Origin of the sequence: Cylindrospermopsis raciborskii Cr2010, from assembly GCF_003367075.2 — a bacterium.
In the GTDB taxonomy this organism is placed as follows: domain Bacteria; phylum Cyanobacteriota; class Cyanobacteriia; order Cyanobacteriales; family Nostocaceae; genus Raphidiopsis; species Raphidiopsis raciborskii.
This window is the reverse complement of sequence record NZ_CP065936.1, coordinates 2766830-2824500: the sequence shown is the minus strand read 5'-3', so window position 1 is coordinate 2824500 and position 57671 is coordinate 2766830. Positions and strand designations below refer to the sequence as shown.

Annotated in this window: 53 protein-coding genes; 25 read left to right on the top strand and 28 right to left on the bottom strand. The window is 40.0% G+C overall.

The features are described from left to right. Positions 1–52: 52 nt before the first annotated feature. Complete coding sequence (locus C6N34_RS12870) at positions 53–709, top strand: hypothetical protein (protein ID WP_115538693.1); 657 nt, start codon at positions 53–55, stop codon at positions 707–709. A gap of 48 nt (positions 710–757) precedes the next feature. Continuing rightward, positions 758–1015, top strand: a complete 258-nt coding sequence (locus C6N34_RS12865) for a hypothetical protein (protein ID WP_115538692.1) — start codon at positions 758–760, stop codon at positions 1013–1015. 150 nt (positions 1016–1165) lie between these two features. Here C6N34_RS12865 and C6N34_RS12860 read toward each other — a convergent pair whose 3' ends face one another. Further along, on the bottom strand, positions 1166–1885 hold the full coding sequence (locus tag C6N34_RS12860) for a Crp/Fnr family transcriptional regulator (RefSeq protein ID WP_006278709.1): 720 nt from the start codon (positions 1883–1885) through the stop codon (positions 1166–1168). A gap of 419 nt (positions 1886–2304) precedes the next feature. Between C6N34_RS12860 and C6N34_RS12855 the strand changes: the two genes are divergently transcribed. Further along, positions 2305–3099 carry a hypothetical protein gene (locus tag C6N34_RS12855; RefSeq protein ID WP_057178392.1) on the top strand — a complete coding sequence of 265 codons (795 nt, stop codon included), beginning with the start codon at positions 2305–2307 and terminating at the stop codon, positions 3097–3099. Positions 3100–3102: 3 nt separating this feature from the next. Here C6N34_RS12855 and C6N34_RS12850 read toward each other — a convergent pair whose 3' ends face one another. Further along, on the bottom strand, positions 3103–3981 hold the full coding sequence (locus C6N34_RS12850; RefSeq protein ID WP_006278707.1) for a Cof-type HAD-IIB family hydrolase: 879 nt from the start codon (positions 3979–3981) through the stop codon (positions 3103–3105). A 51-nt stretch (positions 3982–4032) separates the two neighbouring features. On the opposite strand from C6N34_RS12850, the gene polA reads away from it, so the two are divergent. Then, entirely contained in the window at positions 4033–6999 is a 2967-nt protein-coding gene (polA, locus tag C6N34_RS12845) for a DNA polymerase I (RefSeq protein WP_115538691.1), read from the top strand. Positions 7000–7013: 14 nt separating this feature from the next. Here polA and menH read toward each other — a convergent pair whose 3' ends face one another. Further along, positions 7014–7847, bottom strand: a complete 834-nt coding sequence (menH, locus tag C6N34_RS12840) for a 2-succinyl-6-hydroxy-2,4-cyclohexadiene-1-carboxylate synthase (protein ID WP_082604687.1) — start codon at positions 7845–7847, stop codon at positions 7014–7016. Between the two features lie 108 nt (positions 7848–7955). On the opposite strand from menH, the gene C6N34_RS12835 reads away from it, so the two are divergent. Next, the gene (locus tag C6N34_RS12835) at positions 7956–8381 is read left to right on the top strand and encodes a helix-turn-helix domain-containing protein (RefSeq protein ID WP_057178394.1); all 426 of its coding nucleotides are present in this window, start codon (positions 7956–7958) and stop codon (positions 8379–8381) included. 168 nt (positions 8382–8549) lie between these two features. Then, positions 8550–10868: a putative PEP-binding protein gene (locus C6N34_RS12830; RefSeq protein WP_115538690.1), complete on the top strand. Its 2319-nt coding sequence runs from the start codon at positions 8550–8552 to the stop codon at positions 10866–10868. A gap of 7 nt (positions 10869–10875) precedes the next feature. Here the strand turns inward: C6N34_RS12830 and mutS are convergent, their stop codons facing one another. The 4 genes from mutS to C6N34_RS12810 form a co-directional block, all read right to left on the bottom strand. Next, entirely contained in the window at positions 10876–13440 is a 2565-nt protein-coding gene (gene mutS / locus C6N34_RS12825; RefSeq protein ID WP_040010073.1) for a DNA mismatch repair protein MutS, read from the bottom strand. A 114-nt stretch (positions 13441–13554) separates the two neighbouring features. Further along, positions 13555–14637: an AI-2E family transporter gene (locus C6N34_RS12820; protein WP_057178396.1), complete on the bottom strand. Its 1083-nt coding sequence runs from the start codon at positions 14635–14637 to the stop codon at positions 13555–13557. Between the two features lie 22 nt (positions 14638–14659). Next, positions 14660–15088: an NUDIX hydrolase gene (locus C6N34_RS12815; RefSeq protein WP_006278700.1), complete on the bottom strand. Its 429-nt coding sequence runs from the start codon at positions 15086–15088 to the stop codon at positions 14660–14662. 7 nt (positions 15089–15095) lie between these two features. Next, positions 15096–15506, bottom strand: a complete 411-nt coding sequence (locus tag C6N34_RS12810) for a hypothetical protein (RefSeq protein ID WP_181407001.1) — start codon at positions 15504–15506, stop codon at positions 15096–15098. Between the two features lie 143 nt (positions 15507–15649). Here C6N34_RS12810 and folD point away from each other — a divergent pair, with 143 nt between their 5' ends. From folD to C6N34_RS12795, 3 genes are all read left to right on the top strand, one after another. Continuing rightward, a complete protein-coding gene (gene folD, locus C6N34_RS12805) occupies positions 15650–16531 on the top strand; it encodes a bifunctional methylenetetrahydrofolate dehydrogenase/methenyltetrahydrofolate cyclohydrolase FolD (protein WP_057178397.1) in 882 nt (293 codons plus the stop codon). A 53-nt stretch (positions 16532–16584) separates the two neighbouring features. Beyond that, positions 16585–17514, top strand: a complete 930-nt coding sequence (gene crtE / locus C6N34_RS12800; protein ID WP_115538688.1) for a geranylgeranyl diphosphate synthase CrtE — start codon at positions 16585–16587, stop codon at positions 17512–17514. Positions 17515–17593: 79 nt separating this feature from the next. Continuing rightward, positions 17594–18064 (top strand): divergent PAP2 family protein, encoded by a 471-nt coding sequence (locus C6N34_RS12795; RefSeq protein ID WP_057178399.1) that lies wholly within the window; start codon positions 17594–17596, stop codon positions 18062–18064. Positions 18065–18105: 41 nt separating this feature from the next. Here C6N34_RS12795 and C6N34_RS12790 read toward each other — a convergent pair whose 3' ends face one another. From C6N34_RS12790 to C6N34_RS12770, 5 genes are all read right to left on the bottom strand, one after another. Beyond that, positions 18106–18783, bottom strand: a complete 678-nt coding sequence (locus C6N34_RS12790) for a hypothetical protein (protein ID WP_057178400.1) — start codon at positions 18781–18783, stop codon at positions 18106–18108. 47 nt (positions 18784–18830) lie between these two features. Then, a complete protein-coding gene (locus C6N34_RS12785) occupies positions 18831–19151 on the bottom strand; it encodes an MgPME-cyclase complex family protein (protein ID WP_057178401.1) in 321 nt (106 codons plus the stop codon). A gap of 62 nt (positions 19152–19213) precedes the next feature. Further along, positions 19214–19873, bottom strand: a complete 660-nt coding sequence (locus C6N34_RS12780) for a nuclear transport factor 2 family protein (protein WP_057178420.1) — start codon at positions 19871–19873, stop codon at positions 19214–19216. A 44-nt stretch (positions 19874–19917) separates the two neighbouring features. Beyond that, complete coding sequence (locus tag C6N34_RS12775) at positions 19918–20634, bottom strand: pyridoxine 5'-phosphate synthase (RefSeq protein WP_115538687.1); 717 nt, start codon at positions 20632–20634, stop codon at positions 19918–19920. 41 nt (positions 20635–20675) lie between these two features. Beyond that, a complete protein-coding gene (locus C6N34_RS12770) occupies positions 20676–21053 on the bottom strand; it encodes a c-type cytochrome (protein ID WP_057178402.1) in 378 nt (125 codons plus the stop codon). Positions 21054–21287: 234 nt separating this feature from the next. Here C6N34_RS12770 and petG point away from each other — a divergent pair, with 234 nt between their 5' ends. Next, positions 21288–21401, top strand: a complete 114-nt coding sequence (gene petG / locus C6N34_RS12765) for a cytochrome b6-f complex subunit V (RefSeq protein ID WP_040008399.1) — start codon at positions 21288–21290, stop codon at positions 21399–21401. Here the strand turns inward: petG and rsmD are convergent. Both rsmD and hisH read right to left on the bottom strand, forming a co-directional pair. Then, positions 21390–22013, bottom strand: a complete 624-nt coding sequence (rsmD, locus tag C6N34_RS12760; RefSeq protein ID WP_057178403.1) for a 16S rRNA (guanine(966)-N(2))-methyltransferase RsmD — start codon at positions 22011–22013, stop codon at positions 21390–21392. The genes petG and rsmD overlap by 12 nt on opposite strands. Before the next feature lie 44 nt (positions 22014–22057). Further along, positions 22058–22693 carry an imidazole glycerol phosphate synthase subunit HisH gene (gene hisH / locus C6N34_RS12755; RefSeq protein ID WP_006276363.1) on the bottom strand — a complete coding sequence of 212 codons (636 nt, stop codon included), beginning with the start codon at positions 22691–22693 and terminating at the stop codon, positions 22058–22060. A 150-nt stretch (positions 22694–22843) separates the two neighbouring features. Between hisH and C6N34_RS12750 the strand changes: the two genes are divergently transcribed. Beyond that, positions 22844–23065, top strand: coding sequence for a hypothetical protein (locus tag C6N34_RS12750; RefSeq protein WP_057178404.1), 222 nt, complete (start codon positions 22844–22846; stop codon positions 23063–23065). Positions 23066–23071: 6 nt separating this feature from the next. Further along, on the top strand, positions 23072–24424 hold the full coding sequence (locus C6N34_RS12745; RefSeq protein ID WP_115538686.1) for a DUF3370 domain-containing protein: 1353 nt from the start codon (positions 23072–23074) through the stop codon (positions 24422–24424). Here C6N34_RS12745 and C6N34_RS12740 read toward each other — a convergent pair. Next, on the bottom strand, positions 24421–24714 hold the full coding sequence (locus C6N34_RS12740; protein ID WP_057178406.1) for a hypothetical protein: 294 nt from the start codon (positions 24712–24714) through the stop codon (positions 24421–24423). The two genes, C6N34_RS12745 and C6N34_RS12740, sit on opposite strands and share 4 nt — an antisense overlap. 72 nt (positions 24715–24786) lie before the next feature. Then, positions 24787–24957, bottom strand: coding sequence for a chlorophyll a/b-binding protein (locus tag C6N34_RS12735; protein ID WP_115538685.1), 171 nt, complete (start codon positions 24955–24957; stop codon positions 24787–24789). Positions 24958–25144: 187 nt separating this feature from the next. Here C6N34_RS12735 and ald point away from each other — a divergent pair, with 187 nt between their 5' ends. Continuing rightward, positions 25145–26230, top strand: a complete 1086-nt coding sequence (gene ald / locus C6N34_RS12730) for an alanine dehydrogenase (protein WP_006276368.1) — start codon at positions 25145–25147, stop codon at positions 26228–26230. Here ald and C6N34_RS12725 read toward each other — a convergent pair. From C6N34_RS12725 to hpsA, 11 genes are all read right to left on the bottom strand, one after another. Then, complete coding sequence (locus C6N34_RS12725) at positions 26225–26671, bottom strand: hypothetical protein (RefSeq protein ID WP_006276369.1); 447 nt, start codon at positions 26669–26671, stop codon at positions 26225–26227. The genes ald and C6N34_RS12725 overlap by 6 nt on opposite strands. Before the next feature lie 215 nt (positions 26672–26886). Beyond that, positions 26887–28296, bottom strand: a complete 1410-nt coding sequence (gene hisS / locus C6N34_RS12720) for a histidine--tRNA ligase (RefSeq protein WP_115538684.1) — start codon at positions 28294–28296, stop codon at positions 26887–26889. Positions 28297–28326: 30 nt separating this feature from the next. After that, positions 28327–29724 carry a PP2C family protein-serine/threonine phosphatase gene (locus tag C6N34_RS12715; protein WP_006276371.1) on the bottom strand — a complete coding sequence of 466 codons (1398 nt, stop codon included), beginning with the start codon at positions 29722–29724 and terminating at the stop codon, positions 28327–28329. Between the two features lie 281 nt (positions 29725–30005). Beyond that, entirely contained in the window at positions 30006–31520 is a 1515-nt protein-coding gene (gene ftsY, locus C6N34_RS12710) for a signal recognition particle-docking protein FtsY (RefSeq protein ID WP_096544270.1), read from the bottom strand. Positions 31521–31595: 75 nt separating this feature from the next. After that, a complete protein-coding gene (gene nusB / locus C6N34_RS12705) occupies positions 31596–32237 on the bottom strand; it encodes a transcription antitermination factor NusB (RefSeq protein WP_057178411.1) in 642 nt (213 codons plus the stop codon). Between the two features lie 182 nt (positions 32238–32419). Then, complete coding sequence (locus C6N34_RS12700; RefSeq protein ID WP_006276374.1) at positions 32420–33190, bottom strand: DUF502 domain-containing protein; 771 nt, start codon at positions 33188–33190, stop codon at positions 32420–32422. Positions 33191–33387: 197 nt separating this feature from the next. After that, complete coding sequence (gene hpsJ-B, locus C6N34_RS12695; protein WP_057178412.1) at positions 33388–34203, bottom strand: hormogonium polysaccharide biosynthesis protein HpsJ; 816 nt, start codon at positions 34201–34203, stop codon at positions 33388–33390. Positions 34204–34400: 197 nt separating this feature from the next. Further along, positions 34401–34922, bottom strand: a complete 522-nt coding sequence (locus C6N34_RS12690; RefSeq protein WP_115538683.1) for a pilus assembly FimT family protein — start codon at positions 34920–34922, stop codon at positions 34401–34403. Positions 34923–35122: 200 nt separating this feature from the next. Then, positions 35123–36073 carry a hormogonium polysaccharide secretion pseudopilin HpsC gene (gene hpsC / locus C6N34_RS12685; RefSeq protein WP_057178414.1) on the bottom strand — a complete coding sequence of 317 codons (951 nt, stop codon included), beginning with the start codon at positions 36071–36073 and terminating at the stop codon, positions 35123–35125. A 50-nt stretch (positions 36074–36123) separates the two neighbouring features. Then, on the bottom strand, positions 36124–36810 hold the full coding sequence (gene hpsB / locus C6N34_RS12680; RefSeq protein ID WP_115538682.1) for a hormogonium polysaccharide secretion pseudopilin HpsB: 687 nt from the start codon (positions 36808–36810) through the stop codon (positions 36124–36126). A gap of 145 nt (positions 36811–36955) precedes the next feature. Continuing rightward, positions 36956–41368: a hormogonium polysaccharide biosynthesis protein HpsA gene (hpsA, locus tag C6N34_RS12675; protein ID WP_236107526.1), complete on the bottom strand. Its 4413-nt coding sequence runs from the start codon at positions 41366–41368 to the stop codon at positions 36956–36958. 232 nt (positions 41369–41600) lie between these two features. On the opposite strand from hpsA, the gene C6N34_RS12670 reads away from it, so the two are divergent. Further along, the gene (locus C6N34_RS12670) at positions 41601–44129 is read left to right on the top strand and encodes a U32 family peptidase (RefSeq protein WP_115538743.1); all 2529 of its coding nucleotides are present in this window, start codon (positions 41601–41603) and stop codon (positions 44127–44129) included. Between the two features lie 36 nt (positions 44130–44165). On the opposite strand, the gene C6N34_RS12665 is transcribed toward C6N34_RS12670, so the two are convergent. Next, on the bottom strand, positions 44166–45599 hold the full coding sequence (locus C6N34_RS12665; RefSeq protein ID WP_115538742.1) for a glycoside hydrolase family 13 protein: 1434 nt from the start codon (positions 45597–45599) through the stop codon (positions 44166–44168). 713 nt (positions 45600–46312) lie between these two features. Between C6N34_RS12665 and C6N34_RS12660 the strand changes: the two genes are divergently transcribed. From C6N34_RS12660 to C6N34_RS12610, 11 genes are all read left to right on the top strand, one after another. Then, positions 46313–47602 (top strand): glucose-1-phosphate adenylyltransferase, encoded by a 1290-nt coding sequence (locus C6N34_RS12660; RefSeq protein ID WP_057178095.1) that lies wholly within the window; start codon positions 46313–46315, stop codon positions 47600–47602. A 199-nt stretch (positions 47603–47801) separates the two neighbouring features. Next, a complete protein-coding gene (locus C6N34_RS12655; RefSeq protein ID WP_115538680.1) occupies positions 47802–48767 on the top strand; it encodes a DnaJ C-terminal domain-containing protein in 966 nt (321 codons plus the stop codon). Positions 48768–49127: 360 nt separating this feature from the next. Then, positions 49128–49787, top strand: coding sequence for a COP23 domain-containing protein (locus tag C6N34_RS12650; protein WP_071241634.1), 660 nt, complete (start codon positions 49128–49130; stop codon positions 49785–49787). A 127-nt stretch (positions 49788–49914) separates the two neighbouring features. Further along, on the top strand, positions 49915–51132 hold the full coding sequence (locus tag C6N34_RS12645; protein ID WP_115538679.1) for a DUF1565 domain-containing protein: 1218 nt from the start codon (positions 49915–49917) through the stop codon (positions 51130–51132). Positions 51133–51187: 55 nt separating this feature from the next. Continuing rightward, entirely contained in the window at positions 51188–51847 is a 660-nt protein-coding gene (locus C6N34_RS12640; protein ID WP_057178099.1) for a COP23 domain-containing protein, read from the top strand. A 94-nt stretch (positions 51848–51941) separates the two neighbouring features. After that, a complete protein-coding gene (locus C6N34_RS12635) occupies positions 51942–52598 on the top strand; it encodes a COP23 domain-containing protein (protein ID WP_115538741.1) in 657 nt (218 codons plus the stop codon). Positions 52599–52649: 51 nt separating this feature from the next. Then, complete coding sequence (locus C6N34_RS12630; RefSeq protein ID WP_102938833.1) at positions 52650–53345, top strand: COP23 domain-containing protein; 696 nt, start codon at positions 52650–52652, stop codon at positions 53343–53345. Between the two features lie 30 nt (positions 53346–53375). Beyond that, the gene (locus C6N34_RS12625; protein WP_235528967.1) at positions 53376–53993 is read left to right on the top strand and encodes a COP23 domain-containing protein; all 618 of its coding nucleotides are present in this window, start codon (positions 53376–53378) and stop codon (positions 53991–53993) included. Between the two features lie 84 nt (positions 53994–54077). Further along, a complete protein-coding gene (locus C6N34_RS12620; RefSeq protein ID WP_057178145.1) occupies positions 54078–54863 on the top strand; it encodes a S1 family peptidase in 786 nt (261 codons plus the stop codon). After that, on the top strand, positions 54860–56386 hold the full coding sequence (locus tag C6N34_RS12615) for a tetratricopeptide repeat-containing S1 family peptidase (protein ID WP_115538678.1): 1527 nt from the start codon (positions 54860–54862) through the stop codon (positions 56384–56386). Before C6N34_RS12620 ends, C6N34_RS12615 begins: the two co-directional genes overlap by 4 nt. Positions 56387–56697: 311 nt before the next feature. Continuing rightward, positions 56698–57654, top strand: coding sequence for a hypothetical protein (locus C6N34_RS12610; protein WP_236107044.1), 957 nt, complete (start codon positions 56698–56700; stop codon positions 57652–57654). The last annotated feature ends 17 nt before the right edge of the window (positions 57655–57671 follow it).

Sequence of the window (57671 nt, the reverse complement as noted above, 5' to 3'; positions counted from 1 at the left end):
CTAAACCGGGGCTTGTCCCTTACCCAACTAATTACAACCTTATCAAACCTCAATGAGCGCGAAAATTATAGCCTTAGCTATTTCAACTTTGGCTATGAGCGGGTGCGGTTTAGGAAACAATTCCCGAGGAGAAGGCCAAAAACCCCCCGCCATTGTCCAGTTTACCGATCCTGTCGTTCCTGCTAAAATTAAGGTTAGTCCGGTAAAAAATCAGGGGATTCCATCAACCACCCAAAACAGGTCTGTCCCATCCTTGGTAAAAACTAGACGTGACCCTTTTGCCCAAATTATCCAGGTTCCGCAGCCAATCCCTAAAAAAGTCTCCCCATTACCCTCTGTGGTAAAGAGCAACAATACTAACAATACTAGTAGTTCCAAAAAACCACTGGTAATTCCCCAAGCTGAACTAGAAATTACGGATAAAAAGCCTATAAAACCTTCACTACCAAAACTACCAGGTACTAAACTGGCACATTCCATTTTAGTAAGTGGTGTAATTCTAGTCAATCAACAAGCCCAGGCAATTATTAAACTACCCGACGATTTAAACAGTCGTTACGTACAAGCTGGGGAAAGATTGGCTAATGGTGTTTTAGTTAAGCGGATAGAAGTTAATCTGTGCAACAACCCAGTAGTCGTTTTAGAACAGTTTGGGGTAGAAGTCAGGAAAGTTATCAGTGCACAAGATAATGGGAGTGAACTTTGTTAAGCTTCTAACTCCGTTTATAACGTATATATATCAAAAAATATGGAAACAATGCTGACTATAACACAAACCGAAACCAAAATTGAAATTGAATTCCCCTGTTTACCCTTGGCTGTATATAAAGAAATAGCTGCCCATTTATGCCAGGTAAAGGGTGTCCACGTGGAGTTAGTCACTCAAACATCCCCAGAATTTGATTATCACCAAAGTCAAATCAAGTCTCTGTGTATTTCCTGGCAAGCTGATAGTAATTCTCAACGAATTCAGCAGATCCTAGGATACTACCAAAAGCGTTGTCACAACCCTTGAATTTTCCAGCCAGGGTATCACTAAATGCGTTAGGGCAGGTATAGAAATAAAAACATGTAAAGGTGTTATATTTCACTCATACCTGCTTGCTATAGATGACAATTTTCACAGAGGGAACTGTGGATTTCGCATTTAGTGTTGATGGCGCTTTTAACTAACTCTGTTAATTGATTCTGCTGGTAAGCAAATCAAATTATCACCCTGGGTAAGAATTAGTCCACGTTGACGTAACTTACCCATCAAGCGGGTGACAGTGACCCGGGTAGAACCGATCGCACTACCAATTTGGGCATGGGTAAGGGGGAAAGGTAAACAATAGCCACGAATGACATCAGGATCAGTCTCACTCATTGCTGGTTCTCCGTATTCCTCAATCAACAGGGTAAGAAATCCGAGGAGTCGATCGATGGTGCGGCGTTGACCTAAAGCACTTAACCATAACAACTTGCGTTGATGTTGGTATCTAAAAGCATCCATAACTTCACGGCGGAAGTGAGGCCAGTTATCTAAATCATGCCAGTACATCCACAGAACCGCAGTTTGGTCAACGTGGGCATAAGCTTGGAGTGTAAATGGGGACTGGGCAACTATTTCAAATGGTTGTCCTGCTCCTACAAAACCCAAAAATGCTTCCTCAGGAGTTCTGTTGATACGTCTGGATGTTAGTTGACTAGCAGTAGCACTTACTTGTGCTGTTCCCACCATGCGGATGGCACCTCTTTGAACTAAATATAGCAAACCAGGTCTAGCGGGAATGCGTTCGTCTTTACTGAAGGTGCGACAGCGGTAGTGTTCTTGTGCCCAGTCAAGAATTCGTTGCCAGGTTAAAAATGGGCGTGATGCTTCGGAAAAAGATGATTGAGATTGCATAGGTCACAAATAGCGTTCAACTCAAGACAAAGATTAAATTAAAAGGCGCAAGGAGTGTCTTGGTGTTAACAGGGTGGGCCTAACACCCTGTGGTGTCAGCCATCCAAAATGTAGACAGCGGGTATATGTTGCTATCTACTATTTTGTTATACTTCTTAGCCATGAGAGTAGTGAAGTTTACCGATTATTCATGGATTACTCATGAAATTTTATCCTACCCTCATTTTCCTCCACTTAGAGTAAATTTCTATCTTAAGACAGATCGAACAGGATAAAATTGGGATAACCCTAAGAGTTTTCTGTTTGACTACGTGCAACACTCGCTACTATTTCAGAAGTATACCTCAGTTAAACATTTAGTATATATCCATTTGGTGAATTTTCTAAGTGTTTATACTAAGAATGAGAAAATTCTATGGATGGAACGAGGAAAATTACCTCTATACCAAGATACAAATGGTAAAAAAATATTATATATTGCTGATGTAGCTTTGCAGGTCTTCCCTGGGACTAATTTTTTAGCACCTGGTAAACTAACTGATCATAAGCTTGATCTGGTTAATTTGATTGCAAGCCATTTTTCCGCCAGCAACACCGATATTTTTGACGTTCAGGTCCCCACAACTGGTTCCATTCATATACAACCAACTGACTTGACTATAGCATCTTGGCTACATAGACTCACAATTAAAGATCATAATTGGCAACCTATTCTAGACTGGGGGGTGAATTCCCAAATTCAAAGCCATGCTTGTTCTGTCTATAATTCGTTGAGTATTTTTGCTGTTCAACATGCTTACGCCAGATGTGTTTCGCTCATTAATTTAGCAAAACGTGAAGGCTGGATAAAAATTGTCGAAAATGACACTGAGGGTCAACCGTTATTATCAGTCAGTTTCATACCTTGGTTAGACCACTGCCAAAAACTCCGTTTTTATCAACCAGATGAAATTCATCTCATTCACCTGTTGGTGAGAACTGTGGATGATTTGGCATTCCCCCATATTCAGCGTTCTATTAATTGGTTAGCAGTCGCTGAAAAATTAAGTTCCGCGTTTGAGAAATTTTGGTCTAACTGTCCTATTTGGGGATATGTAAAAATTCATGATCTGGAACTAGCTAAAGCGAGAATAGGAATGCTGATTTTGACTCAGGTAGTTATAAAGTATATTTTGGAGGTTAAGTTGAATGTCACTGCTATTTCTCAGCTGTAGTAACTATTTGAGCAAAAACTTTTCTATGGCAATTGCTACCCCATCCTCTTCCACACTAGAAGTAACCCAATTGGCGATCGCCTGTACTGGTTGAGGTGCATCACCCATGGCCACACCAATGCCAGCATATTCCAGCATTTCCAGGTCATTGAAATTATCACCAATAGTCATCACATTATCACTGGTTAATCCAAGTAGTTCCTCCGCCAAATATCTCACAGCAGTACCTTTATTAACAAAAGGGTTAGTTACCTCCAAAAAAGTGGAAACAGAAGTTGTCATATAAAGTTCTGCGGGAGTATATTGGAGACGTAACTTACCCAAAAGTTCCTGAATCAAATCCACATCATGGGATAAAGCCAAAACCTTAGTGGGTCCTGAACCCCCATCAGTTAACAATTGACGTAAATCGCCAATAGCTAAAGGAGTAACTCCAGAACGCTCCACATACATTGTGGTTTCGGTTGTCATCTCCCGCACGTAAAGTTGATCACCAACGTAAAAATGAACAGAAAGCAAAGGGCGTAAATCTGGCCGTTCAAAGTAATCTAACAACTGATCAGCAATGCTCTTAGAAACAGCTAGGTGACGATGTAACTCACCCGTGTGAGGATTTTGAATCCAAGCTCCTTGATAAGCCATTAGTGGTAAGCTAGACCCAATATCCTGATGAAATCGCAAAGCCGAGCAATACATCCTTCCAGTAGCTATAGCTACCTGAATTCCCTGACTTTGAACTTTGGCAATAGCCATTTTAACAGTTTCACTAATTTGATTGTCATGTCCAGCAATTGTACCGTCTATGTCCAATACCAGGAGCTTAATCGCCCCACTAATTACCGGTTGATTGTTGATAGATACCATAATAAAACATACTTCCATTATTGATTGTTCTCAATCTCAACACCAAATTATCAACCATAGGCCAACTCAGTGATTTTAGATTCTGTAGACCAAAGTTATCCTACCATCATTCTGGTAGATGGACACTCCCTCGCTTTCCGCTCCTATTTTGCCTTTGCCAAAAGTAGAGCAGGTGGATTACGCACAAAATCAGGTATTCCTACCAATGTTTGCTTTGGCTTCATTCAATGCTTATTAGATGTAATAGCAAAGGAACAGCCACAAGCCATAGCAATAGCATTTGATTTAGCTGTGCCCACCTTTCGCCATGAAGCAGATAGTAACTACAAAGCAAATAGGGCAGATACACCGGAAGATTTCATTCCCGACTTATTTAACTTATATGATTTATTAAAAGCATTAAATATACAAATTATCACACAGCCAGGTTACGAAGCAGATGATATATTAGGTACCTTAGCCGAAACAGCAGTCTGTAGTGGCTATCGAGTGAAAATCCTATCAGGAGACAGGGATTTATTTCAGCTGATTGATGAAAATAAAGGGATTACAGTTTTAAACTTTACCCCGGAAGCATTAAAAAGTTCTGCCAACGGAATCAAAGAATTTCACACCCTAGACGTTAAGGAAAAATTAGGGGTTTTACCTACTCAAGTTGTAGATTTCAAAGCTCTTTGTGGTGATACATCTGATAACATTCCTGGAGTTAAGGGAATTGGAGAAAAAACGGCGGTTAAATTATTAAATACCTATAAATCCCTGACGGAAATTTATGCCAATATCAATAAAATCACCGGTACAAATCAGCAAAAACTAATTGCAGGTCAAGAAAATGCCCTCCATTCCCAATATTTAGCCAAGATAGTTACCGACGTACCTATAACAATCAAAATACAAGACTGTGATTTAAAAGGTTTTGATACTGCTAAGATAATTCCCATTCTAGAGAAACTAGAATTCAAGAAATTTCTAGACAGGATTCAAGAAATAGAGAAAAAATTTAGCCACTCCCAGTCAGCTTCCTTGACCGGGGAGACTAATAAATCTAACACTGATAACTTAGCACCAGATGATGATTTATGGTTTTTCAGTGCAGCAGATACGGTAAATGCACAAAAATCACAAACATTAAAACAAGGTAGTTCGGAGATTAAAGTCCGTATTATAGATACAGAAGAAAAATTGGGAGAATTAGTTAATATACTAGAACAGCATAAAGATCCACAAAATCCCGTCGCCTGGGACACAGAAACCACAGATTTAGATCCAAGAAATGCAAATTTAGTGGGAATAGGTTGTTGTTGGGGGATGGGAGAAAATGATGTGGCCTATATCCCCTTGGGACATAACATAACAACTAACCTAGAGAAGAATCTTCAACTAAATACGGTATTATCAACCCTGGATAAAATTTTAGCCAGTAGGGACTATCCTAAAACATTTCAAAATGCTAAATTTGATAGATTGATTTTTAAATACCAAGGAGTTACCTTGGATGGTGTGATATTTGATCCCATGTTGGCTAGTTACTTACTAAATCCCGATCACACCCACAACTTAACTGACCTAGCATTAAGATATTTAGGATTGCAGTTGACAGAATATGATCATATTGTGCAAAAGTCAGGTAAAAAAGAACCACAAAAAACTATTGCTGATATTAGTATCCATACAGTTGCCAATTATTGTGGCAAACAGGTTTATGCAACCTGGCAACTGGTAGGTAAATTAAGAGAGGAATTAAATAAAATTCCTGCCTTATTTAAGTTGTTGGTAGATGTGGAGCAACCACTAGAAGTAGTCTTAGCGGAAATGGAACATAGGGGAGTAATAATAAATTCTGCTTATCTACAACAATTGTCCCAATATATAGAATCAGATTTAGCTACCTTAGAAATTAAAGCAACAAAAATTGCCGGAGAAAAATTTAACCTAGGATCTCCAAAACAACTTAGCTATATTCTATTTGAAAAGCTCGGTTTAAGTACCAAATACTCTCGCAAAATCTCCACAGGTTATTCTACAGATGCAGCAACTCTAGAAAAACTACAAGAGGTTGATGAAACTGGTTTCGTAGACGCGATTATTGAATATCGAACATTGGCTAAATTAAAATCAACCTATGTGGATGCTTTACCAGAATTAGTAAATCACAAAACTCAACGAATTCACACCAGCTTTAACCAAACCGCAACTGCAACTGGTCGATTATCTTCTTCCAATCCTAATTTGCAAAATATTCCCATTCGTACGGCTTTTAGTAGACAAATTAGAAAAGCCTTTTTACCTGAATCTGGTTGGCTAATGGTTGCTGCTGATTACTCCCAAATTGAATTGAGAATATTGGCACATTTAAGTCAAGAACCAATGTTAATTCAAGCCTATAGCAACAATCAGGATATTCATACTCTCACCGCAAAACTACTTTTTGATAAAGAGGATGTCACATCAGAAGAAAGGCGCTTTGCTAAAACTATTAATTTTGGTGTGATTTATGGAATGGGTGTATTAAAATTCTCTCGCTCCACAGGTGTAGACAAGAATATAGCAAATGAATTTATTCAGAAATTTAATCAAAGGTACCCATTAGTTTTTACATACTTAGAAACCATTAAGAAACAGGCTATTTCTCAAGGTTATGTGGAAACAATTCTAGGAAGAAGACGTTATTTTGATTTCACTAATAAAACCCTACGGGAGTTCAAAGGTAAAGATTTACAAGAAATAGAACTAAACAAGTTAAAGAATTTAGGTCCCTATGATGCAGGACTATTACGCTCTGCTGCTAATGCACCAATTCAAGGTTCTAGTGCGGATATTATTAAGATTGCTATGGTCAGGTTACATCAGGTATTAAGGCCTTATCAAACAAAACTACTGTTACAGGTACACGATGAGTTAGTTTTTGAAGTTCCCCCCAGTGAGTGGGATGAGCTACAATTACAAATTAAGTCAGTTATGGAGAATGCTATGAAATTAAGCGTTCCCCTAGTAGTGGATGTACATGTGGGTGAAAACTGGATGGAAACAAAGTAAAAGTTCTCTAAGGTTTAAAAAACTCTAAAAAATTCCATGATGTATTCCACAAACATTAAGGGATTTTCTAAGTGCGTATTGTGTGCAGATCGGTTAATTATCACCAATTTACTCCCCGGAATTAAATTGTATATAACAGTATTAATATCAATAAATTTCTGATCATATTCACCTACTAATAAAAGTAGGGGAATTTGATTATATTCTAGTTTGTGCCATAGTGAAGGTTGATATCCAGTACCCATAAATTGTAAGGATTTAGCTATTTTCAAGGGACTATTTGCTAATCTGGTTTCTATCATTTTTGGATATGCTGGATGATTTTTTATCTGACCGAAAATCGGCTGACTATACCAATTATTTAAAAAAACACCGAACTCATTTCTGGTGCTAATTCTGGTTAACTTCCGGATAATTCCAGCATCGCTTTTTATTCTCATTATCCTCTGGAAATCAGTTGATAAGCCAGGTGAAGAAGATTCTAGCACAACTTTCATAAATCTCTCCGGGAAATTTATGGTGAGATATAATGCTATTCTTCCTCCCATAGAATAACCTACTAAAAAGCATTTTTCTATCTTTAGTTCATCCAGAAGATTAATAATAGCCTGAGCGGTATTTTCCATTCCATAATAATCACTACCCCCTAACACCTCAGTCTTCCCATGTCCTGGTAAATCCACAGTTAAATAGGAAAAATTGTTATTTAGTAATTTTATGACATTGTCAAATTCGTAAATATTACCCATGAAACCATGCAAAAACATAACTACTTGCCTATCACTATTTAAATCTAAACAATAGTGCAATAAGATTCTTGAACCAAAAAAGCTATATTTTTTATTCACAAATTCCTTATAACTTCCTTATAACTTCCTGATAGGTTCATGCTACCTATAAAAAACGGTGGACTCATTGGACACAATATACGCTTATTATCTTTATCAGGTGGGAATATGCCAAAACGTGTTGTAATAGAACCTCATTTAAGTACTGGAGACTTAGAAAACCGTTATCGACAGTCACAGGATAGCATTGAACGCGGTCATTATCAAATCATCTGGTTGTTAGCACTGGGGAAAACAACTCTAGAAGTGTCCACTGTTACTGGATATGGTGTTTCCTGGATTTATGAGTTAGTTCGTAGTTATAACCGTTACGGTCCAGAGATTCTGGGAGACCTACGCAGAAACAACCGAGGGACAAAGCCATTATTGAACGATGAGCAACTTCAGTATTTACAGCAAGTTTTACAGTCTGAACCTGAAGATGGGGGTGCATGGAATGGCGCTAAAGTGTCTCAATGGATGAGTAAAATATTAAATAGAAATGTTTATCCTCAAAGAGGATGGGAATATTTAAAGAAACTTCAAAATGGATAATTCTTGGAGTTTTCCCCAGGTAAACCTAGAACGGAAAACAAAATTCCCAAAAAAATTGACATTTTGCACAGTCCACTCCAAAATAGTAAATGTTTACCTTTGCCCAAAAATAAACACTTTGGGTAAATGTGTTGAGAGTACAGACTCAGCTTATATGTGATTGTTTGAGTGGAAAACCTCTACTGGCTAGAAAAAATCAATCCAGAAGACTGTCCCTTGGTTGGAGATAAGGCGTTTTACCTGAGCAAAATTTTCCAAAAGGGCTATCCGGTTGTTCCTGGTTTCGTGCTTTCCGCAAGTCTGTGGCGCGAATTTGTGGTAAATCTCACCAGTTCTGAATCCCTAGTTGCGGATTTACCCAACTCCTCCTTACATTTGGATGTCAATAATTGGCGACAACTTCAACAAGTAGCTAGTCGTTTACGACAAGAAGTGATTGGTGCTAGTCTGCCCAGTTCTTGGATTAGCCAAATTTATCAAGCTGGTAGAGATCTAACAGATAATTGTTTAATCCTACGTCCTAGTTTGAGCATATCATCGGCTAATTATCTTGTAGGTAATATTTCTGGTTTGTTTAAACCAATATTTTGTGCCGTTGACGAACAGTCTATTGCAAATGGATTAAAGCAGACCTGGAGACAAATATTTGGGGCGCGAAGCATTCTGTATTGGCACAGTGTAGGTGTTAGTTTACAACATATTAATTTGGCAGTATTAGTACAACCGGTAGAAAATGCGATCGCATCGGGGTCAACAAAATTTCATACTTCTGGATTAGAAGTAGAAGCTACTTACGGATTAGGAATGGCTATTACCAAGGGAGAGGTTTTGCCAGACGTTTATTACATTAACCATAACACGGGTGGGATTGAAGAAAAGCATTTGGGAAATAAGGTTCTAGCATATTCTGTAGATGAATCTAAAGCAACTACCAATGACAACTGTTTATTTTCTTATACAGTAAGCCAAGAACAGCAGAAGCAGTATGCGCTACCAGATGAATTTTTAGAGGAAATTATTACTTTAGGCAATCAATTAGTTAGGGAATTGGGTAGAAAATTAACTATTAAATGGACTATTACTGCCAATTCCCCAAAACTGTACATAACTCAAGTTAATGTTCCTAGATCCGTAACGCCCCATCTATTGCTTAAAGGGATTGGTGCAGCTAAAGGAAAAATAAATGCCAGTGCTTACGTAATAGGTAACATCCAGCCCAAACCTTCGCAAATTCCTAAAGATGTCATTTTAGTCGCCCCAACAATTACAACTGAATGGTTTCCTATCTTACATAATGTTATGGGTATTATTACTGAAAAAGGTGGGTTAACCAGTCATGGGGCAATTTTGTCTAGGGAATTGGGGATTCCTGCTATAGTCAACGCTAGGAATGCGACCAATATAATTCAAACTGGAGAGAGAATATTGCTGGATGGTGATCGGGGGGAGGTGTATTATAGTTCAGGTTCAGAAGATAGTTTGAGAGATGGTGAAAAAATCCCTCAGCGTGACCATGAAGATCCTGATTTTTCCCATGAGAAAAGTGATGTTCATGATGGGTTTAGTAACCATCGAATATTACCGATGATTGGCACTAAATTGCTGGTGAATCTTAGTCAGCCAAATTTGATTGAAAAAGTACGAAATTTGCCAGTGGACGGGGTGGGACTATTACGCTCTGAACTAATGTTACTAAATATTCTACATGGAGAAAATCCCTACAATTGGATTGCCAATGGTAGAGAAACAGAATTATTAGACAGGTTATCAAAGCAAATTCAGGAGTTTGTCCAAGCTTTTACACCACGACCAATTTTTTATCGTTCTTTAGATTGGTATCATCAAGATTTATCTTCCTATCATGGTAGGGAAAATCCACCTGCTTCCATTTTAGGGGAACATGGCACTGCTAGTTATTTAAAAAATCCTGGAGTCTTTGAACTAGAATTAAAAGCCCTAGCTAGGTTACAAAAAGATGGCTACAGTAATATTTATTTAATGCTTCCTTTTGTAAGAACAGTAGAGGAGTTTATATTTTGCCAGCGCAAAGTTGTAGAGTTTGGATTAACTGAAAATCCCCAGTTTCAATTGTGGATCATGGCGGAAGTTCCTAGCGTTTTATTTTTATTACCGGAATATATTAAGTCTGGTGTGCGTGGTATTTCCATTGGTACTAATGATTTAACCCAATTAATTTTAGGTGTGGACCGGGAAACAGGAGACCTATCCCCCCTACTTAATCAACGTCATCCTGCTGTTATGGGGACTATTTCTCAGTTAATTAAAATGGCTCAAGCTGGTGGTATTTCCTGTTCTATTTGTGGTCAAGCTCCCGTTTTATATCCAGAAATTATTGATCAGCTAATACAATGGGGTATAGATTCTATTTCTGTAGAACCAGAAGCAGTGGAAAGAACTTATCACACAATTGCTAGTGCTGAACAAAGACTGATTCTCGCAGCAGCTAGAAAACAATTAGAAAGTTAAATGGTTTCTAGTTACCCAATCTTAATCCTAGGGCAATTTTGCTGTGTTTTTCAATTTGTCCCATTACTTGTTTGGCCCTTTCAATCACTACTGCTGGTAAACCCGCTAGTCTCCCCGCTTCTATCCCATAAGACTTATCCGCACCACCAGGTTGCACTTGATGCAAAAAGATAATTTGGTCTGGTAATTCTTTGACGGTTACTTGATAGTTGGCTACATTAGCAAGAATACTCGCTAACTCATTTAATTCATGATAGTGGGTGGCAAAAACAGTTCTAGCTTTAATCTCTGCTGCTAAGTATTCCGCTACTGCCCATGCAATCGATAAACCGTCAAATGTTGCTGTTCCCCTACCAATTTCATCTAATAACACTAAAGAATTAGCAGTGGCATGATTTAGTATGTTAGCGGTTTCATTCATTTCTACCATGAATGTGGACTGACCCGTGGAAAGATCATCTACCGCCCCCACACGAGTAAAAATGCGATCGCAAATTCCCAACCGAGCAGATTTAGCGGGTACAAAACTACCAATCTGGGCCATTAACTGAATTAAACCTAACTGACGTAGGTAACAACTTTTGCCACTAGCATTAGGACCAGTTAAGATGACTAGGTCAGGATAGGACAGCTCTTGGGAATCCTGAGTTGTTCCACCACCTAGTCCAGTGGAGTTGGGAACGAAAAATCCTGCAGGTAAGGACTTTTCAACTACGGGATGACGACCATCAATAATTTCTAACTCCCTTCCCTGTAACATCTGGGGACGACAATAACCCTGATGTACTGCCAATTCTGCTAAACCACATAATACGTCAGCAGCAGCTACCGCACGCGAAATATCCCGAATTGTTTCTGCATGGGAACCAACCTCATCCCGTAGGTTAGCGAATACTTCATATTCTAACTGATTTAAATCATCTCTAGCTGTTAATATTCTAGCCTCCCTTTCTTTTAATTCGGGCGTAATATAACGTTCTTCATTGGTTAGTGTTTGTTTACGAATGTAATTGTCAGGAACTTGGTCAGACTTAGAACGGGAAATGCTAATATAATAACCAAAAGTCTTATTGAATCCCACCTTTAAAGTGGGAATTCCCGTTCTTGCTCTTTCATCAACTTCTAAGTTTGCTATCCAATGTTGATCTGCTTCTACCGTAGCTTTCCTCTCATCTAATATACGATCAACTCCTGAACGAATTAAACCACCCTCCTTTAACTGGGTTGGCGGTGCTTCCACCAGATAAGCATGTATCTTCTTCCCCAGCTCTTCCACTATCGGTGGAACTTTTTGTAAAACCTTGAGAAATGGCGATCGCGCATCTGCTACCAGTTGTGACAACTCGGGTAACCGAGAAAAAGAATCAGCCAATGCCAGTAAGTCTCGTGCATTAGCGGTTCCAGAACCTGCGCGGCCCGTTAATCGTTCCAAATCATAAATTTGCCGTAATAATTTCCGTAAATCTTGACGCAGGGGGGTGTTTTCCACCAACTCCTCAATAGTATCTTGTCGTGACCTAATCCCCTTAATATCAATGAGAGGTTGTAACAACCATCTTCTTAAAGCTCGTCCTCCCATAGGGGTGGTAGTATGGTTTAGGGCCCACAAGAGAGAGCCATGAAATGTTCCATCGCGTACCGTTTGGGAAATTTCCAAATTTCGGCGGGTTTGGTGGTCTAAAATTAGATAGTCATTGAGAGTATAACTACGTAATAGCTGGAGAGGTACAGAATTTTGCTTTTGGGTGTCCTCAATATATTCCAACAGTCCACCTGCAGCGCGAACTGCTAGGGGGAGATGCTCACAACCAATACCTTCTAGGGAGCGTAATTTAAATTTTTGTAATAATTTACTCCTAGCTTCCCCCTGGGAAAAGGGCAATTGAGAGCGCAAACTATAACAAAATGTTGGTGGTAAACATTGAGGAAGGGAAGGTGAAGTTTCTCCTGGTCTAAGTAGAGTTCCCAGATCTGGCGCATTGGTGGGAAAGAGCACTTCTGCAGGTTGTAATCTCATCAGCTCTTGGGTGAGATTCTCCAACTCACTGCTCTGGGTCGTCAAAAATTCTCCTGTTGAGATATCAGCGTATGCTAGACCCCAATGATTTGCAGCAATTACCACAGCTGCTAAATAGTTATTGCGACTAGCTTTAAGCATACCCTCTTCTAATACAGTTCCTGGTGTGAGTATACGGGTAACTTCCCGTTTTACCAAACCTATTGCTTGGGATGCTTCCTCCACTTGATCACATATTACTACAGCATAACCCTTTTCCACCAATTGAGTAGCATAACGCTCCCAAGCATGATGAGGCACACCTGTCATAGCTATCCGACCGACATCACCACCATGTTTACTGGTTAAAACTAGTTCTAATTCTCTGGATACGGTTATTGCGTCTTGGAAGAAAGTCTCAAAAAAGTCGCCCACACGGTACATTAGCAGCGCGTGAGGATATTTATCTTTCATTTCTACGTAGTGCTGATACATTTTACTCAGCTTACTACGGTCTCCTACCAGGTGGATATCATTAATAGGGATGGTGGGTGGTTGAATTTCTGGTGTGGTCATAGGAGATGCAGAGTTTTTTAGCACTGTTTGCCATTATAGCTTTAGGTAGGGGAATTTGATGATTATTTAATGTTTCTTATTAATGTTTTTTAACTCATAGCTTGGACCCGAAGGTTAGGGTGGGGTAGGCGTGGTGATTTTTCCCTGCATAGAATCAGTCTGTAGTTGTCCCTCTCGCCAAATATCAGCAAAATCCTTGATAAAACTGGCAATAGGAATAGCTATTAACAGTCCCAGAACTCCACCCAATTTAGCTCCAACCAATAAAGAAATTACTACCCAAACAGGATTTAAACCCGTCAAACTTCCCAATAGTCTAGGGGCAACAATATTAGAATTAATTTGGTCAATTGTTACTGCTATTAATGCCACTTCTACCGCTTGCCAAAAGTTTTCTAAAGCTATCAATAAACTTACAATCCCAATGCCAATACCTGTGCCAAATGGAAAGAGGGAGAAAAAGCCAATGGTAATTCCAAATAATAAGGCTAGGGGAATTTTCAGAGCTATAAATGTTAGAGTTACGGTCACTCCCAAAACCGCTCCCAAGGTGGCTTGTCCAATGAAGTAATTTTGAAAATCTTCTTTTAGTAAAGCTCTGGCTTTCACCCCTAAATAGGTGGGTAACCATCCATATAGACCATCCCACAATTTCTCCCCGTTTAATACGAGGTAAATGGTTAAAACAATAGTCAGGATTAAGTTTAACAAAAACCCAATTGTATCAAATGCAAAAGTTAGGATTTTACCGGTAAAAGATTGGATTTGATTAGAAATTTTCTCCAACAATTGTGTGGCTATACCAATAATATTAACAGGTAAGTCCTGTTGGGTAGCTGCCCAATCCAAAAATGCTTGTAATTGTTGAGTTCCAGAACTTATCCAAGCGGGAAGAATATTGATTAACTCATTCAGTTGCTGAAAAATCAAAGGTAGTAAAATCACGCCTATGGCTCCCAACATCACTACTGTAAGAAGTAAAACACCCACAATAGCTAATATTCTGGGAATCCCCAGGTTATGAAAAAATTTGATTGGATAATTTAAAACAAAAGATAGTAGAATAGCTAGAACAACAACACTAACTAACGGTTGAAAATATTTTATGACCTGAATGAGCAACCATCCATTCAGAATAATTATGGGGAAAGCCAAGGCAAAGGTTAACCAACGAGGTAATTTATTTGTCATTTCCATAAAAGTACATACCAATCCCCAATTAGCTATAAATGAAATCCAGCATGATTTTCTGGTGAATGTGTGCTAAATATCTTATCTGACCAGCTTTGTGAGAATAGCAACTACCCGCCATAATATCTTGATCTGTTAATAAGCCCATGTCCCAACCTTCATACAAGGTGAGTTGTGATAACTCTGTTAGTAATGGTGCATGAAAAACATGACGAGTCACGTTGTCATCAGGATAAATGCCGAATTTTGCAAAGGTTGCTAATTGATAATCTATTTCCTCCTTGATTTCCCGCACTAGTGCTACTTCTGGGGTTTCACCCAGTTCTAAATGCCCACCAAATAATCCCCAACAACCGGGGGCGGCAATATGGGGAATATTATCTCTTAATTGCATGAGGTACTGGTCATTTTGGTAGAGAATAACTATAGAAACCTCTGGTATTTGATGATTAATCATAATGATCTTATTCCTCTTCTAAATATACTTCTCCGTACTCTTGCTCATTCAACTTAATACTTTTGTGCTTTATTTTACCTCCTATTACCACCTCCTGCCCCAATTGTAACTTATTTTGATTTATCACAACCCAGATTCTACCAGTAGAGTCAGCAATTTGATATGCGTGCTGGCCAATCAAGGGAGCATGTTTTTCAATCTTTCCTTGGATATAAACTGTAGTTTCTGGCTGACCCATAGGTTTAATCTTAGCAATAGGCGTAATATTAGTTCCCAGAGTATGGAAATTTATTAAGTTACCTCTGGCACAACTACCAATCATTAAAAGTAAAGCCCAGGTTAATACTTGGTAAATAAAACCGAGATTGCTCAAATTAGTAAGTAGTCTAGAGTTAGTCAGAGGAGAGAATTGTGGCATAAAGCTTTTTCCCATTTTGCCCATTTTGCCCATTTTGATTTATATTATCTATGTTTCGTTACTAAAAACCCAGAAGTTTTTACAAATCTAATTAGGAGATAAACGCCTATTTTCTCACTAAGATAGGGAAAAGATGAATAAAAATGGAAACAAAAACTGCAAAAATCCTTGATGGTAAGACACTAGCCGCAAAAGTTCAAAAAGAACTGGCTAAAACCATCACAGAAATACAACCTAAAATAGGCCGCCCCCCCGGTTTAGCAGTGTTGATGGTGGGAAATAACCCCGCCTCAGCCACCTATGTAGCTAACAAAGAAAAAGCCTGCCATCAGGTGGGAATTGCTACTTTCGGTAGACATTTTCCCACGGAAACTAGCCAAAATGAACTAGAACAAATCATAGAGGAACTCAATGATGATCAGCGGGTAGATGGCATTTTAATCCAGTTACCCTTACCCCAGCATTTAGACTCTATTGCTCTACTACATAGAATTCTGCCTAGCAAAGACGCTGATGGACTGCATCCAATTAATTTAGGGCATTTAGTCCGGGGAGAAATGGGAATGCGCAGTTGTACCCCTGCTGGAGTAATGAAACTGTTGGCAGAATATAAAATTCCCCTAGCAGGAAAACAAGCAGTGGTAATAGGACGTAGTATTTTAGTGGGTAAGCCCATGGCATTAATGTTATTGGAAGCTGATGCTACAGTTACTATTGCCCATTCTCGCAGCCAAAACTTAACAACTATTACCCAAAACGCTGATATTCTGGTAGCAGCAGCTGGTATTCCCGGATTAATCACAGCAGAAATGATAAAACCGGGCGCAGTTGTGATAGATGTGGGAATAAACCGCATTACTGATGGCAATGGTAAAAGTCGCCTAGTTGGTGACATTGACTTTGTCTCCACTGCTCAGGTGGCAAAATATATTACCCCTGTTCCTGGTGGTATTGGCCCCATGACAGTTGCCATGTTGCTGCAAAATACTGTTTGTAGCTATTTACAAGTAGCTAATCAGCAGTAATTAGTATTGATTATTGTTTATCACCATCAACTCAAACTTTTAGGACTCCCAGCATGGTAGCAACGGATAACATTCAAAAAACATCACAGCCAGCCCGGTTTAACCTCTATGCCTATCTTGGAGAACGACAGCAGCTTTGTGATGCAGCTCTGGATAAATCCATTCCGCTAGTGTATCCAGAAACAATCTATGAAGCCATGCGCTATTCCCTCCTAGCTGGAGGTAAGCGTGTACGTCCCATTCTGTGTCTTGCCACTTGTGAAATGATTGGTGGCACTATAGAAATGGCTATGCCAACCGCTTGTGCTATGGAAATGATTCATACCATGTCCCTAATTCATGATGATTTGCCAGCTATGGATAATGATGATTATCGACGGGGTAAGTTGACAAATCACAAGGTCTATGGGGAAGACGTAGCCATTTTAGCTGGTGATGGTCTGTTGGCTTTGTCCTTTGAACTTGTAGCCACCCAAACACCTCAAACCGTACCACCTGAGAGGACTTTACGGGTAATTGCCAGAATGGGTAGTGCTTCTGGGGCTCCTGGGTTGGTCGGTGGTCAGGTGGTAGATTTAGCATCGGAAGGTCAGTCAAATATTTCACTGGAAACCCTCAATTTTATCCATAACCACAAAACAGCAGCACTATTAGAAGCATCCGTGGTCTGTGGGGGAATTATCGCTGGTGCTTCTCCACAAGACATACAAAAATTGACACGTTACTCTCAAAATATTGGTCTGGCATTCCAAATTATAGATGATATTCTGGATATCACTGCTACCAAGGAACAACTCGGCAAAACCGCTGGTAAGGATATTGAAAGTGCAAAAGTCACCTATCCTAGTTTGTGGGGAATTGAAGAGTCAAGGTTGAAGGCCCAAGAACTTGTGGAAGAAGCTTGTGCCCAATTGGATTTTTATGGGGATAAGGCAGTCCCTCTACAGGAAATAGCTCATTTTATTATTAATCGCAATCACTAGGTGGCAATTGAGATTTTGGATTTGAAATTGTCCACCTACAGTCAAGCTGCTCTTAATTCCATCACCCCACCAAAATACCATGCAGGACATCGGCGATATTTTCTACAACCGAGTGCTACTGGTCGCACTTGTGGCTTGTTTTATTTCACAAGGATTAAAACTCATTTTTGAAGTTATCAAACATCGTAAATTAGATCTCCGTGTTTTGGTTACCACTGGAGGTATGCCTAGCGCCCATTCAGCTCTAGTTACAGCTTTAGCAGCTGGTGTAGGACAAACTATAGGTTGGTCATCTCCAGATTTTGCCTTGGCTGCGGTTGTAGCTATTATTGTTATGTACGATGCTACAGGGGTTCGCCAAGCAGCAGGTAAGCAGGCCCGCATCCTCAATCAAATGGTTGATCAGCTCTTCCATGAAAAACCGGAATTCTTTCAAGACCGTCTTAAAGAACTTCTCGGACACACGCCCCTTCAAGTCGTAGCTGGCTCGATTCTAGGAGCCACTATTTCCTGCTTGGCAAGTTATTGGTTAACTAAGGCTCCTTCTTAAACCTTTGGGCCTGCAGTTATCATTTGAGCAGGCCCTCACACTCATTTTAATGTTACTACTGACCGGAGTAACATTACTTTTTTACCATCAGCTAAAATGGCAAATAGACCATTTTCATTCAGCTTTTGTAATGTTCTGTAGGCTTCTGTTTGATTAGTAGTATATACGGCCAATAAGTAGGGACGTTCTCCGTAGGAAACTAACCCCACGTTACCCCCGACTATCTTTTGTATATTGTTGGCCAATTCCGGGCGTCGGAAATAATCTACCAAGACTGCAAATCCATCTCCTAATACGGTTGGATTATAACTGTAATTGGGTTTCGGCGGTTCCGATCCCATCGGTTGGGTAACTTGGGTAATAATGGAGGCCAAACCTATAACGTTACTGACATATTTCGCCCAGCGATTAGCATCTTCAACTTTCTTAAAACCACCTACTCTTGTTACTACCTGGTCTAAGTATTTACAAGTTACAGATTTTAGTTCCGATGGCAAAACAGTACGCAACTGTTCTTGATTATTAGCTGTCGGGGTCAGAAACAGTAACAAATACTCCTCCGCATTGGGCGGTTGGCAAGCAGCAAGGGTAGGTTGAGACAGAACGTAATTAGGATAGATAACTGTCGGAACTAGAAATGCACCTAAAGAAACAAGGGCAAGTGATAAATTATTTGGTAGGTTCAGTTTTAGCTTAGTTTTGGGTAAACGTATTTGCATAGTAAAATTGCACCAAAGTAATTATTCTTAGGTTATATGTTCACCTTTTACACATTAGTCAAAGAAGCTAGGGGGTCAGTTCCCAAAGGAGTAGTAAATTCCCCCACTATAACATGTTCTAAGCGTAATTTTAACCAGGTAATAAATTGAGAATCGGTAGAAATAATAGCTACTGGTAGTTGGGGACATTTTTTCTTAATATCCGACATTTCGGGCGCTTCCAAAAAAGCAGGATTTTTTACTAGCCAGAAGTCTATTTCTTTTTCCCGCTCGTGGTAATTACGGATGCGTTCCCTTAAAACTTCTTCTAGTGGTTCCTCCTCGAGGAGAAACTTTTGACTAGCTAACACGTAATGATACTTTCCCATTTTTGCTCTGATCTGTTTATTTAGGTTTTAGGGTTGGCTACTGTTCGACAATTTCTGGACAATTATGTGTTGATCTTACCACCTGATGTGAGTTTTTGCAGGAACAGGTTGTTGTCAAAATAGTGTTCTAAGGAAATAATCTTTAAATCATCAGTTACATGAGCTATGCTCACCCCGATAATTTCCACAGTTTCCCCTGTGGGAGCAAAATCCTTATACGCACCCCGAAAATGTCCCCAGTGTCTCCACTTAAATGCCACCTTTGGTGGACCTGAGTACACTTCCAGCAGTTCCCAGGGAAAACCTTGGGGAAATGTGGTTTGAAACAATTTAGCTGAGGATTCAAAGGTTTCTTGGGAGGCTGTGTAATGTTCAGAATCACCCATAAATGTATTATAAGTTCCTTGAATAGACACATCTGCTGCTGTAAATTCTTTACCTCCATTGGTAATAACCCGAAACTTGTCCTTCACTACTGATAACCATTCTTGATGGTTGCTCTTAAAAGAAGCCTCCATCTCAAAAGTTCGCACTAGGTTCTGTACAATAGCCTCTAGGGAGCCTTCTAGGTGATTACAGACGCTTTCTTTCGCCAAATTTTCTTTTGAGCGGGTATAGTCTGGAGGTGTTTGATAGCGCCACTGTACGTTCGCACTATGTTCAATTACTGTGTCCCGTTCTTGTAACCAAAGAGGTAAGTTATTGGATACTTTGGAAGTCATAAGTTCCTTGCGCAATAAATTTGACTTTAAGCTGGATAACACAGTTAACTCCCCATGGCCTGTTTCATTTCTCGTACTGCTCTTTCCATTCCCACTAATGCAGCTCGACTAATAATAGTATGACCAATATTTAACTCCTCCATCCCTGGAAGTGCTGCTACAGGGAACACATTCCAATATGTGAGTCCATGACCAGCATTAACACGTAAACCAGCAGCAATCGCCTGCTCGCATCCCTTGGCTAACAAAGCCAGTTCTTGGTGACGAGTAGTTTCATCTTTAGCTTCGGCATATTTTCCTGTGTGTAGTTCAATAAACTTCGCCTGCACCTTGACAGTAGCCGCAATTTGTGCAGGTTCAGCATCGATAAATAAACTCACCGGAATGTTAGCACTTTGCAATTTGTCCACTATCATTCCTATTCTAGCAATCTGTCCCAGAATATCCAAGCCACCTTCCGTGGTGATTTCCTCACGTTTTTCCGGAACTAGGGTGACATAATCTGGTTTGATGTCTAAAGCTATGGCTAACATTTCATCAGTGGCGGCCATTTCTAAATTTAGGTGGGTTCTCACCGTTTCTCTTAATAACCGCACATCTCTATCTTGAATATGTCTTCTATCCTCCCTTAAATGGGCCGTAATCCCATCTGCACCCCCTAACTCCGCCAGCATCGCCGCAACTATGGGATCTGGTTCAATCGTGCGTCTGGCTTGACGAATGGTAGCTATATGATCAATATTTACACCCAGTGTAGGCATTTGTAGTCTCCCTTATTTTACGCTTAATCATCAAAATTGTTTTAAATAGCTTCTAAATAACTTAACAGATCTGCCATTTCCTGGAAACCAGGCTGAAACTTAGGCATGGGGGGCGTTTCCCCACTAATTACTTGGTGAATCAAGCCATAGGTGGACTTGCGCTTAGACACCTCTTTTAAGCTCGGACCCACCAGTCCACTTCCTTGCCAACCGTGACAACCAGCACAATTGGTTCGAAAAATGGCTTCTCCTCGTGCTGGATCTCCTACTAGAGATAGCACATTTTTTACATAAGGATCTGATATATTTACTACTATATCAACCGTAAAAATAGTTATAGGAATAACAATTATTATCACTAAAGCCAATAAGGGTATCCAGTGAACGGTAATCTCGGTTTTTGTTAGCTGCTTATCCAAAAGTTTTTCAGGTCTAGGTTTACACAAAACTGTGATCAGTGATCATTTATCGGCCCTTGGGAGCTTTATTTCACTCCCAATCCTTACCACCTAAATTATGACAAAAAACTTTCATTCATATCTGGTAATTAAAACCTATCCATAACTCCGATCACCAAGAACTGTGTTTTAACCAGTTTTTCGGTAAAATCAGAAAAGAAGCTAATTTGAATATTTCTCAAGAGGAGATTTATAGTGGTTGAACCCCTACTTTCCGGAATTGTTCTGGGTTTGATTTTCGTCACCCTGAGCGGACTTTTTTATGCTGCTTACAGGCAGTACAAACGACCTAGTGGATTAGGTGGTTAATCCCTCACAACTGATGTGAGTTCCCAGTGATGGGGAGATATCATAATACACTACCCCATCACTTTTAGACTCTTCTCTACAGCTATAAAAAGTTAATGATGTGTTACCATAATTCCTCTGGCGAATAACCTGCCATATAGGTATTATTGGCACTTTAAAATCACTGCTATGTTCCACTGCTATTTCTCCATGTTTATGTAAAAGTTTAAATCCTGCGATCGCATTTAAAACTTGGTCATATAAATTACTTGCGTAGGGGGGGTCAAAGTATATCCGATCAAATGTTTGACCCGATAGTTTTTTTAACTGTTGAAGAACATCTCCTCGCAGAATATGAAATACCTGCTGTTCAGCAACCAGATGTTGCCAGTTTTCTTGAATAACTGCACAGGCGTGACTAGACTTTTCAATACCCACAACTAACTTAGCGCCTCTACATAAAGCCTCTGCACCCATAGAACCACTGCCAGCACATAGATCTAACCAGCAACACTGGTCAATCTTTCCCTGCCAAATATTAAAAACTGCTTCGCGCACTCTTCCACTAGTGGGTCTAGTGTTTTTTCCTGGCAAAGTTTTCAACAGACGATTCCCGTAAATTCTCAAGCTCATTGACAAGGCATTATTACTAATTTGGTCTTTATTGTTAATTTTTATTAAGCAGGAATTTTTTCACGAACTTGAGCGACAAAATTTGACATAACCTGCAATCCAATATTAGAGGATTTTTCCGGGTGGAATTGAACCGCCAGAAGATTTTCTCGAGCGATCGCAGCGGTGACAGTTTGACTACCGTGGGTAACCGTTGCGGACTGAACTTCTGGTTCAAGGGGATCAACATAGTAGGAGTGGACAAAATAGACCCAGGGTTGAGATGGCAAGTGTTCCCACAAAATGCTTTTAGGTTGGGTCAGTTGTAGTTGATTCCAACCCATCTGAGGGATAGCAATACCAGCTTCTGGGCGGAATCGTCGTACCTTTCCTCGAATAATTCCCAGTCCTGGTTCGTTTCCCTCTGCACTGGATTCAAATAGAATTTGCAGTCCTAAACAAATACCCAAGAAAGGTTTCCCGGAGGTGACGATATCTTTTATAGGCTGTTCTAAATTGCGGGAGCGCAAATTTTGCATAGCCGGATCAAAAGCTCCTACCCCTGGTAAAACTATAGCATCTGCTCGAGCTAATTCCTTGCCACAAGCAGTTACCCTGGCAATTGCTCCAGCTTTTTCCAAAGCTTTGCAGACCGAGTGTAAATTTCCCATATCGTAATCCACGACTGCAACGACTGGCATTTAGTGACTCCTTGTAAATTGGTTCGGGAAAACATTTATATTCTAATTCTAGATAATATTTGTTATGTGGGAAAAAATATTATTAACTTCTTTTGACAGTTGGCTAGAAAAATCCTTCTGCGCCACCAGTTCTTACTTTAACTAGCCAATATGGCTGGTTTTGCCGATAATTTCACTTTTTGGCAGCTATTACCTGTAGATATTGTTCTGGCTACTTCTGTGTATTCTCTCCAAAATCAATCAACTCAAATCAAGGGATATTATTATTTAGGATTATTTGGACCAGGTTTGTACTATTATTGTACTATTGATTTATCCAATTATTTGGGAGATAATTGTGTAGTTATTGTACTATTGCTGCTGGTTTTCTAGTTTCTTATGTTGTTAGTATTACCGGATCTGATCCTTGCCCAAGCAAATCCCATCGCATCACCAGAGGTGATACAAAATCAACAAGTGCGGTCTTTACCAGGAAGTTTAGATGACGTTCCAGTTCTTAATAGCAATAGTCCCGAACTGGTGTTAAGAGAAGGAATTTTACTTTCTACTTTTCCCCCGCAAGACAAAAAAAATCCCAAGGCCCATTTAAATTTCCCATTTCGTGGGCGATTTGATGTTTTTTCCCATCACGTGGCTAAAGCGGATCCACCAGAAAACCTACGTTCCCTGTATCACGCTATAATTTTACATAACCCTAGTCAAAAGATCGCCACTGTCAACATACTGCACGCTGCTAGTTATTTAAGTCAGCCCGATGCACCCTTCATTCCCTTAGAATCTTTACTTCCTAACTACTCTGGAATGGTTTTTGCAGGTCCTGGTAGTCGGGTAATGTCTGACATATTAAGAGGGAAACGACAAGAAAAATTCCCCCCTCAAATCATCATTCCCCCAGGGGAAAGTCGAATTTTATTAAATTTACCAATTCCCACGAGGGGACTGACACCCCCCCTCAATGGACGTTCAACTTATATGCGATTATGGAGTAATGAAACTGTTTATGCTGCCAGTTTAGCCATGTTTGCTAAATTAAATGCTGATGGTAGTGAACGGGCTCCAAACCAAGCGGAATGGGAAGATTTACTCAATAATGGGGATTTATCCACTCCTAGGGATAAAGTTCCCACCCCCATTGAGGGAACTGCTAAACCAACCATTTATGGTAGGGTTGCAGGAGTTGCTCGTGGTTCCCAATGGCGAGGATTCCTAGCAGACACTCCCCAGAGCGCATATCTAACCATTCCCCAACCAGGTCGGGCTTTTTCTTATGTTTTAAGTACGCTACATGGTGGCACATTAGGCACAGGGCAAATTCAAAGTGCACCCATGTTAGTTAGGTATGCTGACACTGCTTATTTTGCCCACGGTAACTATGGCATTCAATATAGTTTAAGACTACCTCTGTGGAATAACTCCACCACCCAACAGAATGTCACCCTAGCTTTACAAACACCGATTAAAGAAAATCAGCTCACAAATCCCGGTTTACGCTTTTTTACTACTCCCCAACGGCAAGTTTTTTTTAGGGGGACCGTGCGCATACGCTATCAAAACGAAAAGGGTCAACCTGCAACCAAATTCGTGCATTTAGTTCAAACCAGAGGTCAAGTCGGAGTTCCTCTCATATCTGTAAACATTAAACCGGGAGCTTCTTCCTTAGTGGATGTGGATTTTCTTTATCCCCCGGATGCATCTCCCCCACAGGTATTAACCTTGTCAACACAAAACTAGTAGTGTGGTTTATTTTTAGTTGCTTTTATAATTGGCAATGAGGAGCTGGAGGAAGTGGGTGGTAGGTAATATTGGAAGGTCCTTTCTTCCTCCCGAGTTGAACGCGACAATTTAGAAGCCAGTTTCAAACCCAAAGCTACTCCTGTTGTCCCTAAACCAAAAGCAAATAATGACCAACTATCATCCAGTCCACCAATAAGTGCATCCATAATACCCATGGTGATTAACACACTAATGATGGGATCTTTTCTATAGAATGACTTCAAAAATTGAGGTAATATAGCGTTCATAACAGCTTACTTTCCCGGTGTTACTCTAAATTATTAATGGACCGTCCCCATTTCCCCAGCTAGAACGGCTAACTATTTCAAGCCTAACCAAGCTAACATACCTTGATTAGTCACATACTCAATCACTACCATTAAAATAAAACCAATCATTGCTGCTCTTCCATTTAATCGTTCAGCATACTCATTGAAACCAAACTTGGGTTCTTCCAATTTAGGGGTGATGGTTGGTTGTGGTTCTGTCATAATCAAAAGCTCCTTGGTGTCAATGATGTTGTTTTATAAATTATACTCCTAAATTATATTGCCATTAGGAATAAATCAACCAAAATAGATGCGTGATGCAATTTGGGAATTTTGATTAATCCAATACGGAACTAATGGGAGGAATGCTGCAATCTATAAGTCAACCAACTATAATTAGAGGTTATAAATGCAAATCGGTGTTCCTAAAGAAACTAAAGATCAGGAATTTCGCGTAGGGTTAACCCCTGCTAGTGTACGTGTTTTAACTGAGAATAACCATAGTGTATTTGTCGAAACTATGGCTGGTTGTCATGCGGGCTTTACAGATGAAGATTACCTAGCAGCAGGGGGAAAAATAGTAGCATCTGCGGAGTCAGCATGGCATCAAGATCTAGTTGTTAAGGTCAAAGAGCCATTAAAAAGTGAGTACCAATTTTTACGAAAGGATTTACTACTGTTTACCTATTTACATTTAGCTGCTAACAGGGAACTAACAGAACACTTGATAGATTCGGGAACTTGTGCAATTGCTTACGAAACCGTGGAGCAGGTGGGTGCTAATAGACTCCCCTTACTGACACCAATGAGTATTATTGCAGGAAGATTAGCAGTACAATTTGGTGCCAGGTTTTTGGAAAGTCAACAGGGGGGGAGAGGAGTGCTTTTGGGGGGTGTTCCCGGAGTTAAACCCGGTAAAGTGGTAATTTTAGGCGGTGGTGTAGTAGGGACAGAAGCTGCTAAAATTGCTGTGGGTATGGGCGCTGGGGTACAAATTTTAGATGTAAATGTGGAGCGACTCTCCTATTTAGAAACCCTATTTGGCTCTAGAGTGGAACTGCTCTACAGCAATTCTGCTCAAGTAGAAGCAGTTGTTAGAGAAGCTGATTTGCTAATTGGTGCAGTGTTAATCCCAGGAAAAAAAGCCCCAATTTTAGTTCCTCGGAACTTGGTCAAACAAATGCGTTCTGGGTCTGTAATTGTGGATGTAGCTGTAGACCAGGGTGGATGTGTGGAAACTCTATACCCCACATCTCACAGCAACCCAGTGTATGTTGATGAAGGTGTTCTACACTATGGTGTCCCTAATATGCCAGGAGCTGTTCCTTGGACATCTACACAAGCACTAAACAACAGTACTTTGCCATACGTGTTACAACTAGCCAACTTAGGATTGGAAGCCTTGGAGGTTAACTCAGCTTTAGCCAAAGGTTTAAATATCAAAAACCATCATCTCTTACATCCTGCGGTACAGGAAGTATTCCCCGATTTATAGCTTTAGCTCCTGACACTTTGCATTAGCTGCCTCATAAGCATCTAAGTAATTTTGATCACCTAACATTAAATCACCGTAATACTGGTAGGGTGCATCACTATATATTGGTAAAGGATTATCTTCTGGATAGTCCTCCTCTGATTCTTCGATAATTGCTTTTAATTTCTTCAGGGTTAAAACTTGTGCGGGGAAATACCAAATATTTTCAGCTTTTCTTTGCAAATAGGTAAAACTAGGATCGATAATCACATCCTCTAATTCTATCCAAGCATGTTCTATAGGTTGATAGGGGTGTCCGGTCAAGACTAAAAAGCCCTGAACATATTTAGCGCCATCGGTTACTAGTAATGCTTTATATGCGTTTTCAAAAGGTTTCTTAGCTTGACTTTTGATAGTTTGAGCAACCTGTAAAGACAGGGATTCGTTTAATAATTTGCTCATAATAAGTTAGTTATTTTTTCAGGAGAAGGGAGACCAGAACCATAAAACACTATAAAACTAAAAACAAGCGACCACAACCCCATAGTAACTTTACCATGATGAAATGATCGCTTTTATCCAATTAAATAATTGACACCTAGCCAAAGGAATCAATCCTTATAATAGTATATCAACGCCAGACAATGGAGGATGCAGTGTTATCCCCATAAGGGGTTTTACCCCCCATGGGATAGCGTAGGTTGTAATATTTGTTGCAAGGTTTTAGCTAAGTTAGAGAAAGGAACTTCTATTTGCTCTCCCGTACTCAAATCCTTTAAGCATGATTTGGCGTTAGCAGCTTCCTGACTACCAATGATGACACAAAATCTAATTCCCTGTTTATCTGCTAACTGAAATTGCTTACCTAATTGTTTTTTCTCAAAGTTAGTGACAACATTAATTCCCGCTCGTCTTAATTGTTGTGACACCTGTAAATAAATGGGCATTAGGTCTTCTTGGATATTTACTACCATTACTTGAGCGGGTGTGGGTGGTAATTTCTGTAGAATATCCGCTTTTAATAATCGATTAATTAGTCTAGATAGTCCTATGGAGATCCCTACTCCTGGCATTTTTTCACCCAAAAATATTCCCACTAGTTCTTCATATCTACCACCAGAACAAATACTACCGAGGGATTCATGTCCAATTAGGGTGGTTTCATAAACGGTTCCCGTGTAGTAGTTTAACCCACGCGCAATGGATAAGTCAATACAGAAACGTTGGGCGGGTACTCCTAAATTCTTCACTCCATCAATTACTGCTTCTAATTCACTTACTCCTAAGTTAAATCCTTCTGCTTGGGGTAAATTTACTGCCAGATGTTTGAGTTTGTCTAAAACATCATCCACATTGGCATCAATGTTGATAAATTCAATTATCTTTCTGCTTTGTTCTAAGGAAATACCGGATTTTTCTAGCTCCTGTTGAACTTTAGCTTCACCAATTTTTTCTAGGTTATCAATAATACCGATACAAGTTTTAATTTGCTCCTGGGCAATCCCCAGAGATTGAAAAAAGCCCGAGAGAATTTTGCGGTTATTAATACGAATGACAAAATCACCAATATTAATGGCTGCAAATATTTCTGTGATAATTGCTGGCATTTGGGCATCGTATAACAAACTTAGCTTGTCTCGACCAACTACATCAATGTCACACTGACGAAACTGTCGAAAACGCCCATCTTTTGCCCGTTCACCTCTAAATACCATATCCATTTGATACCGGGCAAAGGGGAAAGTTAATTCATTTAAATGACGAGCTATATAAGCAGCTAAAGGAACAGTTTGATCGAATTTTAAAGCCCTAGCTTCCGCACCAGTTTCCCCAGATTTATCTCTTTCTAATTGGCGGTTCGGTGGTAGAATTGGCTCAATTCCATATATGATATTATCCCCTTGATTTCCTTTGGCTTGTAGTACCTCTAGCCTTTCTACCGCTGGTGTTTCTATGGGTGTAAAACCATAACTCTCAAATACTTTACGAATGGTGTCTAGTAAGTATAATTCTAGTCGCTTTTCCCCAGGGAGAAATTCGGGAAACCCACTGGGAGTAGCAAAGTTAATTTTCTCGTTTCTTGTCATGTTTATACCTGGTTTTGTTAATCCTTTTAATTATGGTTCCTCATCCTGGGAAATTTGCAGAACTACTAGGGTCATATCATCAGTATTTTGTTTATCAGTTCCAATAAATTCCTGCACCTTATCAAATAAATAATCCGCTATTTCTTGGGGCCCATTACAATACCGACAAGCAGCACTAAATGAAGTAATGAAATTATCTTCACTAAAGCGATCGCCACTTGCAGCTGCAGCATCCGTTAAACCATCAGTATAATAAATTACAGTGTCACCTGGTTCTAAAAGAGCTTGTCCATTTTCATATTGACTGTTAGCATCGAGACCAATAAGCATACCCATTGTGTCCAGTCTAGTCACAGTTCTGGATCTGGCATGCCACCACAGAGGTGGGTTATGGGCGGCATTACTATAAGACAAAACTCGGGTTTTTGGGTCATATTCAGAATAGAACATAGTAACAAAGCGGTTCGAATTTTCTAAGTCAGCATACATAACCCGGTTTAAATTCTGCAAAATTCCTGCTGCTGAATTACCATGAAGTACCTCACCTCTGAGCATTCCTCGTAACATGGTCATAATTAAACCTGCGGGAACACCTTTACCCATCACATCCGCAATCACTAGAGCCCAACAGGTGTTTTCCTGACTCAGATGGTGGGGAGGGTAATTGGTGGTGTGATTGGTGGCAATAAAATCATAATAATCTCCTCCCACCCGATTAGCTGGTTTAAAACGTGCAGCTAGGACAGCACCAGGAATATTAGGACATAAACGGGGTAAAAGTCTCCGTTGGATCTCCGCTGCGATTTCCAGTTCTTGATCCAACAGTTCTTTTTTCCGCAGCTCTACAGACAATTCATCATTGCCAATAGCTACTCCAGTTTGATCAGCAACCAGTCTCACTAGTTTTTGCCTGGTCTCTGTCCAACTGTAATCAGGATCCCGACTTAGAACATATAGCCAACCCCTTTCTGTGTGTTTAACTATAATTGCCGTACCAAAAACCTGTACATCCGGACCCAAATACATTTGCATCTGGTCATCTAGTATGCCAGTAGTTGTGACTGGCGCTGAACTGGGGAAAAGGGTAATTTGACTACTGGCAGTTTCCAGAGCTTTACGGATGCTTTTCCTTTGCTGACTATCTTGCCAATGTAACTGTTCTAAGGTAACTTGACCATTGGGCTTATACAGAAATAGGGCACTACCATCCGCATCCGTTACCTTAGCAGCCATAAACGGAATCAGTTCCAGGAACTGATTTAAATTGTTGAAACTCCTCAAGGCAAATCCCAGAGAACCCAGCAGCTCTTGAATTTTGTTCTGTTCCCGATGTAACCTAGCCACAATCTCTTTTAGTGCCACCATTGGGGTGACATCTCTAGTGGCACTACTATTGATTTCTGTGGATTGAGAAGGAAATTGGGACACAGGCTGCTATTTTCTGTAAGTTTTAGAATAAATGAACAAGCTTTTAAGATTAGTCATTTTAGCAAGGGCATCATAACCGAATATGTAACTTTTAGGGTATTTTAGGCTAGAAATTCCAGGCGGAGATTTTGAATCGTGTGTATGTGCTCACTCTCCGATGACTAAAAAACGGTTCTAGTGTGAGATCATACCAGAAGTTGTCCAGTTTTTACCAAAAAAAGAATTATTTTTGATAATTTTTATTTCCAACCTCCCTCTATCTTGGTTTAAAAGTTTCTTTTTTAGTTTAAAAGAGCTTCCACAAACTCATAACTGGAGAAGGGACGTAAATCTTCAATTCCTTCCCCAGCACCTATAAACCTAATGGGTAAACCTAACTGTTGCACCACCGCTAAAGCCACTCCCCCTTTAGCTGTGCCATCTAACTTAGTTAAAACCACACCACTAAGTTGAGCAGCTTGAGAAAAAACTTCAGCTTGTCGCAGTCCGTTTTGTCCTAAGGTGGAATCTAAGACTAACAGCGACTCTACACGGGCATCAGCAGCTTTTTTGTCAATAATTCGACGAATCTTGCTCAGTTCATCCATCAGGTTTTTCTTGTTTTGCAGTCTCCCTGCTGTGTCTACTAACAGTAATTCCGTTTTCCGTGATTGGGCAGCTGCGATCGCATCAAATACAATAGCAGCAGGGTCAGTATTTTTACCAGGGTTAGCAATAACTTCTACACCACTTCTACTTCCCCAAACTTTGACCTGCTCCACAGCAGCAGCGCGGAAAGTATCAGCAGCAGCAATCAAACAGTTATATCCAGATTTCTGAGCTAGGTGAGCGATTTTACCAATAGTTGTGGTTTTACCAGCACCATTCACCCCTGTAATTAACCAAATAGTGAGTTTATCTTTTTCTGGAGCAAAACCCGATCTAGGTGATGATTCCAGGGGTTTCTCCAGCATATCCCTCAGGATTTGCTTGAGATAGGCAATTGCTTGTTCGGGGGCGGTAACCTCATCGCGAAGTTTTTTCTGGAGGGACTGAATAATCAGATCAGTGGCTTCAACACCTACATCAGCCTGTAGCAGTATTCCCTCAATTTCTGCTACTGCATCTTGATTTAAGGGACCTTGTCCAACAATAGCTTTTAACTGGTTTAGTATATTACGTCTAGTCTTATCCAGTCCCTGACGCAGTTTTTTCAACCAAGTAATTTCCTCTATGGAAATATCTTCTGCTCGTCTACCCTGGGCGGCTAAAACTTCTGCTGACCAAACAAAGCCATCATCAAATTCTAATTCAGGAATTGCTATAATACTAACGTTGGGCATAACCGTGGTTTCTGGTTCAGGAACCTCCACAGCAGTAGCAATTAATCTCTCTTGTTTAGCCTGTCTATCTGCAGTTGCTCTCTCTAAAAAGGATAATTGCGGCTGGCCATCAACTCCCACTTCCGGTGGAGTATGGTCCGTGTCTGAAATCAATTCTTCACCCACATCCGTACTGGTCACCGGAATCTCATCTTTAATAACAGAGCTGTCTTCTGATATTTCCGAAGTTTCACTAGTTGTAACTGAAGACGCTTCATCAGTTACAGTCGTACCTTCTTGATCTTGAGACTGTTGTTTTTGCTGAATATTTTTATAAGCAGCTTTGGCATAGGCTAACAGATCCGCTGGATCGATTATTGTTTCCGGAACTGATTCTGGTGACACTTCCTGATTAGACGAAGTTTCACTTTGTACTTGAGTTTCCGTACTAGCGGAAGAATCATCATGTTGACGGCGAAACCAATTAAATGACATTTTAGCTTTATTAAGTATGATTATTGTGATTTAATCCTTGGAGGATTGACAACTCAGAACCGCCAAGGTATGGAATTAAGCAGGTTGTTTTTGATCTGTGACCCGACGTAAAACACCATTAATAAATCGATGTCCATCATCGCCACTATAACGTTTAGCCAGCTCTACCGCTTCATTAATGGCAATGCTGGGAGGAACTTCCATAAATTTCATTTCCGCCACAGCAATTTGAAGTATATCCCTATCTATTTGAGCTAGTCTAGTTACTTGCCAGTCTACCAGTGCCTGGGAGATAATCTGATCTAAAATAGGTCGATTCTCATCAACAGTAACCACAATTTCCTTAGCGTAATTGCGAACTTCCTTATCTTGATTAGCTAATTGAATCAACTCAGGGAAGTCAACAGCTAAACCCAATTGATTAATAGCTGTTTGCGTGCAGCCAATGGCTTCTTGAAGCATTGTTCTAGCCGTACTTAAGTCGGATGCACGGGTTTGACTAGTTAATAATCGGTCATTACTGCGCTGTAATTCAGCAGCAGCACTATTCAACGTATCCTGTACTTCTGCAGTTAAAGTGCGGACAGCACCAAGAACGAGCTTGGCCATTAGTTGGTCATCTGGTAGTTTCTGCAATTTTTTAGGATTAACTGGCAACTGACTAAGACTTAGTAGTGCTAGTTCTCTAGCTATTTGTTGGGGTTTACGAGGTTGCATAATCTTACATAATATGGTAGATATGGTACGAATAAGAAATTAACAATCATTACAGGTTAGAACCAGGATATTTTTGCAGGAAATTAATTCCCACTATCCCGGTAGTTCCTGTGTTCATAGACTCATCATCACCAAGCAGGTTTTGACATGTAGCCGTAATAAATTGAGGATTCACCAGTATGTCAAAAATCAGGTTCAACACCAACCAAATGGCTTTTGCCTTCTTTGGTTAATGTTGGAGTTGTTAAGGGCAATTGGGACATAACTACACCATTACTAGGCGCGACTATACCGCCGGAGACAATGATTTTAAACGCATCCTCTATAGACATTGTCAGATTGATTGCTTCATCTTCTGGAACCACTGCATACCAACCAGTAGTGGGGTTAGGGGTAGTGGGAATAAAAATGCTCAACATAGGACGACTCAATTTTGCCTGAATGTCGCTGGCAATTGCACCGGTGACAAAGCCAATAGACCATATTCCCCTCCTAGGATATTCCAATAACACCACTCGACGGAATTTGCCATTGGAATCCTTGAGTATAGTCTCCAGTAATTGTTTGAGAGTCTTGTAGACTTGACCAGCTAAGGGAATTGCATGCAATATCCTCTCCCCAAAGTCAAGCAACCATTTGCCAAAGATATTCCGGGCCATCAGACCAATAAACAGGATGCTAATTAATGGTACTGCTAAACCAACTAAAAAGTTCAATAGGTTGACTAATATGGGGTTTAGTCCATCAAAAGGGTTAAGCTGTTTAGGGATTTGGGTGAGAAAGTTAATTACCCAGTTGGCAATCGTAATGGTTAACCAAATGGTGGTTGCTAGGGGTATTACCACCAACAACCCAGCTATCAAGTCATTTTTTAAGTCCTGTTTAAGCCGTTCCATGACCAAGCCCGGATTCTCCTTTTTTTGGCTACTAGAATGTTTGTGATTGATTTCCATACCACAAATCCTTGTTGTCAGTCCAGATAAATGAGTCCTAAGTTTAAGATTTATTACTTATTTCTCATGATCAGTTGCTTTAGGCCTGCAAATAGGCACGTAAGAATATAGTGCCTGTAAATTATTGTTGCAGGTTTTCGAGGTATTATTAATCCTAGCGTTAATCGTAGCCAATGATCACCCAAGATTTTGGTTTATTAAACCCTACGTGTACCAGATGTAGTTTTTAATCCAGTCCAGCCAATGATAATATAACCAATAGATAACAACAGACTGCCAATTCCTATTCTTAGTCCAGACTTCCAAGCATTCTCTCTAGCTTGTTTTTCCGCTTCCGTTTGGCGTTGGCGAATTTGCTCGATTTTTTGTTTGGCAATTTCATTGGGATCGGTCTGCTGGGCAATAAATTTATCTATGTCTTGCGGGTTGGCCTGCAGTTTCTTGAGTAACTCTTTCTGTTCTGGGGGAAGTTGGGGGTTTTCTAGTGCTTGTTTATATTTTTGTGGATCTTTAAGTAATTCAGTAATTTGTGCCTTCGCTTGAAGTTGAGCCTGTTGTAATTGAGCGCGACCCTGGTCATTATTCAGCTGACCCTGGAATTGGGCCAACTGGGTATTGAGTTGAGACTCTGCTTGTTGAGCATCTTGGGCAATTTGATTAACCTTTTCTTTGCTAACCTGGTCAACATTTGTCAGGTGCAGGGGAAAAATCAACAAAAACATTAGACCAAAAATGCTAGAAAGTATTAGGGAAGGAAATTTAAAATCCATACCCGGATTTTTTCCCTGGTCATTGGTGTCCAACCAATGGGCAATGAGAATCATTGCTAAACCTACCATGGGGACAACACCACGATCTACTAATGCTGTGGTTAGACCAACTTGTGCTTCTTTATCTGTAAAGTTGAATCCCAGCATCAAAATCAAAAAGTCTATGAAAAAAGATAAAATACAAACTATCCCTACTACTTTGAGAGTGAGGGAAGTATTGGAGTTGGTAGGACGATTAACCATATTTTCCTAAGTCTAATGACCATCATCCATAAAATATATCATACTGATCATACTGGCCCATCACCTTGGTTATGGTTTTTAAAAACTGAAACTCGTATTACTTAATGTATTACCTAATAACAGAACGTAGGTTGGGTTGAGGAACGAAACCCAACGCCCCCACCCCATCCTATAAATAATCATGCCTCCCTACTTACCTAATAACAGTAAGCATTATTTCTGAGGACAGTATTTTCCCTAGCAGTTCTGAGGGAACCCAAAATAGTGGAGACAATAACACAGCGTTTTGCGGTTCCACCCGACTTCATAGACAGGGTAACTGTGCCCAAAGGTGGGTTTCTGATAGCTCCTAGATCATCGAATTGAATATATTTGATACCATGAGACTCTCGTAAAGTAGTTTCCCGATCTAATTGAATAGCAGAATCTAAACTATGCCAAACCGCATTAGGAGGGTGAACTAAAATTGGGTGAACAGCCCATTTAACTATACCATTTTCTTGTTTAAAACTAGCTTGCCAAGTAGATTTTTCTTTTTTAGCCTGACTTTGGGCTTGACGCAATGCTTGATAAACTTGTTCTTGGGCCACATTGAGACGATAGTTTGTCAAAAAACTTAGCCAGGAGGGTGTTACTATTGCTGATAGAATACCAATTATCGCTAAAACTATGAGATTTTCCCACAAAGTAAATCCTTCATTGGAGCTTTGATAATTCATAGATATTGTTCCCTTTTGGTAGAAAAAGACTTTAGCAACAACTACTAAGTAGAAAGGCACAATTATTTGTAGGATGGGTTAACCCCTGCGGGTGTTGGGTTTCATACTTCAACCCAACCTACATTAATCTTGTATTTAATTCCACCGACCCACTTATCCTATTTATCTTTACATAGTTTGGTCTTTTAACGCCAACTTACTTATTTATAGAAAAAACCCTTTCCTTGAACCTGAGTACTAACAGTGGGGAAATAGTGACTTAGTTGATTACTATTGGTATTTAAATTATTAGGAATGCGAGCTAAAGCATCTCCCCGAATAAATACTTGTGCCGTTACATTTAGTCTATCTACGCAGGCATAAAAACTAGTCATCCGACCAGTGGTAGTATGACTAAAAATTGACGAAGTAACCCTTGACCAGGTAATTTTAGGGTTAGTAGAATTCGGGGGGCAAACTGCAGGAGGTATATTATTAATTCTGCTGTCAATATAATCCACTAAAACTATGGGATCATTAGTATATTTAGCACTATGCTTTCTCCAACTATTCATGATTTGTTCCAAACTACCCGAATTATTGAGATTAAAAGCAGCAAAACCAGGTTCAGGACAAAATTCTGGGTTTTGCTCTCTTTTGTTATTGTTAGGACCCTTAATATAATCTCTTCCTGTATATCCATTACAAAGAACTATCTGATCAAAATCTCTAGTATTAGCCAGAACACCATCTCTAATTTTCCATCTAGCAATGCGAGCTGATTTTGACCACTCAGATACGGATGCAGTAGTATCTCTAATTAAATAGTAAACAACCAGAGAATAAACAAAAGCATCATCTTTAATTAAACTTCCGGGAACTGGCAAAACATTTTCTATTGTTTCCTGTCGCCAAAAAACCAGCACAGGAACCCTATCTATACCGGTAGGAGTAGAGGGTAATTGGGATCTAATAGCATTTATTCCCTGAGCATCATAAATATAAATTGCCTGTTTTAAATCATTGGCAATATAGTCCAAAGCAGTTTGAATTTCTGCTCCAGTAGTGATTTTAGCTTGTTCCTGTTGGTTTATTTCCATCACATTAATTAATAACCTCAATAAAAGAGTAATACTGATGACTCCTATGGTCAAACCAACGAGTAGTTGCATTATGGTAAATCCATAGAATGAACGATTTTTTGAGGGAGTAGGGAAGGAGATTATTGACATAGGGTAGAACTAGAATAAGTGGTGGGTGCGATCGCACCTAAACGCTGACATAGAGAGTAAAAAGAGGTTTTATTATTGGTTATTTCTGTGGTCATTTGTATTAGTGGCACTTGTTTATCGCCAAGATTATGAGTTATGGGCGATGGGGTGGATTTATTAATTGGGATTTGTTGAGTAAAATCAATATCCGCTCTAAAAACTCGTATGGACAAAAGATAACTCTCATTTTTGGAACTTGTGGCAATTGTACCAGCTTGAATATAAAACAAATTATTGGAATTATTTTGGCATTCCGTAAAACCAATTATGCCATTTTGGTTATAACAATATAAGCCATTTGCTGATGTTGGTGCTGGCATTTTCGAGCTGGTAATCAAATAATCTTGAGGACTGGTAGAAATATTTCTGGGAGCTTGTTGACTAGGAGTAATTTCAGATATTACTTGTGGTGTGACAATGGAACCAATTTTCACCCCATTAACAAATGATGTTGCTGCTTGAGCAGCCATTTCCACACGCCGTGATTGCATACGGATGGCTGTGGACATAATCCATATTGGAGTAATCACCATCAATAATAAAGATAGGGTTGAAATGGCAACTAATGATTCTAAAATAGTAAAACCATCATATTCTTCTACGGGAAAGAGTAAATATTTTTTTAGATGATCCAGCATATTTTTAAAAACAACTTAATAACAATTAAGGAAGCACAATTATTTGTAGAATGGGTCGAGTAAGGAGACTCATGGGGGTGTTGGGTTTCGTTCCTCAACCCAACCTACGTTAATCTTATATTTAATTTCACTGACCCACTTAAATCTAATAACAGTTAAATCTTTGGTCTTGGTCAACCGCATAAGTTCCATCACTGGTTTGTTTAGCAGATAAAAGGGTTTGAATCCATTCATCATTTCGACCAACTTGACGAAAATAGTCTTTGGATAACTTTTGTGATTTTATAGGAATTTTTTGGGTAAATAAATCCAGTGGTTGAGATAAAAGTCCCACATCATAATGCCATTGTCGTCTAGGTGGAAGATGTCCAGAACTTCTACCAGAATTCACGGCAATTTTGTATTGAAAATCCTGGGGTTGACTGTTAATAGATGTGCTATAAGTTCCCGTAGCATAGTTACTCCTTTTCATTTGAATGAATGCACCATTAATTCTCAGATCTATAGGGGTAGTATTAGGACTCCAATTTTCCAATAAGCGGAGTAAGTTGGGTAACCCCCCATTATCTTCCATGGGACGAGCTGGATTGTCTCCCGTAGCAGCAATAAAATTAACAGTAGTTGGGGTTGCTATCTGTAACCAATGATTATGTGAACCATTGGTAATGCTGTTAGTATTATGGGGGTCAGTTGGGGTGGCAAAGGGTTGATTAATTTGTAAAACGGGTTGCCAAAAACCATTGGAATCAGGTGTTAACCAGGGTATGAGAAATCCTTGATTATTTTGATTGACTGCTAGTTTCGGTAGGGTGTTACCTGAAAAAGAAAAAGTCCGAATTATCTGATTATTATCCACCCCATAAACACTTAGGGGTTGAAGTAATTTACCTGTTGCCATATTTCTTTTGAAAGCAATTCTTTGAGGCAAGTTTTCCCAACCATTAGATGGTTGATGATGATAATCAAGACTTCCAGTTTTAATAGCAGTTATTGGTAGACCTTCGATATTACTTTCTGGTTGTCCATTGTATTCACTTCTAGAAAATCTACTAATTACCCATTGTGTTGGGTCACTGTTACATATATCAGTATTAGAAACTAGACAAACTTCTAACAGAAATTCTCTAGCTGGTATCTGTTTAACTATGGGGGTAACGAAGTTGTGAAAATAGGAACTACCTTGTATACCATTGGTTACGGGATCCAGATCGATATTCGGTATGCCATTGATATCATAATTCTGGGTTATTGTGGGAGCATAAGTGTTATATTCAAAATTCGTAGGACGATTATTGAAGGATGCAGTATCACCAATATAATTATTCCAATCATAGTCTCCTTCATTGCGAAAACCAAATCGAAAGTTCTGAGAAAGTAAGGTAATGGAATCTGCTAATATGGCAGCATTTCGCCACTCATCACCCACAGTACAGTTGGGTAGTTTAGAATCACTAGGACGACAAGCAAATTGATGATTTATTTGACTACGATTGTAAAAATTACTCCAATCAGCTGCTAAGGTACTGGTAAATTCTTCTTGGGTATGTCTATTGAAATCACCTTTAATATAAACCGGTAAGTTGGAAGCCAAAATCAAGCCCTTTTCCTCTCTTCTAAATGTATTACTTGTACTACGGAAAAGTTTAGTTGGTGAACTATCACTAGTGGTAATTAGGATCCCATTAGGACGACGAGTAGGATCAAGTTTATAATCCACAGAACTTTCTGATTTAGCAGATATTCCTCCACTTATATCTGGTAGAGCATCATCCCGAGTCGCATAAATAATTCCACTATTTGGTAATAAATACTCATCGGTTGATATTCTGGTTGTGCGTAGCTGATTTAAGTCTATGACCGTAGCACGAATTTCTAACGGTTGTCTATCTCTCAGGGGTAAATCGTATGGTAAATTACTATCCACCTGATTTGAGGTTTGATTAGCTCTGATTTCTCTGGAATCTAAAAAAGCTATTTCCTTAATTGCACCATGGGGAATGGGAGGGTTACTCAGAGGACTTATACTACCATCCATGATTTGTAAAGCACATAAGGCAGTATCTATAGCGGATTTTTCTGATAAGGTATAGTTATTTTTTGCTAAAGCATTTCTCAAAGGTTCATTTACCCAACGTCCATTAGGGTATTGCAACTGGGCTTGATATGTAAGTAAATTTGCATAAGCATTAACATTTCTAGTGGGAGGTGGATAAACGATACCATTGTTAGATAGTCCATGAGAGGATTTTTCTATTCCTACCGCATTAGGTAATGTGATCATATTTGTCGCTGTGTTGCTGTTTGTAGGAAGATAAAAACTACTAATACAAGCTATGGGGGTGGGATTGTTCTGATGATAATTGCTAGATTTATAGTGGTAAACCACCGTAGCTCGCATTTTTAAATAGGGGGTTGTAATGTCCATTTCAGATAGTTTGGGCAAAGTAAACCCCAGGGATGAATCATACATCCAGTAGGGGTTAATGGTGGTGTTTACATATTCTGTAGATGTTTGTGGTATGGGTAAGATATCGGACCAAATTTTTGTTGAAACATCTAGAAAGTTAGTGCTAGAAGCATTATGATTTCTGGGTAAATATATTCCAGAACCAGTCACCACGCGCAAACCGCCAATGAAATTTTCCTGTTGTGGATTTTCAGGTACTTGTGCTGCTGCATATTCCCAATCTCCATCCCTTTCTATTGCAGCTAAACCAGCTAAGTTATGCAGGGTGGTATAACGAGTTCTTGGTTCATTACCTAGATCCCAATTAATATCTTTGAGGTTTTGAGTGTGGTTAATATCGGTGCTAAAAAAGCGATTTTGTGGATAATTCCACCACATTTGGGGTAGATTATGACCAACTATAACCCGGTCTCCTAAATACTGCTCTACTCCCCCTAGTTGTTTTTGTAGTTGGTCCATGGGTTCTGTTGCACTGGGTTTGAGTAAATTACCACTGATGTTTAATGATAGTTGACTATGACTAGTTCCCGTGATTCCATCGCTAGCAAATGGATAAATCCATGGATCTATGGGACGCAGGGTATCACCAGTACTCTGTAAGGGATTATCGATCTTATTTACATCACTCTGTTCACTACCAAAGGGTACTTCTTGAAAGGGTACGCGGCGGGTACGTTTTTGAAAATAGAGTTCCAATTCTTTACGGCGAATTTGGTCATATTGATCAGTTGTATATGCTGTTCCTAATTGCTTTTGTTTTTTGATAATTCCCTGTTTTACTTCTTGAGGATCGGTGGTCAAATAATTTGCCATTTGCCTATCAACTAACTTATTGATTCTTTTCATATAAGCTAAACTATTATAGGCTATATTCTGTGGTGAGTTGGTAACCGATTTATGGTCTGTAATTCTGGGGTTGTATCCTGCTATTGTTTGTGGATTTACGCCCTTATCCTTAAATAAATCCACTGTGGTTGCTGTGGATAGATCTTTATTATCTGTAAATCCACCTGCTGCTAAATTCCCACCTACAATAATTTTAGAGTTTTCCGGTTCGTAAAAGCAAGAACTCTGACTGCTAATTTGATAGAGTCTAATTGATCGGGAAGCTGAACCGGTTAACAAGTTACTATTGGTAAAAATTCTGCCATTAATTCTGAAGTCTTCATTGCCAGTAATTTGTAAGTCATCTTCATAAACAATGGCGTTGTTGCTAGATGGAATTTGAATTCTCTCTTGCTTATATTCTAAAGCATAAAATGCTTTATTTTCTGGGGATATTTCATAGTTAATTTGATTTTGTGTGGGTATGGTCATCTGGCTAGTAATGGGAACTGTAGCAGTGTAAACAAAAAAGGCTTTTCTCATTTGTCCACCAATTATTAACCACCCATTTGTATCTACTAATTTTTCCAAGTTTTTACTTATTGAAGTAAAATCCTGACATCGAGAATTAAAATCGATTGGGTTGATAGGTAAAGATCTAGCTTCTAAAGTGTTTCTAGCTCGCACGTATTGCTGATTGCTTTGAGGAGGATTTTTAAAATAAATACCATAAAGGGTATAGCTGTCAAATTTACCATTGTTATTAGTGTCTACGGGAAATTTCCAAGCGGTTTTTAAGGGTTCGTAGTTTTGCAAGTTGAGGGTCAGATTAGTCTCATCACCAAAGGTATATTCGTCTAGGTAATTAATTAGGTTATTATATAAGTCTTGATCTGAAGGTAAAAATTGGGTAATTCTAGGATCTGCCAACATTTGGTTAATCTTGGCTTTTCCCCTATCTATTGCAGGAGTCGCTGCATTGATTACCGTTTGATTAATCTTGGTATTATGGGCATGTTTAGCTCTTTCAAAGGAGCGAAATACAATTGCCATTGTTAGTAACATTACCACCAGGATAACCATGGTTGTTGTGGGCAACACAAAGCCTTGATTTTTTAAGTTTCGTCTCCTTTGAGATTTCAAAATAATTTTTAAAAACAATCTTATTAGGTTTTTTGTAGTTCTTCGTAAAATACGCAAAAACTGAACAACCACCTTGGCATATTTTTTGGTGATGATCCGGTAAGAATAACACTTTTTAGTCATAACCATGAGTCCCCCTCCCTAACCCAATTACTTTTGAGTAATTGGCTTAATTGGATAAACTTAATATATCTAACGTATCTAATATAGATTGTTATCTCTTGACGGGGATTTTATGTACAGTATTTACACTGTTTTTTAAAAAAAATGACTGAATATTGAAAATTGGGAATTCACTGAAGGAATCTTGGGTATGATAGATTTTTGTCAGCAATCCTCTAATCAAAATCCCTTAATGAAAAACCATAACATCAAAAACATCAAACTCCCCGAACTCCTAGCACCTGCGGGTGACTGGGAATGCGCAAAAGCAGCAGTAGAAAATGGTGCGGATGCAATTTATTTTGGTTTAGACAAATTTAACGCAAGAATGCGATCGCAAAATTTTACTATTAGTGACCTACCGGAATTAATAGAATTTTTACACTTACGGGGAGTGAAGGGATACGTCACCTTAAACACCTTAATTTTCACTTCAGAACTCCAGGAAGTGGAGCAATACCTCAAAACCATGATTACTGCTGGTGTAGATGCTGTGATTGTTCAGGATGTGGGTATTTGTCGTCTGATTCGTCATCTTTCTAGTGATTTTCCTATTCATGGGTCAACCCAAATGACTATTACCAGTGCTGCTGGGGTGAATTTTGCTAAATCTCTGGGATGTCAATTAGTTGTTTTAGCACGAGAGTGTTCAATTAAGGAGATTAATAAAATTCAACAACAAATATTAGACAAAAACATCCCCTTACCTTTAGAAATATTTGTACATGGTGCATTGTGTGTTGCTTATTCTGGACAATGTTTAACCAGTGAAGCGTTAGGAGGACGCTCTGCGAACAGAGGGGAATGTGCTCAAGCTTGTAGAATGCCTTATGATTTAATAGCAGACGAAAAAATTGTTGACCTAGGTAATCGCAAATATTTACTTAGTCCCCAGGATCTTTCTGGAATAGAGGTATTACCGGAACTAGTAAACTGTGGAGTAACATCTTTAAAAATTGAAGGTAGATTAAAAACACCAGAATACGTTGCTAACGTTACTCAAGTTTATCGACAAGCATTGGACAAAATTGCCAAACCAGGCAATAGTCAGATAAGCGCCACATCTCACAACATTACATATAAACAAGATTACAAAAATTATAACAAGTATCCCCTAGAGATGGCCTTTTCCCGTGGACTTTATACGGGATGGTTGAGAGGTATTAATAATCAAGAATTGGTACATGCAAATTTTGGCAAAAAACGCGGGGTTTATGTGGGAGAGGTAACGCGAATTAAAAATGAACAAATAACTTTAAAAATAGTCGCACCTATTAAAGCTGGTGACGGGGTAGTATTTGACTGTGGACATCCAGAATTACCAGAAGAGGGAGGGAGGGTGTACACAGTCACACAAAAAGGAAAAGAAGTAGTTTTAACTTTTGGTAGGGATGCTATCAATCCCAGGAAAATTCATATAGGTGATAAGATTTGGAAAACCAGTGATCCAGAATTAGATAAAGCAATTCGTCAAACCTACACAGGAGAAAATCCCCATTTTACCAAACCAATTCATCTAGAATTATTTGGGGAAACAGGAGAAAAATTAATAGCTATAGTTGGGGATGAAATTGGTAATATCGTCAAAATAGAATCAGAAATACTGCTAGTTGAGGCTCATACTAAACCCTTAACTACAGAAAAATTGCAAGAACAATTTGGACGTTTGGGGAATACACCATTTCATTTAGGAACTTTAGAAAACAAAATTATGGGTAATGTGATTTTACCTGTGAGTGAGTTGAATAGAATGCGTCGAGAACTGGTCACAAGATTGCAAATTCTTAGAAGTAAACCCCAAGTTTGGCAGATAAATCATGATCATCAATGGCAAGATCTGCTCAAGATTGTCAGAGATGATAAGAGTGTAACCGATGCAGGCGTTTCTTTGATAATACTAGTCAGGAGCATGAAACAACTCTTGACTGTGTTAGATACAAATATTGAAACAATATATTGTGAATTTGAAGATCCTCATAAATATCAAGCCGCAGTAAAACTCTGTCGAGATACCGAGAAATCTGTGAACCTATATATTGCACCTCCTCGTATTACTAAACCGGGAGAAAATTGGATTTTGAAACAGCTAAAAGAATGCCAAGCAGATGGTTACCTAGTTAGAAATTATGATCACCTGGAATATTTCGCTGACGCCCAGTGTATTGGTGATTTTTCTTTAAATATCGCTAACCCTTTGAGTGCGGACTATTTTCAAAAACAATTTAACCTACAACGTCTAACTGCTTCCTATGACTTGAATATTAATCAACTCATAGATTTAATCACCACTTACACACCGCAATTTTTAGAGGTGACCATACATCAACACATCCCCATGTTCCATATAGAACACTGTGTATTTTGTGCCTTTCTCTCCCAGGGAACAGATTACACCAATTGTGGTCGTCCTTGTGAAAAACAGGAATTAAAAATTCGAGATAGAGTAGGTAGCGAGCATATAGTAAAAGCAGATACAGGATGTAGAAATACTATATATAACAGTGCTGCACAAACTGGAGCAGAATATGTACACAAACTAATTAGTGTGGGGTTGAAGAATTTTAGAATCGAATTTCTCCATGAAACACCACAACAGGTTACCCAAACCATCAATTATTACCAACAACTTATCCAAGGAGAAATCACCGGTTCACAAGTTTGGAAAACCTTAAAATTACAAAATCAACTAGGTGTAACTCGTGGTGCATTAACCGATCACTAATAAATAGAGAACTTCCTTTATGGAAGTCCCCTATCTCTAACCAAAAATCGCCCCGCTGCGTGCAGGAATATTGATCTCAATCTTCTCTCCACTCCATAATACTTCTCCATTACCATACAACAACTTGGCTGGTTTATAGCTATCCAGACTAGCTCTAACTCCATCCTCTCCTATATTAATGGCAATCATTAACTCCTGATCTTCCCAACTCCTGACAAACACATATAATGTGGTATCCGCATAAATAACTTGATAATCTCCTATCCTTAAAGCAGCATATTGATGACGCAAAGAAATTAACTGTTTATGAGTTTTCAGGATTTCTAAGTTCCATTTATCAATTATAGGAAACCCTCGACGACAATCGGGGTCCAACCCACCAGGTAAGCCAACTTCGTCTCCATAATATATACTGGGCGATCCAGGAAATGTCAATAGTAATAGGGTTGCCAATTCAACCGATGTAATATCACCACCAGCAATAGAAATTAATCTGGCTGTATCATGACTTGCCAGTAAATTTAGTTGGGTTAGTTGAATTTCCCACGGGTACAGGTTTAATAACTCCCGCATTTTCTCAGCATACTCAGCTGCAGATAAAGGTGGAAAAGCTTCATAAGCACGTCCTTCTATCATTTCCAATTCTATCCGATTTCCTACAGTAAAAGCAATAGTAGGACCTGTAAATAAGTAATTCATAACTCCATCAAATTGGGTGCCATCTAACCACTGACGAGAATCACCCCACACCTCTCCCACAATATAAGCATCCGGATTAATTGCTTTCACCCGTTCTCGAAATTCCTGCCAAAAACCAGGAGTTTTAATTTCATCAGGTACATCTAAACGCCATCCATCAATGCCAAATTTTATCCAATATTCGGCAATTTGCATAATATATTCCCGCACATCTGGATGATCATGATTAAATACTGGTAAAGAACGAATATCTGCCCAACTTTCATAATTTGCTGGTGCGTCGTTGGTATAGGGTGCAAGTGGCCAGTCCTGAATTTTAAACCAGTCTACCCAGGGAGAATTTGGACCATTTTCTAATATATCATGGAAGAAGAAAATCCCTCGACTTGCATGATTAAAAACCCCATCTAACACAATCTTTATATTGCGTTTGTGCGCCTCATTTAACAACTCTCTAAAAGCTCCATTTCCCCCTAATAACGGATCCACTTGATAGTAGTCGTGGGTATGATAACGATGATTGCTCCCAGACTGAAAAATAGGAGTAAAGTAAATAGCATTAACTCCCAAGTTTTCTATATGGTCTAATTTTTCTAAAACACCCCACAAGTCTCCACCCTTATAACCTTGTAAAGTGGGGGAAGCATCCCAATCTTCCCATTGAGGATTACTTAATAAGCTAGGTTTAAATTGATTACCCTTAGCAAATCTGTCAGGGAAGATCTGATAGAAAATGGCGTGCTTGACCCAGTCTGGTGTGTGAATCTGCATAAATCCAGGTAAAAAGTGAAGATTTTCAGCAGCATAACACATAACTTTAGAGGTAGTTCCAATACTCCTATAGAGGTAGTTGTAATACTCCTGTTTTTAAAAACCTTCACCTTAACGTAGGTTGGGTTGAGGAACGAAACCCAACAAACCCACTTTAGAGGTAGTTGTAATACTCCTGTTTTTAAAAACCTTCACCTTAATGTAGGTTGGGTTGAGGAACGAAACCCAACAAACCCACTTTAGAGGTAGTTATAATACTCCTGTTTTTAAAAACCTTCACCTTAATGTAGGTTGGGTTGAGGAACGAAACCCAACAAACCCACTTTAGAGGTAGTTGTAATACTCCTGTTTTTAAAAACCTTCACCTTAATGTAGAAAATCCGTATATATAATAGCCAGCAGAACATCCTCAGACAGAAAGTATTGATTTAGCAGTTGCAATTAACACAGAAAAAGCTCGCTCAGAAATGATTATCAGTCCCGTCTTATTGGAAGTAATAAGAATATAACTAGTTTATACATGTAAACACCAAACAAGGGATATAATCAAGAAAGTTTACACTCATTTTAGCCTTATTTCCCGCGTCTAGCCCACCCACTGAATCAATTGCTGAAAATTCTTGGCTCACATTCTTTGATCCCCCCCTCTTATCATTTGTAACCCATAGTTCTAAACTAAAGATGAGAGTTGAAAGGTAGTCTGGAGAAATTTTGTGAAAAGAGTTTTAGCAATCATTCTAGGTGGGGGAGCGGGTACAAGACTGTACCCCCTGACTAAGCTCAGGGCTAAACCAGCAGTACCTGTGGCTGGTAAATACCGGTTAATAGATATCCCCGTTAGTAACTGTATAAATTCAGAGATTTTTAAAATTTATGTTCTTACACAGTTTAACTCAGCGTCCCTAAATCGTCATATTGCTCGTGCTTACAATTTTAGTGGCTTCAGCGATGGTTTTGTAGAGGTACTAGCAGCACAACAAACTCCGGAAAACCCCAATTGGTTCCAGGGAACCGCTGATGCTGTGCGTCAGTACATTTGGATGTTACAGGAGTGGGATGTAGATGAATTTCTAATTCTTTCTGGCGATCATCTATATCGGATGGATTACCGTTTATTTGTTCAGCGCCATCGGGAAACCAATGCTGATATTACCCTTTCGGTAATTCCCATAGATGGTCGTCGGGCCTCGGATTTTGGTTTAATGAAAATTGACAGTGCTGGTCGGGTAATTGACTTTAGTGAGAAACCCAAAGGTGAAGCACTGGCAAAAATGCAGGTAGATACCACTGTTTTGGGTCTAACCAGCGAAGAAGCCCGATCACAGCCCTATATTGCATCCATGGGCATTTATGTTTTTAAAAAAGACGTTCTCATTAAACTTTTGAGGGAGTCCTTAGAAAAAACCGATTTTGGCAAAGAAATTATCCCCGACGCTGCCAAAGATCACAATGTTCAAGCATATCTATTTGATGGTTACTGGGAAGACATAGGTACCATTGAAGCCTTCTACAATGCTAACCTCGCCCTCACCCAACAACCAGTCCCTCCCTTTAGCTTCTATGATGAGGAAGCACCCATTTATACCCGCGCCCGCTACCTACCACCTTCCAAATTATTGGACTGTGATATCAAAGAATCCATGATTGGTGAAGGCTGTATTTTGAAAAACTGCCGCATTCAGCATTCAGTATTGGGAGTGCGATCGCGTGTAGAGTCAGGTTCCATAGTTGAGGAATCTTTAATTATGGGTTCAGACTTTTATCAGCCTTCCGTGGAACGAGTGTGTAACCTAGACAAAGGAGACATTCCTTTAGGTATTGGTACGGATACAATTATTCGCCGAGCGATCATTGACAAGAATGCCCGAATTGGTCATAATGTCAGGATAATCAACAAAGACAACGTTCAGGAAGCGGAGCGAGAAAAACAAGGTTTCTACATCCGTAGCGGTATAGTTGTGGTTTTAAAAAATGCTGTTATTCCCGATGGAACTATCATCTAGTTAGGGAACTAACCCACAAATTTATCCCCACAAGCTTGTGGGGATCATCTCCCTAACCTTTAAAGTACGGTAATTGCCCTGGATGTATGAGCGACAACCACAATGAATTTTTGCTATGCTTTGCTAGTTTAGGATCATCATCTTATCCTAGAAAAAACATAACCTATATTTCGCCTATATTGTAACAGGAGGCTTGTGGATGGCTGGAACGGATTTTAAAGACTATTATTCAATTTTAGGAATCAGTAAAACTGCCAGTCCAGAAGAAATTAAACAAGCTTTTCGCAAACTAGCTCGTAAATACCACCCCGACCTTAATCCTGGAAACAAACAAGCTGAAGCAAGATTCAAAGAGATTAATGAAGCCTATGAAGTTCTCTCGGATCCAGATAAACGGAAAAAATATGACCAATATGGTCAATATTGGAAACAAGTGGGAGAAGGTGGTTTTCCTGGTGGTGCGGGAGTAGATATGAGTGGTTTTGACTTTGGTCAATACGGTAGTTTTAATGATTTCCTCAATGATTTATTTGGTGGGGTAGGACCTCGCAGTTCAACTTCTTCTCGCTCCGGTGGTAGACCGGGTGGTTTTGGTGGTTTTGGAGACTTTGGGTTTCCGAATATGGGTGCCCAAGATAGTGAATTTGTCATTACCCTAAGCTTCGCAGAGGCATTTACAGGAGTGCAAAAACGATTCAGTTTAGGAAATGAAACCATTGAAGTGCGTATTCCCGCAGGAGCAAAAACTGGCACTCGTTTACGGGTGAGAGGTAAAGGTGCAGTTAACCCTAAGACTGGACAAAGGGGAGATTTATATTTAAAAACAGAACTATCACCCCATTCATTTTTTCAACTTGAAGGTGACCAACTAATTTGCGAAGTGCCAATCGCACCAGATGAAGCAGCTTTAGGTGCGACTATCCAGGTTCCCACACCTGATGGTCATGCAAGCGTAAAATTACCCGCAGGAGTGCGTTCTGGTCAGTCCCTGCGCTTACGCGGCAAGGGATGGCCCTTACCCAAGGGCGGTCGTGGTGACCAGTTGGTAAAAGTTGCCGTTGTACCCCCTAAAGACCTGACTCCCCAAGAGCGGGAATATTACGAGAAACTGCGTGCTATCCGTAGTTATGATCCTCGTGCTCATTTACAGCAAATTAAATTCTGATTCTAGCTCACCAGGGGAGCAAACCCTTAACTATTAATAATATCAACCTGAACACCGATCGTGTTTTTTGCCGAAGTAGAAAATTTAGCATTTTCTACTTTTTACTATTGACGGAGTAAATTCACGCATAGCACAATATTATATGCTAGTTAAAAGACTTTTTGTTTGTAGGTGATAAGTCCTTGTCATCTCCCTGAGCAGGTTCGGTGAATATAAGAGGTGCCTTTGTAGTGAAGGTTAGACCACGAGTATATAATAATGTGCAGTTGGGTCAGTAAAAATTATCGGCTTTAGGCATTTTCATACTTAAATCCTAGCGGTTTCTTGCTAGGATATACGGAATAAAATTAGGAGATATTTATGAACGGCAAATTCCCGTCCACAGTTTTAGTAGCAACCCTAGCCCTATCAGGCATTTTGGGTTTAGGACATGGTCAATTAAAAGCCCAATCATCAGATGACGCATTTTTTGATCCGAGCGATCCCAGTCAATACAACGGAACTAAATTTACCTGTGTAGCCCAAGGTAGCGACTGGTCCACCGTTGGACAGCGCCCTGGTGGTAGACCAATTCCCATAATTATGTGGACAAAAAAAGGAGCACAGTCCTTTGGCGAAAATTATAATCCCAAGAGCCGTTGTGAAATCGTCACAGCCAACCTCAACCAAGCGGTAGAAGACAGTGCTGGCAAGCTTTACGACGTAGTCCTAACCTGGGGTAAACTTGACGATGGCAAGACTGTTATTTGCGCACTTTCTTTAAAGGATGAAGGAGGTTGTGATGGTAACAATACCCTGTTCGCTCTGAAACCTGAAAATGCCAAAGACCCTAATAAGGTTTTAGAAACCCTGACTCAAATTAGCATTAAAGGTTCTAGTGCAGGGACTGTTCGTGAAACAACAAGTCGTTTAAGTGTAAACCTGGGTAAAGTTGTCTCACAAGCAGCCAAGCGATTGCCCCAAGAAACACCCAAAACTCGCACAACTCCCGTAAATAGACCCACTAAAGGTACTCTGTGAGTTGGTAACAGCCAGGAGAAGTCAATCTGTATTGGAAGTTATCAGCATCGGGAACTTTCACAATTCCACCCTAGTCAATTTTCTCTAGGATGTACACAACAAAATTAGGGAGTCATTTAGGAACATTATGAACATTATATCAAAATCACATCTAAAATCTTCCGTAGTTATGGCGTCCATCTGCGGATCTTTGTCAGTTACACTTCCCGTGGGCGCTCAATTGCCTTCAGTGGCGCCAGTTATCTATGTGGATCCCATTAGTGGTGTCAACATTGTCAGCACTGGCAACTCCGTCACCAATCCCTATAAAACCATCACCTTTGCCTTAGAGCAAGCCCAACCGGGAACCATAATTCAGTTAGCTCCCGGTAGTTACACTAATGAGTCCTTCCCCATCAAACTTAAACAAGGAATCACCTTGCGTGGTGATGAATCGACTAAAGGAAAGACCGTAGTTATTTCCGGTGGTGGTGACCACAACAGTCGTAGTTTTGCCAGACAAAATGTAACTATTCTGGCGGAACAAGACAGCACAATTAATGGTGTAACCGTGACCAACAGAAATGACCGAGGAACAGGTGTATGGGTAGAGTCCACTAACCCCGTTATTAAAAATAGCACATTTGCTCAGAGTTTGCGAGAGGGGATATTTGTCACAGCTGGTGGGGATCCTACCATTGAGAACAACCAATTTACAGCAAACAATGGCAATGGTATTTCCATAACCAAATCCAGCAAGGGGAAAATCAGCAATAATGTATTTGAGAAGAGTGGCTTTGGATTAAGCATTAATGACGATTCCAAACCAGTCTTGACCAAAAATCAGATCACCAATAATAGAGACGGAATAGTTATCACCGATTCAGCTCAACCCTTGTTACGCAGCAATGTGGTTAAGGATAACGAACGGGATGGCATAGTCATCACTCTTAATTCTTCCCCCGATCTAGGTACTCGTAGTAATCCAGGTGGCAATGTCATCGTCAACAATGGTCGTTACAACATTTATAACGCCGCCACAACTGGTGTTGCCATTTCCGCATTAGGCAATACTATCGATGACTCAGGGATTTTAGGTGAAGTAGAAATAGATGGAATCCAAATTACAGGGAACAGGAAACCAGTATCATCCAACGACCCGAATTTAGCCCTGTTAAGAAAATGGCAATTAACAGCTGTTTCCTGCAGCTCTACTCCAGTAATTGGCATCTTTATAGGTGATAAACAATATTGTGTCAGTCCCCACCCAGACTTAACCGCTAAGGCTTATGAGTACAATCCTACTACCGGCACACTCAGAGCTTTAAGAACTGGCCCGCGTCCCACCAAACCAGGTAACCTGTAGATTTTGCTCCAGCAAGATCTCACCATTAAAACCAACACTAGATCAAGGGGAAATTATGAACAGCAAATTCTCAGCCGCGTTTTTAGTAGGTACCCTAGCCCTATCAGGCATTTTGGGTTTAGGACATGGTCAATTAAAAGCCCAATCATCAGATGACTCATTCTTTGATCCGAGCGATCGCAGTCAATACAACGGAACTAAATTTACCTGTGTAGCCCAAGGTAGTAACTGGGCCACAGTTGGACAGCGCCCTGGTGGTAGACCAATTCCCATAATTGTGTGGACAAAACAAGGAGCACAGTCCTTTGGCGAAAATTATAATCCTAAGAGCCGTTGTGAAATCGTTACAGCCAATCTCAACCAAGCGGTAGAAGATAGCGCTGGCAATCTTTACGACGTAGTCCTAACCTGGGGTAAACTTGATGATGGCAAAACTGTGATTTGCGCACTTTCTTTAAAAGACGAAGGAGGTTGTGATGGTAGCAATACTCTGTTTGCTCTGAAACCTGAAAATGCCAAAGACCCTAATAAGGTTTTAGAAACCCTGACTCAAATTAGTATTAAAGGCTCTAGTGCAGGGGTTGTTAGTGAAACTAAACCAAGAGGTCGTTTAAGTGTAAACTTAGGTAGGGTTGTATCGCAAGCAGCCAAGCGATTGCCTCAACAAACACCCAGAACCCGCAAAACTCCCAGATCAACTAAAGGTTCTGTTTAAGGACTGGCAAATATTGCAAAAGTGTCGAACGCGTGGGGAATAACCAAAACTTTCCACGCGCCATCAGCAAAAAATAAGGAGGTATGGAAATATGATGAGTAGCAAATTCTCAACCACGTGTTTAGTAGCCACCCTAACCCTATCAAGCATTTTGGGTTTAGGACATGGTCAATTAAAAGCCCAATCATCTGATGACGCATTCTTTGATCCGAGCGATCCCAGTCAATACAATGGGACGAGATTTGCTTGCGTAGCTCAAGGTGGTAACTGGGCCACAGTTGGACAGCGCCCTGGTGGTAGACCAATTCCCATAATTGTGTGGACAAAAAAAGGAGCACAGTCCTTTGGCGAAAACTATAATCCCAAGAGCCGTTGTGAAATCGTCACAGCCAATCTCAACCAAGCCGTAGAAGATAGCGCTGGCAATCTTTACGACGTAGTTTTAACCTGGGGAGAAGTCGGTGACAAAACTGTTATTTGCGCACTTTCTTTAAAGGACACAGGAGGTTGTGATGGTAACAATACCCTGTTTGCCCTGAAACCCGAAAATGCCAAAGACCCTAATAGGGTTTTAGAAACCCTGACTCAAATTAGTATTAGAGGTTCCAGTGCAGGGGTTATTACTGAAACAAGAGGTCGTTCTCGTGCCACAGTAAACCTAGGTGAAGTTATCTCCAAAGCAGCCAAGCGCTTGCCTCAACAAACACCCAGAACCCGCAAAACTCCCAGACCCAATACAGGTGGTCTGTGATAGAAAACTCAGAACTTTTCACACTTCTTTGGTAAAAAATAACAGGATATTATGAAATTTTCAGCAACAGTTTTAGCTACTTTTATAGCTGTATCAGCCGGTTGGCATCCTAGCATGGTGAGAGCTGTGCCAGTGGAAAGTGGAGATAACCCCCCTAACCCCCCCACTATTCCTGCATCCGACAACCCATCAGACTCAGAACCGACTGGTGATGAAAGCTATAATGGGACGAAATTTGCCTGTGTATCCCAGGGTAATGGCAAGTGGGCTACCGTTGGTCAGCGCCCTGGTGGCCAACCAATACCTGTGATTATTTGGACTCAATCAGCTTCCAAATATTTTGGTAGCCAATTTGCCCCCGAAAACCGGTGTCAAATTGTCACCCGCAAGTTCAACACAGCAGTACAAGAGAGTGGTGGTAGGCTTCAAGATGTTTTATTAACCAGTGGCAATGTTAATGGTCAGGTTGTTATTTGTGTAATTTCCGACCGAGATAATGGTTGTCAAGATAAAAATACCCTATTTACCCTGAAACCGGAAAATGCCAAAAACCCTGATAAGGTTTTATCTCAACTCCTGGAGATTAGCAAGAAGGGATCGGAAGGAGGTGTGATTACCGAAACAAGAAGTAGTCGCCAACGGGTTACAGTCAAACTGAGTGATGTGCTAGCAGCTCGACGCTCATCCTCTTCACCTGTTAAAAGGCCAAAAGTTCAAAATAACCGACGTAATCAACCTGGTTTGTAAAGTAATTATAATGGGAAAAGGGAATGATGCATGATGAAACTATCCACGACAGTTCTAGTTGCTAGTTTAACCCTAGCAGGAACTTTGATTCAGACTGGAGTACAAGCTAAGCCCCCTACTGAAGCCTACAATGGCACCAAGTTTACATGTGTTTCCCAAGGCAATGGCAATTGGGCTACCGTTGGCCAGCGTCCTGGTGGTAGTCCAATTACCGTAATTACTTGGACAGACGCGGGTTCTAAATATTTTGGAGATAACTATACTCCTCAAAATCGTTGCCGAATGGTAACATCTAGATTTAATCAGGCCGTGAAACAAAATGGTGGACGCCTAAAAAACGTAGCTCTAATTAAAGGTCGTGTTAACAAAGAGACGGTTATTTGTATAGCCTCTACAACTAGTGGAACAGGTTGTAGTGACAAGAATTTATTGTTTACTCTTAAACCGGAAAATGCTCAGAAAGCCAATGAGATTCTGGCCCAACTGACGGGAATTAGTAAACAAGGTTCCAGCGCAGGTGTTGTCCGAGAAACAAGCAGTCGTCTGCAACTTGAATTAAGTGAGGTCCTCGACCAGAATGACCTAAAACCCCAGGATTCCGACCAAATAAGACCACCAGCAAACTCTGATCGGAGGTTCAAACTGTAAATTCTACCCGAATGAAAAGAATCAATCAACTGCTCCTTTTTTAAGTGAATCGCTGTGTTTTACCCCATATCCTTTAGATTGTCTGTGGCATTACTGACAACAATTTTTTCCCCCATTGTGTATCCTCATACTGTACCCAACTTGCTAGCTTCCACACCCCATCCCGGATTTGAATTTGCCGCTGCCAGGACTGCCAGTAAAGTAACAGTAAGAATTTTTACTAAATCTGGATCTGGGTCAGGAGTGATTATCAACCGTGAAGGACAAACCTACACGGTTTTGACCAATGATCACGTGGTAGTGGATAGTCCTGAGAGTGGTTATGAAGTTTTAACACCTGATGGTAAGATTTACAAAGCACAGCAAGTACCAACAGTCAATCCCCATTCTTTAGATCTAGCACTGGTGGAATTTACCAGTGGGGAAAACTATCAATTTGTGCAATTTTCCCGATCGCCAAATATATCTGAGGGGGAAGTGGTATATGTATCTGGGTTTCCAGCGTGGCATTTTGTTTTTAATGGTGACAATATCACCAAAGTAGAAACAACCCGGGATTGGGGACTGGGTGCTTTCAAGCTACAACCGGGTAAGATCAAAATGTATCTCCGTAAAACCCTAGTTGGTGGCTATAAGGTGGGTTTCACCAATGATTTTACCCAAGGTATGAGTGGAGGACCCGTTTTAAACCAACGGGGGGAACTTGTTGGTATCAGCGGGTTATTAAAGTATCCCTTTCAAGGAATTAATGCCTTTATTTTTACTGATGGGACTAAACCCAACAGGGCAGATTACCGTAGAATTGAGTCCTTAAGTTGGGCCATCCCCATTGCTACTGTGGTTGATTTCATTCAAGAGCAGAAACAATGAATTTTAAACTTGGAATAACAAATAACTCCCTACTAGTAACAACTCTTATCACTGCTGCAACAGCTGTTTTATCTACTACTTCAATAGCTGCTGATACTATCAGTATCCAAGATATAGCACAAATTGCTAAGAAGACATCTGTACAAATTAATACGGAGGGTGACGTTACCCCTGGGGGTTCAGGAGTAATTATTGCCAAACAAGGTAATCGTTATTCTGTACTAACCGCCAATCACGTGGTCTGTGATATTATAGACAGACCTGGAAAAATCCTCTGCGCTAAAGACATTACCTATTCTGTAAGAACAAATGATGGCAAAGAATACCCTATTAAATCAAAAGACATTGTAGTCCTACAGTCAACTAAAAATGATCCTGATTTGGCCCTAGTTAGCTTTGTAGCTACACAGGAATATCCCACAGCCAATGTAGGTGATTCTGACCAAATGACGGAAGCATCCGATGTGTTTGTGGGCGGATTTCCAGCTGTATTTAATAAAATTGGCTCAGCTAGGGACTTTACTTTTACCAAAGGGATCGTTCTTTCTCGCGGTAGAACTTCTATCAACGGTTATAGTTTAATTTACGATGCTAAAACTCTTACCGGTAATAGCGGGGGCCCAGTTTTTGATATTAAGGGTAGGGTGGTGGGAATTCACGGGTTAGCTGACACATCAGCTAAGAGTAAAACAGAAACGGGAGAAATAGTATCACAGAAAACGGGATTTAATGCTGGCATTCCCATTAATACTTTTTTGAACTTCAATAACCCCTTGGTCAAAGAGCTGCCAATTCAAAGGAATACTACTGCTACTGGGGAAGTACCACAGGAACGCTTAAATTCTCCCCAATCTGCACGAGATTTTTATGCTAGAGGTATTACTAAGTTAGACCAGCTTAATTATAAAGAGTCTCTAGATGATTTTGATCAGGCAATCAAAATTGACCCCAAATATGCAGAAGCTTATTTCAAGCGTGGGTATGCCCTCAGTTGGCTTAGAAGATACGAAGAAGCCCTCTCCGACTTTAACCAGGTAATTGCCTTGGATCCAAATTATTTGGATGGTTATCTAAATCGTGGTTGGACTTATATTTGGTTACAAAATGATCAGGCCGCTCTTGAGGATTTCAATCGGGCAATTCGCCTCAATCCCAGTTATTCTATAGCTTATGCCCATCAAGGTATGGCTTATATTAAGCTGGGTAAGTATCAAGCAGCACTGGAATCTTCCAAGCAAGCTATTCGTCTAGACCCTAATAACAGTTATGGTTATACAATTCAGAGTGATGTGTTTAACTATTTAAAGGACTACGCTGCTTCTATCAAGGTGTCAACCTTAGCAATTATAATTGATCCAGATGATTTTAACGCCTACATCAATCGTGCTACAGCATATACTCTGACTGGGAATTTTTCAGCCGCCCTGGTGGATTATCAGAAATCCGCAGAAATTTTTGAACGTCGTTATACCAAAAAACCTTCTCCAGCAACAGACAATTCCCGAACAACACCTAAACCATAACTCCAAGTAAATAACAACATCACAAAAATTTACACAAAAATACGAAACCTAGGGGTTTTATGAACCGGTACTTTAATGATACACTAAGCAAAGGTTTAAGTAGGGAGGCACAATTATTTGTAGGATGCCCATGGGGGCGTTGGGTTTCGTTCCTCAACCCAACCTACGCTCATCTTGCGTTTAATTCCACTCACCCACTTATCCTATTTATCTTTACATAGTTTGGTCTTTTAACGCCAACTTACTTATAGCAACAAAATATAGCCGGGCAAACATTTACTATGGTAGAATGTCCAGTGAGGAGTAATATTTTGAACAACACACAGCCTTATTTTACACCAGGTTACAATCAGCGGGGCTTAGTTTTTTCAGCACTCTCCCTAACCTTGCCCAGTATCCTTTTAACTTTGGTACTGTCTCCAGATCTTGTATTCGCGGGAGAGGGTGTCACCAATCAGAATGGCTACGAAACCAGGTCCATTCCCCCACAGATTTCACAAGCTGAGAATATCAGTCCGGAAGAAGTAAGAAGAATTCGGCAAGAATTGCTAATTGAACCTCTGGTAAAAACTAAACCACGGGAAGTGCAAAAGCCTACCTATCCCCCTGGACTTACTTTTGCGGGTGTAAGTGCTTTTGGTGCTAACACGGGTGATGTGTTTATAGGAATAACAGGTACTACCCCCGGTAAACTTAGAGATGGTCAGTATGATGGTGGCATTAACCTTGGCGCTGGCATAGGGGAATCTAGCAAATTTGCAGCCTTAGAATTGGGTTTCAGCAACAATAGTATTAGAAAGTTTGGCGCTAATGGCAGCTTTGACCTGAAAGTTCACCGTCTTGTCTATGCCCAGGGTAACAACCAGGTGGCTGTGGCCGCAGGTTGGAACTATTTTGCCCAGTATGGTACTGATGGTGTTACCCCTTCTGGAGCTTACGGTGTGGTTACTAGTTACTCCCTATTACAGCCAGATGATGAGGTCAATAAAATGCCTATCTCCGTTTCCTTAGGCGCTGGGGGTGGTCCGTTTAGACAAGAATTTGCTAGCACAGGTGTGTTTGGCAGTGTGGGTATGCAGGTTCAACCCCAATTGGGTGTAGGTTTCGGTTGGAGTGGAGTGGGTTTTAACCTTGGTGCTTCCTATGTTCCCATACCTACCTTACCTTTAACAATTACAGCCCAGGGTGCGGATATCACTAATAATAGCCCTGGTGGCACCATACTTTCTTTGAGCGTCAGCTATGGGTTCAATTTTTTACCTAAGTAATTACATAGGTACTATAG

Bases quoted from the DNA above. Each gene is read 5' to 3' on its own strand.
- C6N34_RS12780 (WP_057178420.1), bottom strand. From the start codon at position 19,873: ATGACTTCCAAAGTATCCAATAACTTACCTCTTTGGTTACAAGAACGG.
- C6N34_RS12735 (WP_115538685.1), bottom strand. From the start codon at position 24,957: ATGACAGAACCACAACCAACCATCACCCCTAAATTGGAAGAACCCAAG.
- ftsY (WP_096544270.1), bottom strand. From the start codon at position 31,520: ATGTCATTTAATTGGTTTCGCCGTCAACATGATGATTCTTCCGCTAGT.
- C6N34_RS12855 (WP_057178392.1), top strand. From the start codon at position 2,305: ATGGAACGAGGAAAATTACCTCTATACCAAGATACAAATGGTAAAAAA.
- C6N34_RS12625 (WP_235528967.1), top strand. From the start codon at position 53,376: ATGATGAAACTATCCACGACAGTTCTAGTTGCTAGTTTAACCCTAGCA.
- C6N34_RS12645 (WP_115538679.1), top strand. From the start codon at position 49,915: ATGAACATTATATCAAAATCACATCTAAAATCTTCCGTAGTTATGGCG.
- hisH (WP_006276363.1), bottom strand. From the start codon at position 22,693: ATGCCAGTCGTTGCAGTCGTGGATTACGATATGGGAAATTTACACTCG.
- C6N34_RS12750 (WP_057178404.1), top strand. From the start codon at position 22,844: ATGGCTGGTTTTGCCGATAATTTCACTTTTTGGCAGCTATTACCTGTA.
- hpsC (WP_057178414.1), bottom strand. From the start codon at position 36,073: ATGCAACTACTCGTTGGTTTGACCATAGGAGTCATCAGTATTACTCTT.
- mutS (WP_040010073.1), bottom strand. From the start codon at position 13,440: ATGACCACACCAGAAATTCAACCACCCACCATCCCTATTAATGATATC.
- C6N34_RS12635 (WP_115538741.1), top strand. From the start codon at position 51,942: ATGAGTAGCAAATTCTCAACCACGTGTTTAGTAGCCACCCTAACCCTA.
- C6N34_RS12835 (WP_057178394.1), top strand. From the start codon at position 7,956: ATGCCAAAACGTGTTGTAATAGAACCTCATTTAAGTACTGGAGACTTA.
- ald (WP_006276368.1), top strand. From the start codon at position 25,145: ATGCAAATCGGTGTTCCTAAAGAAACTAAAGATCAGGAATTTCGCGTA.
- C6N34_RS12745 (WP_115538686.1), top strand. From the start codon at position 23,072: ATGTTGTTAGTATTACCGGATCTGATCCTTGCCCAAGCAAATCCCATC.
- C6N34_RS12670 (WP_115538743.1), top strand. From the start codon at position 41,601: ATGAAAAACCATAACATCAAAAACATCAAACTCCCCGAACTCCTAGCA.
- C6N34_RS12615 (WP_115538678.1), top strand. From the start codon at position 54,860: ATGAATTTTAAACTTGGAATAACAAATAACTCCCTACTAGTAACAACT.
- C6N34_RS12850 (WP_006278707.1), bottom strand. From the start codon at position 3,981: ATGGAAGTATGTTTTATTATGGTATCTATCAACAATCAACCGGTAATT.
- C6N34_RS12725 (WP_006276369.1), bottom strand. From the start codon at position 26,671: ATGAGCAAATTATTAAACGAATCCCTGTCTTTACAGGTTGCTCAAACT.
- folD (WP_057178397.1), top strand. From the start codon at position 15,650: ATGGAAACAAAAACTGCAAAAATCCTTGATGGTAAGACACTAGCCGCA.
- C6N34_RS12810 (WP_181407001.1), bottom strand. From the start codon at position 15,506: ATGCCACAATTCTCTCCTCTGACTAACTCTAGACTACTTACTAATTTG.
- C6N34_RS12740 (WP_057178406.1), bottom strand. From the start codon at position 24,714: ATGAACGCTATATTACCTCAATTTTTGAAGTCATTCTATAGAAAAGAT.
- C6N34_RS12815 (WP_006278700.1), bottom strand. From the start codon at position 15,088: ATGATTAATCATCAAATACCAGAGGTTTCTATAGTTATTCTCTACCAA.
- C6N34_RS12690 (WP_115538683.1), bottom strand. From the start codon at position 34,922: ATGAATTATCAAAGCTCCAATGAAGGATTTACTTTGTGGGAAAATCTC.
- C6N34_RS12865 (WP_115538692.1), top strand. From the start codon at position 758: ATGCTGACTATAACACAAACCGAAACCAAAATTGAAATTGAATTCCCC.
- C6N34_RS12700 (WP_006276374.1), bottom strand. From the start codon at position 33,190: ATGGAAATCAATCACAAACATTCTAGTAGCCAAAAAAAGGAGAATCCG.
- C6N34_RS12790 (WP_057178400.1), bottom strand. From the start codon at position 18,783: ATGCAAATACGTTTACCCAAAACTAAGCTAAAACTGAACCTACCAAAT.
- C6N34_RS12785 (WP_057178401.1), bottom strand. From the start codon at position 19,151: ATGGGAAAGTATCATTACGTGTTAGCTAGTCAAAAGTTTCTCCTCGAG.
- C6N34_RS12665 (WP_115538742.1), bottom strand. From the start codon at position 45,599: ATGCAGATTCACACACCAGACTGGGTCAAGCACGCCATTTTCTATCAG.
- nusB (WP_057178411.1), bottom strand. From the start codon at position 32,237: ATGCAACCTCGTAAACCCCAACAAATAGCTAGAGAACTAGCACTACTA.
- C6N34_RS12870 (WP_115538693.1), top strand. From the start codon at position 53: ATGAGCGCGAAAATTATAGCCTTAGCTATTTCAACTTTGGCTATGAGC.
- hpsB (WP_115538682.1), bottom strand. From the start codon at position 36,810: ATGCTGGATCATCTAAAAAAATATTTACTCTTTCCCGTAGAAGAATAT.
- C6N34_RS12630 (WP_102938833.1), top strand. From the start codon at position 52,650: ATGAAATTTTCAGCAACAGTTTTAGCTACTTTTATAGCTGTATCAGCC.
- hisS (WP_115538684.1), bottom strand. From the start codon at position 28,296: ATGACAAGAAACGAGAAAATTAACTTTGCTACTCCCAGTGGGTTTCCC.
- crtE (WP_115538688.1), top strand. From the start codon at position 16,585: ATGGTAGCAACGGATAACATTCAAAAAACATCACAGCCAGCCCGGTTT.
- C6N34_RS12640 (WP_057178099.1), top strand. From the start codon at position 51,188: ATGAACAGCAAATTCTCAGCCGCGTTTTTAGTAGGTACCCTAGCCCTA.
- C6N34_RS12650 (WP_071241634.1), top strand. From the start codon at position 49,128: ATGAACGGCAAATTCCCGTCCACAGTTTTAGTAGCAACCCTAGCCCTA.
- rsmD (WP_057178403.1), bottom strand. From the start codon at position 22,013: ATGAGCTTGAGAATTTACGGGAATCGTCTGTTGAAAACTTTGCCAGGA.
- hpsJ-B (WP_057178412.1), bottom strand. From the start codon at position 34,203: ATGGTTAATCGTCCTACCAACTCCAATACTTCCCTCACTCTCAAAGTA.
- C6N34_RS12820 (WP_057178396.1), bottom strand. From the start codon at position 14,637: ATGGAAATGACAAATAAATTACCTCGTTGGTTAACCTTTGCCTTGGCT.
- C6N34_RS12795 (WP_057178399.1), top strand. From the start codon at position 17,594: ATGCAGGACATCGGCGATATTTTCTACAACCGAGTGCTACTGGTCGCA.
- hpsA (WP_236107526.1), bottom strand. From the start codon at position 41,368: ATGACTAAAAAGTGTTATTCTTACCGGATCATCACCAAAAAATATGCC.
- C6N34_RS12655 (WP_115538680.1), top strand. From the start codon at position 47,802: ATGGCTGGAACGGATTTTAAAGACTATTATTCAATTTTAGGAATCAGT.
- C6N34_RS12860 (WP_006278709.1), bottom strand. From the start codon at position 1,885: ATGCAATCTCAATCATCTTTTTCCGAAGCATCACGCCCATTTTTAACC.
- C6N34_RS12775 (WP_115538687.1), bottom strand. From the start codon at position 20,634: ATGCCTACACTGGGTGTAAATATTGATCATATAGCTACCATTCGTCAA.